Origin of the sequence: Zobellia alginiliquefaciens (assembly GCF_029323795.1) — a bacterium.
In the GTDB taxonomy this organism is placed as follows: domain Bacteria; phylum Bacteroidota; class Bacteroidia; order Flavobacteriales; family Flavobacteriaceae; genus Zobellia; species Zobellia alginiliquefaciens.
Genome location: NZ_CP119758.1, coordinates 2,422,200 through 2,479,870, shown reverse-complemented (window position 1 = coordinate 2,479,870; position 57,671 = coordinate 2,422,200). Strand labels below are relative to the sequence as shown.

The 57,671-nt window shown below is 38.8% G+C and carries 35 protein-coding genes (2 of these 35 cut by a window edge); 27 read left to right on the top strand and 8 right to left on the bottom strand.

Features of this window, described 5'->3' with window-relative positions:
- The 4 genes in view from P0077_RS10415 to P0077_RS10400 are tightly spaced (at most 34 nt apart) and all read left to right on the top strand, a layout consistent with a single transcriptional unit that may run on beyond the window.
- Window positions 1-2,802: the 3' portion of a VCBS repeat-containing protein gene (locus tag P0077_RS10415; protein ID WP_276169114.1), read on the top strand. It extends 474 nt beyond the left edge of the window; 2,802 of the gene's 3,276 nt are visible here — the last part of the coding sequence; its start codon lies off the left edge, out of view; its stop codon occupies window positions 2,800-2,802.
- Entirely contained in the window at window positions 2,795-4,147 is a 1,353-nt protein-coding gene (locus tag P0077_RS10410) for a vanadium-dependent haloperoxidase (protein WP_276169113.1), read from the top strand. Before P0077_RS10415 ends, P0077_RS10410 begins: the two co-directional genes overlap by 8 nt.
- 5 nt (window positions 4,148-4,152) lie before the next feature.
- Window positions 4,153-5,058 carry a GyrI-like domain-containing protein gene (locus P0077_RS10405; protein ID WP_276169112.1) on the top strand — a complete coding sequence of 302 codons (906 nt, stop codon included), beginning with the start codon at window positions 4,153-4,155 and terminating at the stop codon, window positions 5,056-5,058.
- Between the two features lie 34 nt (window positions 5,059-5,092).
- Entirely contained in the window at window positions 5,093-5,959 is an 867-nt protein-coding gene (locus P0077_RS10400) for a hypothetical protein (RefSeq protein ID WP_276169111.1), read from the top strand.
- Window positions 5,960-5,973: 14 nt separating this feature from the next.
- Here P0077_RS10400 and P0077_RS10395 read toward each other — a convergent pair whose 3' ends face one another.
- Window positions 5,974-9,699: a metallophosphoesterase gene (locus tag P0077_RS10395; protein ID WP_276169110.1), complete on the bottom strand. Its 3,726-nt coding sequence runs from the start codon at window positions 9,697-9,699 to the stop codon at window positions 5,974-5,976.
- Between the two features lie 39 nt (window positions 9,700-9,738).
- Between P0077_RS10395 and P0077_RS10390 the strand changes: the two genes are divergently transcribed.
- Complete coding sequence (locus P0077_RS10390) at window positions 9,739-10,941, top strand: Pycsar system effector family protein (protein WP_276169109.1); 1,203 nt, start codon at window positions 9,739-9,741, stop codon at window positions 10,939-10,941.
- 47 nt (window positions 10,942-10,988) lie between these two features.
- Here P0077_RS10390 and P0077_RS10385 read toward each other — a convergent pair whose 3' ends face one another.
- On the bottom strand, window positions 10,989-13,367 hold the full coding sequence (locus tag P0077_RS10385; RefSeq protein ID WP_276169108.1) for a GAF domain-containing protein: 2,379 nt from the start codon (window positions 13,365-13,367) through the stop codon (window positions 10,989-10,991).
- 115 nt (window positions 13,368-13,482) lie between these two features.
- Here P0077_RS10385 and P0077_RS10380 point away from each other — a divergent pair, with 115 nt between their 5' ends.
- From P0077_RS10380 to P0077_RS10360, 5 genes are all read left to right on the top strand, one after another.
- Complete coding sequence (locus P0077_RS10380; RefSeq protein ID WP_276169107.1) at window positions 13,483-14,385, top strand: metallophosphoesterase; 903 nt, start codon at window positions 13,483-13,485, stop codon at window positions 14,383-14,385.
- 45 nt (window positions 14,386-14,430) lie between these two features.
- Window positions 14,431-15,081, top strand: coding sequence for a hypothetical protein (locus P0077_RS10375; protein ID WP_276169106.1), 651 nt, complete (start codon window positions 14,431-14,433; stop codon window positions 15,079-15,081).
- 65 nt (window positions 15,082-15,146) lie between these two features.
- The gene (locus tag P0077_RS10370) at window positions 15,147-15,974 is read left to right on the top strand and encodes a hypothetical protein (RefSeq protein WP_276169105.1); all 828 of its coding nucleotides are present in this window, start codon (window positions 15,147-15,149) and stop codon (window positions 15,972-15,974) included.
- Between the two features lie 57 nt (window positions 15,975-16,031).
- Window positions 16,032-16,634, top strand: a complete 603-nt coding sequence (locus tag P0077_RS10365; RefSeq protein WP_276169104.1) for a DUF1684 domain-containing protein — start codon at window positions 16,032-16,034, stop codon at window positions 16,632-16,634.
- A gap of 312 nt (window positions 16,635-16,946) precedes the next feature.
- Window positions 16,947-18,494 carry an amidase gene (locus P0077_RS10360; RefSeq protein WP_276169103.1) on the top strand — a complete coding sequence of 516 codons (1,548 nt, stop codon included), beginning with the start codon at window positions 16,947-16,949 and terminating at the stop codon, window positions 18,492-18,494.
- A 17-nt stretch (window positions 18,495-18,511) separates the two neighbouring features.
- On the opposite strand, the gene P0077_RS10355 is transcribed toward P0077_RS10360, so the two are convergent.
- Window positions 18,512-21,538, bottom strand: a complete 3,027-nt coding sequence (locus P0077_RS10355) for a DNA polymerase III subunit alpha (protein WP_276169102.1) — start codon at window positions 21,536-21,538, stop codon at window positions 18,512-18,514.
- Window positions 21,539-21,615: 77 nt separating this feature from the next.
- Window positions 21,616-22,830 (bottom strand): DNA polymerase Y family protein, encoded by a 1,215-nt coding sequence (locus P0077_RS10350; protein WP_276169101.1) that lies wholly within the window; start codon window positions 22,828-22,830, stop codon window positions 21,616-21,618.
- A 222-nt stretch (window positions 22,831-23,052) separates the two neighbouring features.
- Here P0077_RS10350 and P0077_RS10345 point away from each other — a divergent pair, with 222 nt between their 5' ends.
- From P0077_RS10345 to P0077_RS10325, 5 genes are all read left to right on the top strand, one after another.
- Window positions 23,053-26,772: an AraC family transcriptional regulator gene (locus P0077_RS10345; protein ID WP_276169100.1), complete on the top strand. Its 3,720-nt coding sequence runs from the start codon at window positions 23,053-23,055 to the stop codon at window positions 26,770-26,772.
- Between the two features lie 180 nt (window positions 26,773-26,952).
- Entirely contained in the window at window positions 26,953-30,018 is a 3,066-nt protein-coding gene (locus tag P0077_RS10340; protein WP_276169099.1) for a SusC/RagA family TonB-linked outer membrane protein, read from the top strand.
- An 18-nt stretch (window positions 30,019-30,036) separates the two neighbouring features.
- On the top strand, window positions 30,037-31,626 hold the full coding sequence (locus P0077_RS10335) for a RagB/SusD family nutrient uptake outer membrane protein (protein ID WP_276169098.1): 1,590 nt from the start codon (window positions 30,037-30,039) through the stop codon (window positions 31,624-31,626).
- Between the two features lie 84 nt (window positions 31,627-31,710).
- Window positions 31,711-33,519 (top strand): alkaline phosphatase, encoded by a 1,809-nt coding sequence (locus P0077_RS10330; protein WP_276169097.1) that lies wholly within the window; start codon window positions 31,711-31,713, stop codon window positions 33,517-33,519.
- Between the two features lie 12 nt (window positions 33,520-33,531).
- Window positions 33,532-34,635: an acyltransferase family protein gene (locus P0077_RS10325; protein WP_276169096.1), complete on the top strand. Its 1,104-nt coding sequence runs from the start codon at window positions 33,532-33,534 to the stop codon at window positions 34,633-34,635.
- Window positions 34,636-34,718: 83 nt separating this feature from the next.
- On the opposite strand, the gene P0077_RS10320 is transcribed toward P0077_RS10325, so the two are convergent.
- Both P0077_RS10320 and P0077_RS10315 read right to left on the bottom strand, forming a co-directional pair.
- Window positions 34,719-37,535: a TonB-dependent receptor gene (locus P0077_RS10320; protein WP_276169095.1), complete on the bottom strand. Its 2,817-nt coding sequence runs from the start codon at window positions 37,533-37,535 to the stop codon at window positions 34,719-34,721.
- A 105-nt stretch (window positions 37,536-37,640) separates the two neighbouring features.
- Window positions 37,641-40,028, bottom strand: coding sequence for a hypothetical protein (locus tag P0077_RS10315; protein WP_276169094.1), 2,388 nt, complete (start codon window positions 40,026-40,028; stop codon window positions 37,641-37,643).
- A 214-nt stretch (window positions 40,029-40,242) separates the two neighbouring features.
- Between P0077_RS10315 and P0077_RS10310 the strand changes: the two genes are divergently transcribed.
- From P0077_RS10310 to P0077_RS10290, 5 genes are all read left to right on the top strand, one after another.
- A complete protein-coding gene (locus tag P0077_RS10310; protein WP_276169093.1) occupies window positions 40,243-40,929 on the top strand; it encodes a response regulator transcription factor in 687 nt (228 codons plus the stop codon).
- 112 nt (window positions 40,930-41,041) lie between these two features.
- A complete protein-coding gene (locus P0077_RS10305) occupies window positions 41,042-42,118 on the top strand; it encodes a sensor histidine kinase (protein ID WP_276169092.1) in 1,077 nt (358 codons plus the stop codon).
- Between the two features lie 10 nt (window positions 42,119-42,128).
- Window positions 42,129-42,797, top strand: coding sequence for a tRNA (guanosine(46)-N7)-methyltransferase TrmB (trmB, locus tag P0077_RS10300; RefSeq protein WP_276169091.1), 669 nt, complete (start codon window positions 42,129-42,131; stop codon window positions 42,795-42,797).
- A gap of 3 nt (window positions 42,798-42,800) precedes the next feature.
- Window positions 42,801-43,430: a LysE family transporter gene (locus tag P0077_RS10295; RefSeq protein WP_276169090.1), complete on the top strand. Its 630-nt coding sequence runs from the start codon at window positions 42,801-42,803 to the stop codon at window positions 43,428-43,430.
- Window positions 43,430-43,765, top strand: a complete 336-nt coding sequence (locus tag P0077_RS10290) for an MGMT family protein (RefSeq protein ID WP_194529448.1) — start codon at window positions 43,430-43,432, stop codon at window positions 43,763-43,765. Before P0077_RS10295 ends, P0077_RS10290 begins: the two co-directional genes overlap by 1 nt.
- A 15-nt stretch (window positions 43,766-43,780) precedes the next feature.
- On the opposite strand, the gene P0077_RS10285 is transcribed toward P0077_RS10290, so the two are convergent.
- Window positions 43,781-45,121: a sensor histidine kinase gene (locus P0077_RS10285; RefSeq protein WP_276169089.1), complete on the bottom strand. Its 1,341-nt coding sequence runs from the start codon at window positions 45,119-45,121 to the stop codon at window positions 43,781-43,783.
- A 2-nt stretch (window positions 45,122-45,123) separates the two neighbouring features.
- A complete protein-coding gene (locus P0077_RS10280) occupies window positions 45,124-46,491 on the bottom strand; it encodes a sigma-54-dependent transcriptional regulator (RefSeq protein ID WP_276169192.1) in 1,368 nt (455 codons plus the stop codon).
- Window positions 46,492-46,700: 209 nt separating this feature from the next.
- On the opposite strand from P0077_RS10280, the gene P0077_RS10275 reads away from it, so the two are divergent.
- From P0077_RS10275 to P0077_RS10245, 7 genes are all read left to right on the top strand, one after another.
- Window positions 46,701-48,047, top strand: a complete 1,347-nt coding sequence (locus tag P0077_RS10275) for a TolC family protein (RefSeq protein ID WP_276169088.1) — start codon at window positions 46,701-46,703, stop codon at window positions 48,045-48,047.
- A gap of 42 nt (window positions 48,048-48,089) precedes the next feature.
- Window positions 48,090-49,340, top strand: coding sequence for an efflux RND transporter periplasmic adaptor subunit (locus P0077_RS10270; RefSeq protein ID WP_194525743.1), 1,251 nt, complete (start codon window positions 48,090-48,092; stop codon window positions 49,338-49,340).
- 55 nt (window positions 49,341-49,395) lie between these two features.
- Entirely contained in the window at window positions 49,396-50,091 is a 696-nt protein-coding gene (locus tag P0077_RS10265; RefSeq protein WP_276169087.1) for an ABC transporter ATP-binding protein, read from the top strand.
- An 86-nt stretch (window positions 50,092-50,177) separates the two neighbouring features.
- Window positions 50,178-52,607: an ABC transporter permease gene (locus tag P0077_RS10260; protein ID WP_276169086.1), complete on the top strand. Its 2,430-nt coding sequence runs from the start codon at window positions 50,178-50,180 to the stop codon at window positions 52,605-52,607.
- Window positions 52,608-52,637: 30 nt separating this feature from the next.
- Window positions 52,638-55,073 carry an ABC transporter permease gene (locus tag P0077_RS10255; RefSeq protein ID WP_276169085.1) on the top strand — a complete coding sequence of 812 codons (2,436 nt, stop codon included), beginning with the start codon at window positions 52,638-52,640 and terminating at the stop codon, window positions 55,071-55,073.
- Between the two features lie 30 nt (window positions 55,074-55,103).
- Window positions 55,104-57,503, top strand: a complete 2,400-nt coding sequence (locus P0077_RS10250) for an ABC transporter permease (RefSeq protein WP_276169084.1) — start codon at window positions 55,104-55,106, stop codon at window positions 57,501-57,503.
- Window positions 57,504-57,576: 73 nt separating this feature from the next.
- On the top strand, window positions 57,577-57,671 hold the 5' portion of the coding sequence (locus P0077_RS10245) for an ABC transporter ATP-binding protein (RefSeq protein WP_276169083.1). The gene runs 568 nt beyond the window's last position; the window shows 95 of its 663 coding nt (coding positions 1-95); it begins with the start codon at window positions 57,577-57,579; its stop codon lies beyond the right edge, outside the window.

Sequence of the window (57,671 nt, the reverse complement as noted above, 5' to 3'; positions counted from 1 at the left end):
GCCGCTACATACGGACTTGATTTTGATTCGTACAGTTCCAATGCCGCTTTTTTAGATTTTGATTTAGATGGTGACTTAGACATCTACCTGTTGAACCATGCCGTACACACCCAAGAGTCTTTTGGAAAAGCAGATTTACGTCTCAAACGTAATTTTCAAACTGGAGACAAACTACTGCGTAATGACGGCAATACATTTACAGATGTAAGTGAAAATGCGGGAATCTATGGCGGTGTAAACGGATACGGTTTAGGACTAGCAATTTCAGATTTTAACCAAGATGGTTATCCTGATATTTATGTGGGCAATGATTTCCATGAAGATGATTACTACTATTTGAACAATGGCGATGGTACTTTTACCGAAAGCTCAAAACAATTTTTTGGACATACCTCTCGCTTTTCTATGGGTAATGACGTGGCGGATATTAATCATGATGGCTGGCCTGATTTGATTTCCTTGGATATGCTTCCGCAAGATGAAAAAGTTTTGAAATCATCTGAAGGTGATGACAATATACAAACCCAAAAATTGCGTACAGAGCGTTATGGATACGGGTACCAGTTCACTAGAAATATGTTGAACATCAATCAGCAAAACAGCACTTTTTCAGAAATTGCACTTATGAGTGGCGTAGCCGCTACGGACTGGAGCTGGAGTGCCCTTTTTGGTGATTATGACCAAGATGGCGAACAAGATCTGTTCATTGCCAATGGTATCCCTAAACGACCGAACGATTTAGATTTCATCAATTTTGTCAGTAGCGAGAAAATTCAAAGCAAGATGAACAATACCAAGTTAATGGACCAACAAGCTTTGGACAAAATGCCTGCCGGAAAAATCCATAACTACATTTTTAAGGGTTCTGATGATTTAACCTTCAAAGATGAATCCGGTCAATGGATAGCTACAGATACGCTGGTTTCTGGAGCTACGGCCATGGGCGACCTAGACAATGATGGCGACTTGGACCTGGTTACCAACAACCTGAACGGAACCGCTGCGCTCTACATTAATAAAACAGACAATAAAGCAAACTACCTAAAGCTAAAATTGAAAAATAAAAACAATAACACCTTTGGTATTGGCACCAAGGTTTTCTCTTACACCAAAGGAAAATTGCAGTATAAAGAACTATACACTGTTCGTGGGTTTCAGGCTTCTTCCGAACCTGTAATTCATTTTGGTTATGGAGATATCACACAGGTTGACTCTCTTAAAGTAATCTGGCCAAATGGCACATATCAAACTTTAAAAAATGTAGAAACCAATCAAACTTTGGTTGTAAAACCCAAAAACACAGCTAAATTTGAATATGCCAGTTTACAAGCACGCAACCAACCACTCTTTGAAAAGCTTGAACATAATTTAGGTATCGATTTTATTCATATCGAGGATAATTATACGGATTTCAATCGTCAAAAACTTATCCCTTATCAGATATCGGACCGCGGTCCCGCAACGGCAATAGGAGATTTAAACGGTGATGGCAATAAAGATATTTTCTTTGGTGGATCAAAGTATATCCCCTCACAAGTTTATATCCAGAACGATACGGCATTTGCTCCGTTTCATATAACCGAAATAACAAAAGATTCTATCAAGGAAGACATAACTGCAATTATTTCCGATTTTAATTCAGACGGTAAAAACGACCTCATTGTTGGAACGGGCGGTGGTGACTTCTATAATAAAATGGAACCGTTATTGGATTCGTACTACATTCAAAACAATACTACGTTTGAAACTTCAAGTCTACCCGAAAGCTTCAAGAACACTTCAGTTATAGCTTCTTTTGATGTAGACGAAGATGGAGATCTTGACCTTTTTGTTGGCGGCCAGACCATTTCAAATGACTTTGGAAAAATTCCTGAATCCGCTCTATTTATAAACGAGAATGGCACATTTTTGAATAAGAACGAAGAAAGTCTGTCTAATTTGGGTATGGTAACTGACGCCATTTGGACCGATTTTGATTCTGACGGCACAGATGACCTCATTGTAATTGGCGAATGGATGTCTCCGGTATTTTTTAAGAATGTAAAAGGAAAACTGAGTAAAGTTGATGTTATCCAGAAAAATTTAAATGGACTCTGGCAAACTATTGTTCCTTTTGACATAGACCATGATGGCGATACGGATTACTTGCTTGGCAATTGGGGCAGCAACACGAAGTTCAAAGCGTCTGCAGAACATCCTTTGAAAATGTTCTACGGTGATTTTGACAACAACAGACAGACCGAAACCATAACCACTATAGAAAAAGATGGTAAATACTATCCTTTGGAAGGTCTGGACGGGCTTTCCTCCCAACTCGTTTTCCTTAAAAAGAAATTCAATACCTATGCTTCATTTGCGGGTTCCTCCATTGAAGATATTTTTGATAAAGAGGTTTTAAAACAAGCAAAAATACTGGAGGTAAACGAACTTCGTTCTGGCTATTTAAAAAACGAAAATGGTAAATTCAACTTCGTCCCGTTTCAAAATGAGCTACAGGTCTCACCAATTATGGCATTGCTTCCGTATGATTTTGATGGCGATGGAAATGAAGAGGTCTTGGTCGCCGGAAATTATTTTGGTGTTAAACCCTATCACGGCAGATTCGATTCTTTTGGGGGCGCATTGATTAAAGATGAAAATAATGTAATTTTAGGCCCTCAAATTGGTTTTGACTTAAGTCAAAAATCAGTGCGCCATCTAAATATCATTGACCTTAAAAGTGAAAAATATCTATTGGTCACGATCAACAACAATGCTGCAGAGGTTTATCGATTGAAAAGAAAAAAAAATACCAATGAATAAAATTTTTATTGCAATACTATCGCTTGTTTTTGCCATTTCGTGCAAAGCTCCTCAAAAGGAAGAACCTATTATCATTAGTCCTGAAGACCTTAATGCTTCTATAGACGAGGTTACGGAAATTATGATTCACGATATATTCTCTCCTCCGGTAGCGAGTAGAATATTTGCTTATCCAAACGTAGCGGCTTATGAAATAATGGCCATGTCTAATGATAATTACAACCCTTTGGCAGGTCAGTTAAATGGACTTACCCCCATACCTAAACCTGACACTACAAAAACCATCAACTACGATGTGGCAGCAATGGTTGCCCACATGGAACTTAGTAAAAGGTTGATATTCTCCGAAGACCGTATGGAAAGCTTACGCGACAGCCTTTACACCGTGTGGCAAGGCAAAAACCCAGCTTTGTTCACCAGTTCTAAAACTTACGGTCTACTAGTTGCAGATCATATTGGAGAATGGATGAAAACCGATAATTACGCACAGACCCGTACTATGCCAAAATTCACGGTAGATGCGGATGACGAAACCCGATGGCAGCCTACACCTCCGGCTTATATGGACGGCATTGAGCCTCACTGGAACAAAATCAGAACGTTCGTAATTGATTCTGCGGCTCAGTTCAAGCCTATTCCACCACCGGCATTTTCGCTTGAAGAGGATTCCGATTTTTACAAAGAACTAAAGGAAGTCTATGATATCAGCAATAAAATTACAGAAGAAGGAGATAGCTCAGAAGAAATTCAGATTGCCCAGTTTTGGGACTGTAATCCTTATGTTTCGGTAACACGGGGTCATTTAATGTTTGCAACTAAAAAAATCACCCCAGGTGCGCATTGGATGGGCATTACAAAAATTGCAGCCCGTAAAACGGATAGTGACTTTGCCAAGACGTTATATGCTTACACCAAAGCTTCTGTTGCTATGGCAGATGCTTTTATTAGCTGTTGGGACGAAAAATATAGAAGTAACCTTATCAGACCTGAAACATTGATTAACCAGCATATTGATGACAGTTGGAAACCTGTTTTACAAACACCTCCGTTTCCGGAATACACAAGCGGACACAGTGTAGTTTCAGGTGCTGCATCCGTAGCTTTGACCGATGTTTTTGGAGATAATTTTGCTTTTGATGATGATACCGAAACACCTTATGGCCTACCGGTCCGTAGTTTTACTTCTTTTAAACAAGCGGCAGATGAAGCTGCCATTAGCCGTATGTACGGAGGTATCCATTACCGTGCTGCAGTAGAAGTAGGTGTTAAACAGGGCAGGGACCTGGGTGATTTTATCATGGCGAATCTAAACATGCTCAACAACAGCAAAGTCGCTCAAAACTAAGCACTATGCGCAAAAAAATAGGACTAATTCTAGTCGCTCTAGTATTAGTAGCGCTAGTTTGGTATCTCTTTATTAAACCGAATGATTATACAGTCCGGTTTCATACCAAAGCTTCCACCGGAACGGTCAACCAGATTGCAAAATTTTGGGTTAATCAAAATGAAAACGCCTATTTTGTGACTCAAAATAACTTGGGCGATTTCACCCATATTCAATCATTGAACGATACTAGCCTAACCTATAATTGGCAGGTAACCAGGTTAAACGATTCTACCTCTCAAGTAAAAGTCTACATTACGGACCAAGAGAATAGTCTAATTAACAGAATACTGATTCCCTTTTTGGATACTGATTTTGAAAAACGTTCTAAAAACACCGTCAAGGAAGTTTTTGATCTATTGAACAGTCACCTTTCCAACTTTAAAACGAACGTTCTGGGCGAGGCTATTATTCCAGAGAAATATTGCGCCTGTATTCCTTTAAAAAGTACCCAGCTAGAAAAAGTAAAGGGTATGATGGAGAACTACGCTAAACTAAGTGGCTTTATAGCAAAAAATAACATTGAACTTGATGGACGACCTATGGTCGCTATAGAAAAATGGGATGTACAAAAAGACAGTATTACATATAACTTTTGCTTTCCCATTATTAAATCCGATAGTCTTCCGCAAAAAGAAGGTATATTCTACAAACGCATAGAAGAGCAAAAAGCCTTAAAGGCCATCTATAACGGAAACTATCTAACCTCGGACCGTGCTTGGTATGCATTACTAGACTACGCTGCCAAAAAGAAACTTACGGTTTCCAAAACGCCTATTGAGGTATTTCATACCAACCCAAATATGGGCGGAAATGAACTGGAATGGAAAGCGGAAATTTTTATGCCTTTGCAAGCACAAGAATCCGAATAGGCCGTACCTTTACATTCCATTAAATTTTACCCCAATGAAATTAAAGGCAAAACATCTTTCGATTCAAATTGTAGTACTTTTTCTTTTTTACAGCTGTGCCAATCATGGTCAATTAATTTATGTGACCAAATTACCTAAAAGCTTAGAAGAAAACTCGGGAATAGCGGCCTACAATGATAATTCTGCCTGGTTTGTTGAGGACAGCGGCAATGACGACATCATTACCAAAGTGGATTACCGAGGCGAAGTTCTAAAGGAACTGAAAGTAAAAAACGGTAAAAATAAGGATTGGGAAGACCTTACCGAAGACAAAAAAGGCAACTTGTATATAGGTGATTTTGGCAACAACAATAGTTCACGAAAAAACCTTGTTATCTACAAATTGCCAAATCCGGAGTATGAAAGCGGTGACCATATTACAGCGGAACAGATAACGTTTAGGTATCCAGAACAAAAAAAATTCCCGCCTAAAAAAAACGAACGCCTTTATGATGCCGAAGCTTTTTTCCACTACAACAATTACCTTTATATTTTTACCAAAAACAGAGCTGACCCTTTTACCGGAGAGTCATTGGTATACCGTGTACCTGATACAAAAGGAGATTATGAAGCTGAGTTTTTAGGTAAAATATCCCCCTGTAATGATTGGGATACGTGTAGAATCACTTCTGCAGATATCTCACCAGATGGTAAAACTGTGGCTCTATTAAGTACCGGTAAAATCTGGACTATTTCCAATGTTGACTTAGAAGATTTACCCAATAGCACTCTAGAAGAAATTGATTTACTGGTACGCTCTCAACTGGAATCCATCACTTTTATAGACAACACAACCCTTTTACTTTCTGATGAGGAAACAAAAACGGATGGTGGAAACCTTTACAAATACGAGTTAAAATAGGTCTGACTTCAATTCTAGAAACCAAAACCTAACCCAAAGGAAAATCGCATACCGTCATAACTATTAAATAAAGCTAAGCGAGCTGTAACAATATCCGCACCGTTAAGGAAAAATCCGCCGCCATATGAGGTGTGCCACTCTTTTGAATCCTCATTGGGCAACCACACTCTTCCATAGTCAAACCCTCCGTAGAAACCCATAGACAAAGGCAGGAGCTGTGTTTTTATCTTTCTGAGGCTATAACGGACATCCGTGTTCTGATAATACGACTTTTTACCGGTGAAACGTTGGTTTCTAAAACCTCTTAACCCATCAATACCACCTATGCTCGCCGCCTGATAAAACTCATAATCATCGCCTATATTAAAATGAGCTTTCCATTTTGTGGCCAACACCAATCTACCGCTCGGCACCAACTTATAATCAAACGCAAGACTGGGCTTAATATACCCAAAAGCCTTTCCGTTCTCCGTACTTCTCTTATAACCGGTTTCTAGCGAAGTGGACATACCCATTGTTGGGAAAGCTGCATTATCCGCATTGGCATAAGAATAGGTGGCATCAACCCCAACAAACCTATTTAACGTTTCCTCTCCATTACCTTGGTAATAGGTATTTATAAACCTATTATCACTTTCCTCAACTTCTATGGATTCATAGGAAACCCCGGCTTTAAACTTGGCACCCAAGTCGCCTCGCCAAACCAAAGCCGGTGCAAATTTTAGTGTTTGCAAACGTACTCGGTTGAAATCCAATCCTAAATCATCATCAAGATTCTCTGTACTATTTCCAAAATCAAAAAAGTTAATCGCAAAATTTGGACTTGTAAAACGAGCTCCCAAATGTAAATTCCAATTTTCAAAAATATGGGCAAATTCCCCTCCGTATCCTAATTCAAAACCACTGGTCGCAAAGTAAAACGAAGCATCTACCTTATGTTGTTGCGTAAAAGGGTTCTGCCTGAAGCCGTTGTACGTATAGGTGTCACTGATTCCTATTTTAACCCCGTCATCCGGATTAAAACCTATAGTTGGAACTATTTGATTGACCGAATTACGGATTTGCAAAGGCAAATAGTTATTGGTATTGTAATCATCCGTAAGTTTTAATTTAGAACCGCTACGCTCTTCAATTGTATTCTTTTTTGATTTGTAATCATATATAGCGATGTTCCCACCTTCGCCCACACGATAGATGTCATTATTTTGACCTCCCACCAAGCGCATTTTGATAGCGCTTCTGTTATCTCCGTTTACCTCAAAAATATCATCATCATCTAAACCGTAGACCCATACTTCTTTAGTATTTTCCCTATTGAATACTTTACTGAAGTACAACTTATCTTTCTTACCTTTAATATTTCGGTAGACTTTGACCTCGGTTTCTTTGTTGTTTAAGATGTTCACCTCAAACCAATCATCTTTATCCGTTCCTACAACTACCGCATATTTATTTAAAACGCCATAATAAATGCGTGCGGTTTCCTCAATATGGGCTGTTCTGGCCAACAACATCTTTTTTATATCTGCAGCTGTCTTATCCCTTACTTCTATTGGAAAATGCCTGAAGGCTTGATCTATTACCTCAGGAGTTATGTTTTCTCTTATAAACTGAGCCTGTTTTTGCCAATCCTCCAACGTAGTCTCGGTTAAAAGGGCCATATCCAATACATATGTTTTAGGCGAAGAATTAAATCCTTTTACATTTCTTATTTTATCATCAAAACCCTCCATTAAGCGTAATGCCGGTACAATTCTAGTTGCTAGCTTCATAAGCGGACCGTCACCATGTTTTGAAAAGACCATATCACGATCCCGTGGTACCGGCTTGTAAACTACCATTTTTGTTTTTTTATCTTTAAATTCCGCCCATCTCCACTGGTCCACATGACGGTCCCAATCTCCCATAACCATATCAAAAAGGCGAGCCCTTAAGTATAGCTCAGAGTCTACGGAATATTTCTCATCATCACGTAAATCTTCGAGCATGCTGTCCGTACTTTTTAAGTCGTTTGCAAAACCAAAGCTTTCTAAATCGCCATGTCCGTCACCGGTATGTTCTTCAATCATATAAAGCTCATCGCCAAAAGATTGGTTATATCCTTTTAATGCCGGTTGTTTTGGCACATAATACAAAACCGGGTTGGTGTGAAACAGTCCAACTGCATCAGACAATACACCAACGGTAAAAGCCCCGTACGGATGTGATCCGGTATAAAAGTCAAGAAGAAATTTCTCTGTATACGTTCCCTCAAAATCACCCATCACGTATTGGTCTTGGAATGCCATAGCCTGCAGGTACAATTCCGCATTTTTACGAATGGCCCTCATAACATATTCCTTTCCGCTTTTATGACGTAATCGCAATGATTTTGATTGATGCCCACCTCCCATATGTACAGGTTTAAGACCTCCCATGAGCGTATCTAAATTCACCGTTGGAACCTTAACCTTGGCATTATAATAATCTCGATATCGGTTTCCCCATAAGAATTTAAAAAAACCGCTCCTTTCTACCTCATCGTTACTATACACTGAAGCCTCAACACTATCTGCAAATTGTTCCGGATAATTCTCTTCAAAAAATTCCCTGTCCGGAGGTAATACCTGAGATGTAAATAAAAACTCCTCTTCTTTATTTTCATCTACTCCAAAATAACGTACTTGGGAAGAACCATCATTGTAGACCTCTAACGTAGCATAGCCCCTTTGACCAGTTGAGAATTTACTTCCATTCAACAAACGCGTTGCACCGGATTTAGCGCCTGAACCACTCACAATCTGTGGTGTATTCTCCTCCACGATATATTGTAGCGTATGTTCATGACCCGATGCCAAAATTACTTTATTGGAGTACTGTGCCAATGTCAACAAGCGTTTTCTTAACTCCGTATACCGCTTGTTCTGCATATCTTCAACAGATGCCCCCGTTGTTTTTCTCAAAACATTAATAAAACTACCAAAAATAGGAAGCGGCCCAATATTACCTTTAGGATAGAAATGTGACCTGAGTGAAAATTGCCCGCCATGCGTACCATAACTGAACATTGGGTGGTGCGCGGCTATTATAGTAGTGCGCTGCCGGTTATCCTTAATTTCATCCTCTAGTTCTAACCAAAATCTATCTCGAGTCTTGATATCGCATTTATCATTGATATCCGGACGATGGTTCCAATTTGTTAGGTACCATTCTGTATCTATTGCTATTATAGCCACTTTATCATTGACTTCAATAGTCTTTATAGGACACCCATCTTCAGGAAAAAAAACCTCGTCACTATCTAAATGTTCTTGAATATAGTCCTGTTCTCGCTTTAAACCTACAAGACCTTCAGTATACCAATCATGGTTACCAGGAATGAAAATGGGTTTCCCTTTAAAATTTTCCAATGTTTTTAATTGGGCGTCAAGGTCATTTTTAGCCTTAATATAGGCTGCAGTAGAATCAATGGGATCAGGAAGACCTGCTGGGTAGATATTATCCCCTAAAAATAGTGCTGTACTATTTTGATCCGCCCCATCCAATTTAGCCTTAAAAATCTTAAGAGCATCGTTCATCCCGTTCATAGGAGATAGGCCCGCGTCTCCAATTAAAAAAAATGTATGTGCTATTTCTTTTGAGGTGGGAACATCCGTTTTTCCTACTTCACTTGCGTATTTAGACTTAGAAGTGGCACAACTTGCCAATAGAGAAACCAATGCTATTAAAGTAAAATGTTTACGTAATAGAATACCATTCATTCTCAATATTTTGTATTTTGGAACCATAAACAATTTTTCATGCCGGAATTACTATCGAAAACCGAAGAATTTGCAACTAACCTGCTAGTCAAAGATTTAGACCCCAACTACTTGTATCATAATCTAAGGCATACACAGCGAGTGGTCAAAAGTACTAAAGAATTGCTGGATTTCTATAATTTAAACGCTATTGATAGTGATGCAATAACGATAGCGGCCTGGCTACATGACACTGGCTACACAAAGGGCGTTGAGAACCACGAAGAAAGCAGCTGCGATATAGCTAGGGAATTTCTTACTCAACAAAATTGCGAAGCACAAACTATAGAAACTATATGCAATTTGATCATGGCCACCAAGAGAGGTCATGAGCCACAAAATTTAATGGAAGAAATTATGAGGGATGCAGATGCGTCTCACTTGGCACAATCTAGTTATGACCAAACCTGCGAAATGCTACGGGAAGAATTGCGACTTTTAGGTATTGCCGAAATTTCACAAAAAGAATGGCGCCGAAGCAATATTAAAATGTTCCAAACAGAGCATCGTTTTTATACGGATTATGCCATTAAGAATTGGCAAGAAGGAAAAGATGACAACCTTAAAAAACTAATTAAGCAGGATAAAAAGCAGAATAAAACGCGTAAAAAAGAGGAACTTAAGGTTAAACTAAAAAACCAGAGTCCAGAACGAGGCATACAAACCATGTTCCGGGTTACCATGCGTAACCACTTAAAATTAAGTGACATCGCAGATACAAAAGCGAATATTCTTTTATCCGTCAATGCCATTATCATTTCATTGATGCTTACCAATCTAATTCCAAAACTGGATAATCCATCTAACGACTACTTAATTATTCCTGCCGCTATTTTTGTAATGTTCAGTGTTACCTCAATGATAATGTCGGTCTTGGCGACCAGGCCAAATGTAACAAGCGGTGAGTTTACCAAAGAAGATGTAAACCAAAAGAAGGTAAACCTATTGTTCTTTGGAAATTTTCATAAAATGAAGCTTGAAGACTATGAGTGGGCCATTCAAGAATTGATTAAAGACCAAAAATACGTCTATGACTCTTTAACAAAAGACCTTTATTTTTTGGGTGTAGTTTTAGACAGAAAGTACAAATTACTACGTTGGACGTATACTATTTTTATGATCGGTATGACCCTCTCCGTAATTGCATTTTTTGTAGCACTTAAGTTTTACGGCCCAGAAAGAATAATTGAACTACCCACCTAAAAACTAATCAGCGCTATAGAACCTGAATCCTATAGCGCTGGTCAACATTAAGATTTTAACTCGTTCATAAGGTCCTCGTAAGTGTAGGTCTTTTCCAAGTTGTTCTCTTTGGTCTTATACAGAATATCTGCGCGTATGGCCTTGAGCCCACTTACACCCTGCAAACCTTCCAGCTCCACTATCTCTACCTTTCCCGTAAAATAGCCTTTTGATCTTAGGAAAGTGATATATCTAAGATATTCTAACTCATCATTTTTCTGAGAATAGACAATGACCATCTTTCCCGCTTGTGTTAAACGTTCATTGGTTCCTTTTATAAAGGACTTATCAATTCGTTTTTTTATAATCTCGTATCGGGCATTATAAGTACCATCTACATCAAAACGCTTCTCATCCATTCTAAAGCGGATAGAGAGAGACGTACTGTATACCAATATAAGCGAGGCAACATCTAAAGGAACAGGAAGCTCTGGTTTTAGCGCGTAATGGGCATTTTCCATTTCGCACATCACCTGTAATTGCCATAACCTAAGATTGTTTAGGTAAAGCATATCAAAATCACGATCTCCTACTATTTCTTCACCTATATACATGTTGTGCTCAACACCATCTGTCTTATACCGCTCAAAATAATGAGGGAACATGGCTTGGGCTCCTTTTTGCTTTTTATCCATTAAAGCCGCCAACGTCATATTAATCTGGGTGACGCTTTCATCATAATTACGACGGTGATCATAATAAGACTCCGTACCCATGTCTACCGATGATTCATAAGAGCGAATTAGGTTTTTCAATTCATCATCGGATTTCTTCAAATGTGAAAAAACAGGATTTATTTCATCCATCACAAAATTGAAGATAGCCTGTTCGCTATTGGTGTGAAGCGTTTCTTTTATACTATCAACATGGCCGTTAACCCTGAACATCAGCTCTTCATAGATAGGCAACTTGCTCTTCTGCCACGCAGCCTCAAGCACATTGTTTACCGTAGAAAGCTGAATCATCAAATCTCTTTGGATAGCCATATTGCGTGCTTGGGAAGAATTTTTTATATCTACCTGCCCGTATAAAGGATACACATCTTTAAAAACAATCTCCTTAAAAGTAGGGTGCCCGCCTTCTTGGTTATCTTTTATAAAACGTTTGGCCTCTTCTTCAAAACGCCAGTATACAGAATCGTGAACAGATGTACACTCGTTCTGTATGACGGCATCTACCAAATTGCTCTCTTCCGTTTTAGATCGTAAAACGGCAGACACAATAAACGGCATTATATCTTCTAACTTATTAGCATTTACACTATTAAGCACGTTAACTTTGTAAGCTACAAGCTCAATGACACCCAAAAGCTCTCCGTTTTGGGCAATTGGTGCCAAAATTGCACTCTTGATGCCTTGTTCCTGAAATCTATTGTACAGATTCATATCACCGGCTTTTGCGATATACCGATCAACATCTGAAATAGCAAAATACTTATTCTCGTTCAATAATTTTTGATACGATTTTTCGCATAGGGCGCTAACACAAGCCATTTCATCATTTTCCCCTAAAAGAAAACTCTCCATACCTGTACCGTATACCCTTTCAAAACTTTTCTCTTTAGCGTTGTACTCCATTAGGCCCACATTAATATTGGGCGCATTAAAGAACGAGCGAAATGTCTCCTGAAAATCGCCAATAAAGCTTTCATCGTTTCGCTTGTCATTAGCAATGAGACTGGATTTTATCTCAGAAATGGAATGCTCCGCAGTAACATCGAACATATTAGAGATAACAAACCCCTTGGAAATAAAACTATTTGGTGGAATTTTCTCCATCCAAAGTTCAATATTATCAAAATTGTCCAAGAGTTCATCTACATCTTCCTGGGTAAGGTCTTTTGCTTTATCGGTAGGTAGAATTTCCATAAAATCGGCATTATACAGAATTCTGTAATGCCGCATTACCCCATTTTTATCGGGAATATCGTAGAAAAATGGTCTTTTAAAATCAAAGTTGAAACCGTAGTAAAAATTCAAAATTACGGTACACGCTACAATATACATTTGGTGCTCCGGCAAGTTGCGCATTTCTGGCACAAAATCTACCCCACCGGCATCTTTTAATATTCTTCTAAACCTTTTTGAAGAATTGAAAATAATATTGTCATACGGCAAAGAAGCCGCCTTTATCTCATTGTTAGTCAAGACCTCCGAAAAGATATCTTGAAGAATTATATCAATTACGTCTTTATGTTTTTTTAATAAACTTGGATCGCTAAACCCTTCTCTAAGTTCGGGGTATGGCGCTGCAGCCTCTAAAATACGCTGCGCCATTTTAGCCGTAGTGATATTGTCACCTTTGGCCATAGCATCGTACTGCCGCAAAAGCTTATCAAAGCTAATGAGGCGGCTGATAGGTAATTCGTTTTCGTAGTTTTTCTCCATTCTCATCTAATCAGTCGTAAATACCTATATAAAGTTACAAAAGAAAATAATGTTTTGTTAAAACAAAGTTTATGCCTTTCGTCGCTTTTTTTAGATATTTATGCAAATTTACAATATGTCGTCCAATACCCGGTTATCCAGAGCATACCAAAATGCCAAAGTGGTGCCTTTTGACGATGAATCGAAATTTATTCTCTTCAGTGACTGCCATAGAGGCGACAATAGTTTTGCAGATGACTTCGCCAACAACCGAAACATCTACTTTCATGCCCTTAATTTTTATTTCAAAGAAGGGTTTGATTATTGTGAAATAGGTGATGGGGACGAACTTTGGGAGAACCGTTTTTTTGAGTCCATTTTTGAGGCACATAAAAATGTTTATGAGCTTTTAAGAAAATTTCATTGGAGCAAAAAATTACATATGATATGGGGCAACCATGATATGGTGTACAAAGACCCAGAATATGTAAAAAAGCACCTTAGCCGCTATTTTGAGCCTATAGATGGGGAATCTAAGGCGCTTTTTGAAGGCATTACCTATCACGAAGGCATTGTACTAAAACACAAGAACACGCAACAAGAAATTTTCTTGACGCACGGCCACCAAGCAGATTGGTGGAACTATACCTTTTGGCGCTGGAGCCGCTTTCTGGTTCGTGCTCTTTGGAAACCCCTACAAGTCTGGGGCATTGCAGATCCTACGAGCCCAGCCAAAAACTACAAAGAGCTTATTAAAATTGAACGACGAATTAAGCGATGGATTCTAAAGAACAACCTTTTGATCACCATTGTTGGCCACACCCACAGACCACGCTTTCCCGAACCTGGAGACATTCCGTTTTTTAATGATGGTAGCTGCGTTCACCCACGTAGTATTACGGGCATTGAAATAGAAAAGGGTTCTATTTCATTGATCAAATGGCAAATTTCCACAACGGAAGATGGCACGCTCCGCGTAGTACGTGTTTTACTAGAAGGCCCACAAAAACTGCAGGATTACCAAAAAGCGAATGGTTAGAAGAATATGTATCTTTGCCCTACCATTAAATAATAATCACAATTCATGTTTAAAAGAACACTATTAATTGCCCTCACTGCGCTTGCACTTACTTCTTGTTGGAAAAACAAAAGTCCCGAAGACCTTATTCGCCTAAAGGACAAATTTAAAAGTCAGGTGTCTACTTTTGAAAACAAAAAAGAAACAGCCAACAAAAACGTAAACAAAGGTCTTGAGTCTTTAAATGCGTTAAAAACAGCATTGGAAGACACCAAAAATGAGGACAAGGAATTTGCCAAGGTGTATGGCGATTGGGAGAAAGTAGACCGTCGCGTACAGAACTTGAACAAAGAGTACGAAGACCTTAAAGAAAAAGCGTCCAATCTGTTCACTGCCATGGAAAAACAGACCAATAGCCTTAGTGACGAAACTAGCAAAAAGACACTTTTGAGCGCCATTGAAAAAGCTCGCACCAAATATAACGGCACCTTAACAAACACCTCAAAAGCCATTGACAAACTAAAGCTATTACATGGTGATGCCGTAGAAGTTGTAAAAGCCTTAGAAGTAGCCGCTGCCTTGAACTCTTTTGACAATATAAACGACCAAATGAAAAGCATAGAAGGCCGTGTAGAAGGTATCATGCAAGAATTGAACGTTGCCGTAGTGGAAAGCAAGAAGCTTTATGAAAAGAAGATTACGGAATTGGGGGAGTAACTGATGTATCGGTGTGTTCTTTAAATTCTTTATGAGCAATTTAACCCAATAATTAAAAATACAACATGGGAAGTATTAAAGATTGGATTAATAACATAGAAGATGCAAAATTTAATAAAGAGTTGGCAGAATTATTAGATATTTCAATAGAAGACTGGCAGCTATTAGATTATAAATTATTGACAGAAGAGAGCACCCACGGGATTATATACCAATATGTTATTCAGTTCTACCCATCTTCCCCACAGAAAATTTTGGATAAAATAAAAAGACTAGACCATAACACTTCAGTTAAATTTTATCCCTGGGAATTAGATGAAAAATTCAATTATGAAGAACAATTTGAAACAATAACTGACAACAAGCATTTTGTAAAAAAATACGAAATTGATATTGAGAACCTCAAGGCCTTGACCCATTTAAAAACACCCGACGATACTCTCAAATCAGTACTTAATAGGCAAATATTCATTGGAGTTATAGGAACAATGGAGACGTTTCTAGCCGATGTCTTTATTAACCTATCTTTTGAAAACGAAAAATATTTTAGAAAATTTGTCAAGACACATCCCGATTTTGAAAAAAGAAAATTTGAGTTAAAGGAAATATTCGAACAATCGGACAATCTGAAAGAAACAGCTAAAAAGATTATGCTCAACACCATTTATCATAATCTACCAACTGTTAGAGAAATGTATCGAAATACTTTTGAAATTGACTTTCCTAAAATAAAAGAGACATACCAATATGTTTTAATGAGGCACGATTTAGTTCATCGAAATGGCAAAACAAAAGAAGGAAAGGAAGTAATAACTGACAAAAAAGCTATTATAGGATTAATTCAATCCGTGAATGAACTTGTATATGGAGTAGCCAAAGAGCTCAAACTCTAGAAAACTACTCTAAGTTATTTTTTACAAATTCGTTCTGTATAAAATAAATCAATTAAAATGAAAACCATAATCGCAATACTGTTCCTTCTAACAAACTCTATAGTATTTGCTCAAGACCATTCTCACATTAACGAAATCAAGGAATTCCAAAAAGAACTGAATACCGAATTCAAAAACCCTGATAAATCGCCTTTAAGTAAAAAAGAGCGAAAGAGGTTTACCGGTCATGACTTTTACCCCATTAAGGAAACATTCCGCGTAGAGGCTAAATTCACCAGAATTTTAGACCCACTACCGTTTCAAATGAAAACTACGACCAATAGGGCCCCTACCTATGAAAAATATGGGGAAATTTTTTTTGAAATAGAAGAAAAACCATATAAATTAACTATTTACCAAAGCCATCGTTTACGGAAAACCGAAGAATTTAAAGACTATTTATTTCTACCCTTTACCGACCAAACCAATGGAAAAGAAACCTACGGCGGTGGCAGGTACATTGATTTAAAAATCCCAGATTCGGACAAAATTGTAATCGATTTTAATAAGGCCTACAACCCTTATTGTGCCTACAATAATTATAGCTCCTGCCCTATTCCTCCAAAGGAGAATGACCTTCAGTTAAAAATAGAAGCCGGTGTTAAAGCCGTGAAAAAATAGAACCGTTAAGAATTAAATTCTTTAGCCGAAAGAGAATACCTACCAATTGACCAAATTTCAGAAGGAACTGGCCAAAAACGATGTAAAATAACTTTCAGATGCAGTCATTGGTGATAACGGATTTTCGCCAAATTAGAATGTTTAGGAAGCAAAAATTGCTCTTGAAATAAATCAACTTAACAATTCTATCATGCTATTCCGTAGTTCACAAAGAAACTTCTAGTTTATTATTTAACTTAGAGTCGCCTTACTGTATTTCATGTAAAAAAGCTATTTAGCAAATAGAAACCGAGAACCTTTACTAATTACAATATGATAAAATTCAGAGCTTTCTGTCTACTAGTAGTTTTCATAGGATTCTATAATTGCAAAGACCACACAGCAACACCTACAGATGACCACGCAATAGAACTATCCGAGCTAACTATTTCAGATATCCATAAAGCGTATAAAGACGGTTCTTTTAATAGCAAGCAATTAGTAGAAGCATATGTAGAGCGTATTGAGGGTTTTGACAGCACCATAAATTCAATTACGGTTATAAACCCAAAAGCCATAGCGGTTGCCGAAGCGCTGGATAAGGAATATAGAGAAACGGGCTTATTACGGCCTTTACACGGAATTCCAATTATTGTAAAGGACAATATTAATACCTCAGGGCTCCCTACTACGGCAGGCTCATTGGCTTTAGAAGATTATACACCAAAAGAAGATGCTTTTATAATTAAAAAACTAGTTGCTGCCGGAGCTATAGTACTAGCTAAGTCCAACATGGCCGAATGGGCCTTTAGCCCCATGCATACTGAAAGTTCTACTGCAGGAACCACTAGAAATCCCTACAACACGGATTATGTGCCAGCTGGATCCAGTGGTGGAACAGGAGCTTCCATTGCCTCCAATTTTGGCACTGTTGGCCTGGGAACAGACACAGGAAATTCCATTAGAGGGCCTTCCTCACATAACGCATTAGTAGGGTTTCGCACAACATTAGGTTTAGTCAGCAGAAGCGCCATTGTTCCACTTTATTTGAGAAACGACGTAGTTGGTCCTATGGCCAGAACTGTAGAAGACGCTACCAAAATATTAGAAGTTATTGCTGGTTATGACGCTGATGATCCATTGACCAAAAACTCCAACAACAAAATACCTCCCAGCTACACACAATTTCTTAAGAGCGATGCTCTGAAAGGCGCCAGAATTGGAGTGCTTAGAGAGTTGAGTGAAGACAGTCCCCACCCAGAAATTAAGCAGTTATTTGAGAAATCGCTTTCTGAACTGGATTCGCTGGGTGCTACCGTGGTGGACCCCATAGTCATTCCAAATTTTGCAAGTTTAAAAGAGAATCAATGGTGTGCTCCGTTTCGTGAAGATATACAAGCTTTCCTGGAGGATTATGTAAAAAGTGATTCTCTAAAAACAATTGAGGACATTATAAAAGTTGGAAGCAAATCAGATTTTGCCAGCGAGCGATTAATACGAAATGCAGCCCATTCCGGTAGGTGGGAAGATTCTGAAATACCGTGTTTAGATGCTTATTCGGATATTAGAAGGGTTGCTTTTAGGGAGGCGATCGAAAACGTGATGGACTCCCTAAAACTAGACGCCATAGTTTACCCTTCATGGAATAATCCACCAGCAAGAATTGATAATTTTCAAGAAGAATACAAAGGCGATAATAACCAAGTAATTAGTCCACATACCGGCCAACCCGCCTTTACGGTTCCTATGGGCTTTACAACAGAAAACCTACCTGCAGGACTACAATTTTTAAGTAGAATGTATGATGAGCCCGTATTGATCGGTTTGGCATATTCTTACGAGCAAGGCACAAAACATAGGAAAATGCCAGAGTTAAAATAAAATTGTGCTTTCTAAATCTAAGAACTCAACTTGGTATTTGCTTGCGCTTTCTTATTCTCAAATACCTTCGTACTCGTTTTCATATCTGCATATCTTGGATCTTGAACATAATCTTCCTTTTGCATTTTTATGACCTCAATGCTTAAAAAACCAAATTCGCTTACCACCTTGCCGTAAAACCGATAAATACCTTTGCCCCTAAAATTATATTTAGCAGCTACCGGCGGAAAGAGAACGGTATCGAAAACCTGCCCATATTGATCCACCAAAGTGGCAAAATGCATGGGTTTACCTGTATGTGTCCTTGTATTTTTAACCGTTACCAAATACCCATACATATCTATATGGCGGTTAAGATATTTTTCTAGATCTTTGCTTCCCGTATTATTTTTCGGAGGTTCAGCCAATAGTTCAAACGGACTGCACAAACAAAAACCTAGCAGTTCTAACTGGGTAAATGCCATTTCCAAATGAGTGGTATACAATTCCGGAATTTTAAATTCTTGATGTTTGGGCGGGAAGAGCTTTGGGTGCTCTATTTTTTTTCCCTTACTGAGAAAAAAATAAGCTTTCCATAATAATTCATGTTTGTTGATTGCCGTAAATCCAAATGCATTTATACGAATAAGCACATCTACCTGTTCTACCGAAATAAGTACCCGATCTAAAAAATCTTCCAATGATTTAAATTCACCATTGCTTGCCCGTTCCTTTAAAATACGTTCTACGACCCTATCTTCCAATTCCCGTAAAAAGCCAAAACCTATAAAAACATCGGTTCCGAAGATAGCATTTGAGTAATGGCTGTTATTTATACAGGGCGGATGCACGGTGCCGCCCAACATACGGACTTCATGAACATAAAATTCAGGGCGATAAAACCCGCCACCATTATTGAGTACGGCCACCATGTATTCCAACGGAAAATAAGCCCTTAAGAAAAGTGTCTGATAACTTTCTACGGCATACGAGGCAGAGTGCCCTTTGGCAAAGGCATATCCTGCAAAACTTGCAATCTGTTCCCACACTTCAAAAATAACTTCGTCGCTCTCTCCTTTCCGCCTACAGTTATCTATAAACTTATCCTTTACTTTCTGAAATTCTTCACGCGACCTGAATTTTCCGCTCATGCCACGACGCAATACATCGGCCTCGCCCAGATCTAAATCGGCAAAATGGTGAGCCACCTTTATAACATCTTCCTGATAGACCATAACCCCATACGTCTCCGGCATAATACTTAGCAAAACAGGGTGTGCTTTCTCTTCTGTCCTTCCCGGATTACGATGTCGTAAAATATATTCGCGCATCATTCCGCTTTTGGCGACACCCGGTCTAATAATAGAACTGGCCGCTACCAAGCCCAAGTAATTATCTACCTCTAATTTCTTTAAAAGCATACGCATGGCTGGAGATTCTACGTAAAAACACCCCATACATTGTGCAGTCTTCACTAGGTTATTCACAAACTCATCAGTCTTTATTTTTTTTATATCATGAATATCGAACGTATTCTTTTTTTGGGGTTGATTATATGCGATAATATCTAAGGCTTCTCGTATTTTCGCCAGTCCACGTTGTCCAAGAATATCAAATTTGAACAAACCTACATCTTCGGCTATAACCATATCAAACTGCACAGTCGGGAATCCTTTGGGAGGCAGGTGTGTTGCCGAGAAGCAATGCAAGGGTTTTTCACTGATTAAAATGCCGCCAGCATGTATACTCAAATAGTTGGGCATACCTTTGATCAGGCGGCCGTATTTTAAAACCAAACGAGAAACCTCATCAAGCTTTGACAAATCCAATCTGCCCTCACAAAGCAAATCGATTTCACTTTTTGGCAACCCGAATACTTTTCCCAATTCACGAATAACACCTCTTTCTTTAAAAGTCACATATGTACCCAATAAAGCAACGTTTTCAAAACGTTCAAAAATGTACTTGGTCATTTCGGGCCGATCGCGATGCGAAAAATCAATATCAAAATCCGGGGGATTGGCGCGATATAAATTGATAAACCGTTCAAAATACAAGTCTAGCTCCATGGGGTCCACATCTGTAATACGCAGCAAATAGGCCACAATACTATTAGCCCCACTTCCCCTGCCTACATAAAAAAAACCTTGTTTACGAGCATGGGAAACAATATCCCAATTCAGGAGAAAGTAGGATATAAAACCCATGCTCTTAATAAGCTCCAGTTCTTTGTCCAAACGATTCATTATCTCTTGATCAACCGTTTCATACCTATAGGACAGACCTTCTTTACAAAGTTTTTCTAACAAAACTTCATCTTCTTCACTACTGCCAGAATATGTTTTTTGATTTTGTGGAGGCCTATTTTCTGAAAAATCAAATGAAATGGAACAGGTGTTCAATACGTGTTCTGTATTTTCAAGAATAAAAGGATATTCGGAAAAGGCTGCCGCTAGATTCTGAATCGGGAACATTTTTTCTTCCTCGTTACCTTCTTCTGTTTTATCTAATTTACTAAGCACGCAATTATTATCAATAGCTCGCAACAACCTATGGGCATTAAAATCTCCTTTATTACGAAATGTAACCGGCTGCTGCACTACCAGTTTGTCTTTCAATTTCAGTATTTTTGAAAAAGGTAACCGCCTTAAATCAGAAATGGATATTCCTATAAATTCATTTTCGGCAAAAGCAAAACAATTGTTCTCCATTACTTTTTCAAACGGGTACACAACATAAGCATGCTGAAACCTGGGGGCTGTGGCGGGCATTTCCTTTTTTTGATGTAAATGCCGTGACAGATAATTATTGAGCTCCAAGTACCCCTCATTATTTTTAGCAATACCCACAAAACATTGATCCACCCCATTTCTAAAATCGATGCCCAAAATAGGTCTAACATTATATTCCGGAGACTTTCTTACAAAATTGAGCGCAGCCGATGTATTATTGATATCCGTCAAAACCAACTGAGTTACATGATTGGCCTGTGCCAAATGCAAGAGTTCGGTTTCTGAGAAAGTACCGTAGCGCAGACTGTAATAGGTATGGCAGTTTAAATACAAATTAATTTGGGGTTAATGATTTAGCAAAATGATATCTGATTCTTCAGGCTAAAAAACCATTAGAATTTCAATCTTAATTATTGTTTTCTATGTGCCAGAACAACCGGAGGACGACCATCAAACGGATTCTGCATTCGCCCAATAGTACGTGCGCCCATAGCCGAGGCTCTAATGACGCTCTTATCGCCATATCTATTTCTAATCCTATCCATGGCATCATATAAATTTAACGCCTCTTCCGTATCGTCAAAAAGGTTGATTTGGTAGTTCCCTCCCACCAAATGGCTAAAACGAATACCGATCAAACGCACCAACAACCTACGGTTATACAGCATTTTGAACATATCCAGTATTTTAGGGATTAGAATATGATCGGCACTGGTATAGGGTATGCGCAATTGTTTTGAATAGGTATTAAAATCTGAATATCTAATTTTCACCGCTATGCAAGCCGTAAGCTTTTCTCCACGTCTTAATTGGTAGGCCAAATTCTCGGTCATTGCAATGAGAATGCCCCTAAGCATGGTTATGTCTATAGTATCCTTGTCGAACGTGCGTTCCGTAGAAATAGATTTTCGCTCACAAAACGGTATTACCGGAGTATTATCCAATCCATTTGCGCGTTTCCAAATAACCGTCCCGTTTTTTCCCAAAACATGGCGCATAACATCCATTGGCATTTCTTGTACGGTCTGTATTTTCCGAAGCCCTAGGTTCCGAAGGGTTTGATAGGTCTTATCGCCCACCATAGGTATTTTCTTAACGGAAAGAGGCGCCAGAAAAGGTTTCTCGAATCCGTAATCTATTTTCAACTGGTTATTGGGTTTAGCTTCTCCTGTAGCCACCTTAGAAACCACTTTATTACTTGAAAGCCCAAAAGAGATAGGTAACCCCGTTTCCCTAATAATACGCTTACGCAATTCTGAAGCATATTTATAAGAACCAAAAAAACGGTCCATTCCGGTAAGATCTGCATAAAATTCATCTATACTGGATTTTTCAAAAAGCGGCACCTGCTCTTGTATAATTTCCGTTACAACATCTGAGTGCTTACTATACGTTCCCGCATTACCCCGTATTGCAATAGCCTCCGGGCAGAGTTCCTTGGCCATTTTCATGGGCATACCGGAATGCACACCATAGCCACGGGTCTCATAGCTACAAGCGGCCACCACGCCCCTATCGCTGAGACCGCCAACCAATAAGGGCTTCTTCTTCAACTCACTATTAATGAGCCGCTCTACGGATACATAAAATGTATCAAGGTCTAAATGTAAAATGGTTTTCTCCATAATTGTACTGAAACAACAATGCTAAATTATGGAATATTTCCTATTATTTGGATTATATCCAATCTTAGGAGTGTTAAAGTTTTAGAAGATGCGCTTGGAGGCTGATTGTACTTTACTCCGGCGAATATTTTATAACGTAAACACAAAATGTATAATCTGTTCTTATAGCATTATTTTGCTATTTTAGCCTATCCACTACTATTGTGCTACACCTGCCCCGTCATGAGATTGCTATATTATCTTTTTCTTAATTTCTCAATATTGCTATTCAGCAATACTGCTTATGCCCAGAATATAAAATTCAAAACGCTTAGCACCAATGATGGGTTGTCCAATAATTCCGTTACGGATATGGTGAGCGATGATGATGGTGCCTTATGGATTGCCACTTGGGATGGATTAAACCGCTATAACGGTAGCACATTTACCGTTTACAAACATGACATTAAAGTACCCAATTCCATAGCCGGAAACAATATAGAGCACTTAAAAAAAGACATAGCGGGCAATATATGGGTGCTGACCAAAGATAAAAAGCTAAGCAGATATATTGGGAATGATAAATTCCAAAATTTCTCTTTTGATACCACCCCAAAGAATTTAATGATTACCCAGAACGGCACTATTGGCATTACAACTCAAAAAAACAACTATGAATTTATAGATGGTGAATTCATAGAAAATCAATTTGTTGAAAAAAAAGAAGATAAGCGCATTTTAGAAGACATTCTACTTAAGAAACACCCTAACAATATCATAAATGATGTTCTAAAGGACAAATCCGGTCATATATGGTACGCCACCAGAAGAAACGGGGTCTACATTATCCCTAACCATCGTAACAATCTTAATAATGAACAAATAGACCACTATTTTCATGATCTGTACAACCCACATAGTTTTAATAGTGACGAAGTTGAAAAGTTGTACGAAGACGATTTTGGAAACATATGGCTGGGGCACAAAGATGGCGGGCTAAGTATGGCCTATACCAATTCAGATAAAATAACCACAATTACCCCGCACCCCGTAAAATTTCCGCACCTACCCAATGAAACCATACGGGCCATTACTACCGATTTTAAAAGTAGAATTTGGCTAGGCTATTATACACAGGGGCTTCTTTATTTTGATCTGGACCTAGGTTGTTTTGTAAAATATAATGTTCAAGAAGCCCAAGAGAACGGAGATTGGGAGCGTATTCGTTCTTTATACACCACTTCCGAAGGTGAGATTTGGGTTGGAACCTATGCCGGAATTATTAGAATAACAGACCATACGTACCAACTATATGAATCCAAGAATATTGATGCCTTTCCCAATGACAGAAATTATTCTTTTCATGAAGACCACCAAAACAACCTTTGGATTTCCTGCTGGGGAGGAGCTGCTAAATTCAATTTAAAAACCAACACCTTTGAACCTTTTAAAGGTCAAAACGCGCTTAACGAATATCATATTAGAAATATCACATTTGCAGATAATGAACTTTTGATCAGCACAGAAAATCAAGGTTTTTTTATACTGGAGGTAGACACTGGTGCATTGGAAAAAATCACCGTTAATGACGGTATTTTAGGTAATAGTGTCTTTTCCTCTTTTAAGGACAAACAATCTGGCTATTATTGGATTGCAAGCTTAGGGGGAATCAGTGTATATGATAAAAATGAAGGGATTGTTCATAATATTTCCGAAAACGAAGGGCTTCCCAGCCATATGGTATACGGTCTGCTTTTAGAAGGTGATAAAATTTGGATAAGCACCACTAAAGGAATAGCCACGGTAGAACGAAGTAATTTTGTGGTAACCCCATTAAATATGGATGAAGGTTGGCAGGCTCGGGAATTTTCAGAAGGTGCTTACTACCAAGACCGAAAAGGCACCTTGTTCTTTGCCGGAATTAATGGATTAAACTACTTCTCCCCTGCTTCCTTGAACATCACAAAAGAACTGCCCAAACTAAAAATAAATATAGACAACACTAGAGAATTCTCGCAAGGCATTACTAAAAGTTACGGAGAAAACTCATTAGAGATAAAAATTGAACCTATTGTTTTTTCCAACGACCCAAACAATAAGGTCCTATATAAACTATCGGGCTATGACAACGGTTTTCAAACGTTCAAGAACAATCCTATTCAATATACAAATATCCCCGATGGGGAATATAAATTTGAAGTCAAAAATTCTTTGGCCAATGACCTGGCCATTTCCAGTATACCTATAATAATCCAAAAACCATTTTACAAAACCACTTGGTTCTATATTCTACTGCTAATTACTTCACTTACCACTTTCACGATTTGGGTTTTAACCAGAAATAGGAACATAGCAAAAAACCAGAGAGAACTAGAACTAAAAATAGAAGAAAGAACCGATACCATTAACCGGCAAAAGGAACGCTTAATTAAAGTAAACCAGACACTGGATGAAAAGAACAAGGAGATAAATCGCCAGAGAGAAGAACTGCTAAACTCCTATCATCAATTAAAGAATGAAGATTTTGAAATTGAAAAGTTCAAGACCTTTGTTCTGTCCGAGTTTAAAGAACCTGTTTCTAAAATAATTGAAAACTCTAAAACTCTTATTGAAGATGAAAGTGCAAAACTGAACATCAATGCCGAATCCAGTAAACTGATCACATTGCTTTCTGAGTGGGACTACCTTACCAATTCTAAAGATATTGGCGAATTAAAAAAATCGGCCACCAAAATAAAGCAGACGGTAAAAGCTCTTATAGACGGACTTTCGGTACAGGCCAAAAAATCCAAGGTAAATCTGGACTATTCACTGGCTATAGAAAACCAATGGGTTGAATTAGATTCTCTACGATTTAAACTATTTTTCAAATATCTGTTTAACGATATCTTAAAATACATTTCCAAAGGCAGTTATCTAAAAGTAAGCGTAATAACAAAAGAGTCTCTTGAACTCCATGTGGAGTCCGACAGTAAAGTCTTAATCGATAATTTTTTTAGCATACAGCATTACAGTCCGTATTTTAGAGCGGCAAACACCCTTTTAACGGCTATGGAGGGCACTCTTACGGTGAGCCATGAGAACAACTTAACGATCACCGTACATCTACCCATAAATGTGGTGGATACTGATTCTAATAAGATTGAAGAAGTGCTCTGGAAGCATTTAGACCTGAACGAAAAACTACCCTCCGATAAAAATAACATCCTTATCTTCTGTAATGATAATGATTACCTACCTGCATTTCAATTGTTTGATCACCAGGAAAACAATTTGGTATTTGAGCGAACTACGGCAGCAATTGCTTCGGCCATAAAACATGTTGATATCCACTGTTTAATACTGTACAATGTACCTATTGACGAACAGCTGGTGAAACTCTTTCACCTTACCAAGCACAACGGTGTACAAATTACGCTGCCTATACTATACATCTCAGAAGATATTGACCATTCTTTACGTCTACAGACCACTGAGCTGGGCGTGGATGCCTTTATACAATTACCTGTAAGCAAGTCTTTTATCCAAAGTAAGCTTACCAAACTTTTATCCGTAAGAAAAAAATACGCCAACAATTCATCTAAACACCTGTTTTTTGAAACCCCGTTTACTGAAGACCAAACTTTATCCGTGAACGAAAAATTGGTAAAAAAGGCATTGAACCTTATCAATGAGAACCTGAACGACCCTTCTTTCAACGTTCAAAAACTAAAGGAAATGCTGTTTGTATCGAAAATAAAATGCTATCGAGCTTTTAAGGAAGTGTTGCAACAATCTCCTTCTGACGTGATTATAAAACTACGTCTGCAAAAAGCAGAATATCTTCTCAAAAACCACACTTTGAACATCTCAGAAATAAGTATGGAATGTGGTTTTAACGATCCCAAATACTTTAGCCGCCTCTTTAAGAAAAATTTTGAGTGTAGCCCAAAAGAATATCGGGCAAAAACCTCAAAGGTTTAATGTTATCAGCATATTATCACAAGGTTACGCTATAATTATTGTAACAAAAGTGCACTAAAAAGAAACCATTCACCCCCTTTTGTGAGTCATAAGTGCACCTTTGTGATTCTTTTTTCATCTGGTTAAGCAATGCCGCCATCTACTTTTGAACGGTAATCCAATTCTAAAAAAATCAACTAAATGAAAAAAGTGTACTTAGTTCTGCTAATAGCATTAGGATGTATTTCCTTTTCTTATTCGCAAGTAACAGTAAAGGGAACGGTAGTTTCCGAAATGGACGGGATGCCAATTCCCTCTGTATCCATTATATTAAAAGGAGGTAATCAAATAGGAACCTCCACAGACTTTGACGGTAACTTTACTATAAACATTTCAGAAGAAAGCGGAACATTGGTTTTCTCTTCATTAGGTTTTGCCAGTAAGGAAATACCTTTTTCAGGAGATCAAACCCTAAATGTAGCTTTAAGTGAAGAAGCTAGTTTTTTAGATGAAGTAGTTCTTATTGGCTACGGTTCTTCTAGAAAAGGTGATTTAACCACAGCAATTGCAACGGTCAACAACGTGGAGAGCATTGCCTCACGACCTGTTGCCAACATTACGGAGTTCTTGCAAGGTAACGTTGCGGGGGTAACGGTACTTAGTCAAGGTGGTGACCCCACCTCTAGCGGTAACGTAGTTATACGTGGTTTGGGAACTTTCGCCAATGAGCAACCACTTACGGTTGTAGATGGTGTTCCTTACTATGGTCCGGCCATTAACCCTAATGATATTGCTTCGGTTTCCGTTCTTAAAGATGCGGCATCAGCAGCTATTTACGGCGCGCAAGCGGCATCTGGTGTTATTGTTATCCAGACCAAAAAAGGTGAAATAGGAAAACCTCGCATTACTGTAGATTACTATGGTGGTATCCAAGAAGCCACTAATTTGCCTACACCACTTACGGCACAAGAGCAAGCCAATGTATACAATACAGCTGCAGATAACGCAGGTACACCTAGACAATCCGCACATGACGCCGAACAAAACCCTTACGGACAAGTAAACCGTACCAATTGGGTAGATGCTATTTTTCGCCCAGCGGGAATGAACAATGCCAATGTTAATATTAGCGGTGCGGGAGAAAGCATGAACTACCTAACCTCATTTGGCTATACCAAAAGAAACGGTCTTTTGGAAGGCACCAGCTCAGAACGGTATAATTTTAGGGTGAAGTCGGATTTTGACCTTTCGGATAAAATAAAGATTGGAGAGAATGTTTATTTCTCACGCTCCGAAGCTGTAGGAACCAATACGGACAATCCGTACTCAGGAACGATCATCAACGCAATTTACATGCCTTCTGCGTCCCCCACACGTTATGCAGATGGTAGTTTTGCCGGTGTAGCACCAGAAGAATTATCGCAATTTGCAGGAGCTTATGGAGATGTCTACAACCCATTGGCGTTATTGTTGCGGCCAACCACCACCTCACCTACCAACTTTTTAAATGCCAACGTATTTTTAAAATACGATATTATAAACGGACTATCCTTTAAGACCAATTACTCCTACAGTTACACCAATACAGAGTACAAAAGGTTTCAGCCTAGAGTACCAGAGTTAGGCCGTTCCAACCCTAACAATTATCTGGATCAGTCTAACGCCACAACAAACCGTTGGGTATGGGACAATCAGCTGAGCTACAAACAATCATTTGGAGACCATAATCTAGATGTAACGGCCATTTATTCTTCTCAGCATACTGATTTTGAAAAATTATCCAGCAGAGGCGAAGGCTTCAGTAATGAAGAGGCATTTAACCAGTATCTATCCAATGCTTCCGTGATTAGAAATCCAACAACAGAAGTGTATGAAGATGCATTAACCTCCGCCATAGGCAGGGTAATGTACAATTACAAGAACCGTTATTTTATTTCTGGAAGTATCAGAAGAGATATGACCTCACGACTTGCCGCCAATAACCAAGCGGACAATTTTCCATCCGCAACAGTTGGGTGGAGATTATCAGATGAGTCCTTCTTTAATGTTGGAGCTATTAATGATCTAAAATTCAGAGCTTCTTGGGGACAAATAGGAAATATTAATTCGGTAGGCTATTATTCATTTGATGTTCCTTTGAATACCACTGTTGTTACCATTGGAGAAGATGCTTCTTTTGACGACAAAGGTTCGTATGTTGGAAAACAATCCAATCCAAACCTTAATTGGGAAGTTTCGGAATCCATCAACTTTGGTCTTGATGCTGCACTATTCAATAATACTCTGAGCCTTACTTTTGATTATTTCGAAAAAAACACCAAAGGCATGATATTGCCAGGGCTTGAAGATTTACACCAAGGTACAAGCGCTGCAGACGTGAATGGCGGAGAGGTTAAAAACAATGGTTTTGAAATCTCGGCCAGCTACTCCAACAAGGTCGGCGACTTAGATTTCACCCTCAATGCCAATACCAGTGTGCTGGACAATGAATTGGTAAACTTAGATGGATACAACAGCAGTGGTATTGATTTTATTGCACATTCGGATAATGTAAGAGGTGTACTTAGACCGTACCGCTCCGAAGTAGGAAGGTCATTATATTCCGTTTATGTAGTTCCTCAATTGGGTATATTTCAAAATCAGTCAGAAATTGACGCCCATACAAAAGAGGGTAACTTAATACAGCCTAACGCACAGCCAGGAGATTTCAAATTTGCAGATAGCAATAATGATGGTAAGATAGATGACAATGACAAAGTGTTCTACGATAGCTACCAACCAGATTTCACATACAACTTCGGTTTAAACCTAAATTATAAAAACTTTGATTTAGGTATGCTGTTCCAAGGAGTTTCTGGTGTTGAAGTTTTCAATGGCTATAAATTCTCTACTTATAACGCTTCATTAACAGGTTACAATCTAGACAACAGAGTGCTTGATGCTTGGTCCACTACCAATACCAGTGCCACAACACCTAGATTGTCAACAAAAGATGACAACCAGAACTTTGGCTTGGCCTCTAGCTGGTATCTTGAAGACGCTTCGTATTTAAGAATGAAAAATGTTACGTTGGGCTACACTGTAGATGACCGTATTATGCGTTCCCTATTGCCCGGCTCATCTCTACGTTTCTACATTTCAGCAGAAAACCTATTTACGATAACGGATTATACAGGTATTGATCCTGAGGTTGGTGGCAAAGGATTAGATGTTGCACGATATCCATTATCAAGAACCATCACTGCAGGTTTATCATTATCGCTCTAACCAAAAAAAAACTAAAAAATGAAATTCAATAGAATAAAAACAATGAGTTTGGTAGTAGGTCTAGCAGGTCTAAACCTCATTACATGCTCAGACGATTTCACAGAGGTAAGTCCGCTTGGAAGCACATCTTACGCCAACTTTTGGACCTCCGAGCAAGATGCCTCGGAAGCGGTGAACAGTATGTACGCCTATATGACCGACCAAGAGATGTTCTCTAGAGGTTTCTTCTGGTACATTAACGCTTCGGACGATATGATTACGGGTCGTATTAAAGCTTCTGCAGATAATATCAAAGACTTTAATATCACCGGTGGCGAAGGCGGTTACACCTCAACTTGCTACCCCAATAGCTATAAAGTAATACGTCGTGCCAATGATGTTATTCTAAATGTACCCAATATGGATATTAGCGAAACCCTAAAAAACCAATATTTAGGAGAAGCTTATTTTATGCGTGCTTTCAGTTATTTCTGGGTAGCCCATACCTATGGAGATAATGGAGAAAACGGGGGTGTCCCCATCATTACGGAAGAGAATATGAACGATGAACCCGGTAGCTACTCAAGACCGGCAAGTGTTGTCGAAAATTACAAGCAGATAGAAGCAGATTTAATGAAAGCTGCCGAATTACTGCCCTTGTTTACCGACTATTCTTCCGAAAATTATGGCCGCCCTCATAGAGATGCTGCATTGGCATACATGGCAAAAACCAACCTCTACTGGGCACAATATGATGCTTCTAGATATGCCGAGGTGGTGAAACATGTGGATGCCGTTACCAACAGCGGGTCTGGCAGAGCATTGATCAACACGGGCAATCCATCACAAGATTACCGAGAACTGCACAGTCATTTAAACAATTGGACCAGCGAATATATTTGGTCCGTAAACTCCGGAGTGGACAAAGGCAGCATTCTAACCGGTGTTATGCTAGAGAACAAGGGTTGGGGTAAATATAATGGCTGGGGCTATTATACGCCTTCCGAAGGATTGTACAATGAGTTTGAAGCAGATGATGCTAGAAAGGCGGTTACCATTTTAAATTTTGGCGATGACTTTACCTTTTTCGGAGAAGACCGAAGATACCAATCGGAGAACTCTTTATCCGGGTTTCAATTCAACAAATACATGTATGAGTTCCAGTTCGAAAATCCTATCGGAACTTATCTGAACAGTAATGGAGATGACCCATCTACAGTATACAATGTTCCACTAATGCGCTACGCGGAAGTTTTACTTATGAAAGCCGAAGCATTAATTATGGATGGAAAAAATGGTGATGCCCCATTGAATATGGTTCGTGAAAGAGCGGGTCTTCCTGCAATTACCAATGCCACTATGGAGGATTTAAAACATGAAAGACGAGTAGAATTGGCCGGCGAATTTGCCAACAGACATTTTGATCTTGTACGTTGGGGAGATGCCGCTGCTACCTATGCTGAGCCAATATACGGCCGTATTTATACAGATCGTTCCAACCCGGACTCTCCGTACACCTCAGAGATTGTTTGGCCGGCTAGAAATTTTGACGCTTCCTACATGCACGTTTGGCCTATACCAAGTACAGTTATTGAATCATCTGGAATCCCCCAAAATAAAGGATGGTAACATTAAAAATAGTTCGTTAGTTAGTTTAGTTTTTTCACTAAAAGGGTGCTACCTTATGGAGCGCCCTTTTTTCAATTTCAACCCATGCAGAGATTTAAAATCCATTTTACCATTTTAATCGCACTTTTCAGCCTTGTGATTTTATCCGCACAAGAAGACCGGAAAACACTCATTCATTCGCATAACGATTATCTTCAAAGCGTCCCGTTTTGGAAGGCTTATGCCAACGGACTAGATATTCTTGAGGCCGATGTCTTTTTGAAGAACGGAAAACTAAATGTCACCCATACCGAAGCTGAAATCATTGAAGGCAACACCTTACAGGTCCTTTACTTAGAGCCTTTAAAATACGCCATAGAAAACAACATTGGCGACCCATCCGGCCTTATGCTCATGTTAGACATTAAATCAGATGCTGAACCTACGTTAAAAAAGATACTAGCAGTTCTTAAAAAATACCCTGAAATCACCACCAGACCCGATATAAAAATCGTCATTTCCGGGCACAGGCCCGATGCCAAAACATATGATTCCTATCCCCACTTTATTTATTTTGACCATCAAAAATTAGAAAGTAACCTAGCTTCTGATGATTGGCAAAAAGTAGCTTTTATAAGTGTTAGCTTCAAAAACTTTTCGGAATGGAACGGAAAAGGCAGACTTACTGAGGAAGACTATAAAAAAGTCTCCGGAGCCATTAAAAAAGCACATGCACTAAAAAAACCTTTCCGCTTCTGGGGCACACCAGATTCCAAAACTGCCTGGAAAGCATTTTCTGATCTAGGCGTAGACATTATAAATACGGATATGCCGCATAAGGCCACTACGTATGTAAACACATTGGAACAGCGCACCTATAAAAATGAAATTAAATCGGAAGTATATAAACCAACCTATGCTACGGACCAAAAAGACATGCCTATAAAGAATGTGATATTCCTTATTGGAGATGGGAATGGCCTTAACCAGATTTCATCGGCTGTTTTGGCCAATGGAGGTGAGTTGACCCTATCTCAACTAAAAAGTATCGGTTTTATAAAAACCCAATCTTCAGATGATTTTACCACAGATTCTGCTGCTGCAGGTACTGCTTTAGCTACTGGCACCAAGACCTACAATAGAGCTATTGGTTTAAACCCTAATAGAGAACCCATTGAAAACATGCCCGAATTTCTTTCCAAACACAATTTTGTTTCGGGCGTAATTACTACTGACCATGTTACCGGAGCTACACCAGCCTCGTTCTTCTCCCATCAAAAAGACCGTTCTGATACGGAGCTTATTGCCAATGACCTATTGAAAAGTAAACTTTCTCTTTTTGTAGGTGGTGGTTCTGAAGATTTTGAATTCGATTGGAAAAAGACAGATTTCACCCTTGTAAAAAACATCAATGAGATCGGGGCTAATACAGCTGATAAATTAGGACATTTTCTTTCCGTGGAAGGTGTTCCCGGCGTACTAAACGGAAGGGGCAATGCCTTAGCCGAAGCAACAACAAACGGCATTGAGTTTTTAAACTCCAAGAAAATACCATTTTTCTTAATGGTGGAAGCGGCACAAATAGATAGCAACGGGCACCGCAATAACGTTGGTGGTATAGTTACCGAAGGAATTGACTTTGACAGGGCCATTACCGAAGCTATAAAATTTGCAGACACTTCTGGAAATACTTTAGTAATAGTTACTGCAGATCACGAAACCGGAGGTTTTTCCATTCCACAGGGCAATTTAAAGGAAAGTATTATTGAAGGAACTTTTACAACCTATGATCATACGGCCACAATGGTGCCGATATTTGCGTATGGGCCCCGTTCCCAATATTTTCAAGGCACCTACGAAAACAGCGATGTATTTGAAAAAATAATTAAAGCGCTTAACTTAGGGGATAACTAAAAGTAACCGACCATGAAAAGATTTAAAGCGCTCGATGTATTCCGGGGATTGACCGTATGCCTAATGATTATTGTAAATACCCCTGGCGACTGGAACTCTACCTTTTCACCTCTGTTACACGCCAAATGGCATGGCTTTACACCTACCGATTTGGTTTTTCCCTCGTTTTTATTTGCAGTAGGTAACGCCTTTGCTTTTGTAAAGACCAAATGGGGAGACAAACCTTTCTCCGAAGTATTCAAAAAAATAGCGAAGCGCACCTTGATTATTTTTTTACTCGGGTATATCATGTACTGGATCCCGTTTGTTTCCTGGACAGAAACCGGTAACCTTGCTGCCGTACCGTTTAGTGAAACACGCATTCTTGGGGTACTCCAACGCATAGCTTTATGTTATTTTATTGGGGCCGTGATGATATACTTTTTAACCAATAGGCAACTGATCATAGCTTCGGTTATCTTGTTACTAAGCTATTGGGGACTGTTGGCCGCATTTGGCGACTATACCCTTGAAGGAAACTTTGCCAGAACCGTAGACCGTCTTATACTAGGTGATAGTCATCTATATATAGGCAATGGTATACCGTTTGATCCGGAAGGACTTTTGAGCACGCTGCCTTCCATTTGTAACGTCTTGGTAGGCTATCTTATTGGAAAATATATTATTGATGGCGGCATGAATTACGAGAAGCTGGCAAAAATGCTACTGATGGGTGCCGGTCTATTGGTGGTTGCCTATCTATGGGATTTAGGCTTCCCGGTAAACAAAAAATTATGGACAAGCTCTTTTGTAACACTTACCGTGGGTCTAGACATTGTAGTGTTATCCGTACTTGTCTATACCATAGACTTTGTAAAAAAACCCGTTAATTACAATTTCTTTGAGGTATTTGGGAAGAACCCGCTTTTCATTTATCTACTTTCGGAATATGTAGCTATTGGCGCTCTCTTTATCCGGGTTAATGGTGAGCAATCACTTTATAGCTATGTGTACGAAAAAGGTTTTAGTTGGATCGGTCCTTACTTTGGTTCTCTAGCCTTTGCTCTGGTTTTTATGCTCTTTTGTTGGAGTATAGGCCTTTGGTTGGATAAAAAGAAGATTTACATAAAAGTCTAGAAACAGTTTAAAACCCTACAGTTTAATTGGAAATAAAAAACCCCGCAATTGCGGGGTTTTTAAATGATACTGTGTCCAAAAATTTAAAATGATAAGCTATATCCTAAAGAGAATGATACACCCGGATCCCTGTAAGAGTAACGGTTTGTAATTCCTCCGAAAGATTCGTAAAGACTTTCACGATCATCACCAAGAATGTTGTTCGCTTTAAAACTTACTTTAGAGCGTTGCTCCTCTCCAAAGGCCTTAGATATATTGAAATTCAAACTATTGAAAGGTTGCGTATAAACGTCAGCATTTTGACCAAAACCAATAACTTGTAACGTTTTGCCCTGAACGTTAAAAAATGCTCCGGCTTCAAATCCAGTTTCCCTGTTATTATAGTTTATACCCACATTTACTAGGTAAGGAGATTGCCCTTGCAGCTCTCTCGTTTCTTCAATTGTTTCACCATCTCTAGCAAAAGCAAGTCTAGTTTCATATTCTTGGTCCTCACCTTTTGCCATTTCAATTTTAGAATCAATAACAGAGACATTTAAGTTTACGCTTAAGTTACTAAGTGACTCAGAAATAAATCCAAAATTCTTACGCGCTTCAAATTCTAATCCAAATATATCAGCAGAAGGGGCATTACGAGGCGTAATCTGATTAGGCGCTACGTTACTGTAAGCTACTATCTCAATAGGATCTTTTAGTTTTTTATAAAAGCTACTGAAAGCCAACATCTGAGCCCTGTCTCCAAAAACCTCATACCTGAAGTCAAAATTATCAACATAGGTAGGAACCAAATCTAAATTACCTATGAAAAGTGTACCCGTTAAAAGATCTGTAATTTGAACTACTGAAAGTTCTTTAAAGCTTGGACGAGCCGTAGTTCTTGAATATGAAACTCTAAAGTTCATATTTTCCTTAAATCCGTAAATTAAATTTGCAGAAGGAAAGAAATCAAGTTCATCTATGGTTTTTTCATTATCATAGATTTCACTACCTGTATTGTTTTGACCTGTAAAATACGTTGTAAACTGCTCAGCTCTTAAGCCAAGGATAGCACGGAACTTCTCCGAAAATTTAAACTCATTGGAAAGATATGCCGCAATGGTATTCTGTTCTGCATCGTAGTTGTTAGCTGGCTGAAAGTTACCGCTAAAATAAGATCCAGAATTATTATCCAAGCTCCATATATTTTCATCTGCCAAAATTAAATCCGGGTCACCGTTTAGGTCCGCTGTTGTAAAATCAAAGAAACGAATTCTATAGTTTTGAATATCATACTCTCTTTGCTTGTAACTGTAAAGACCACCAAATTTCAACATAGACTTGTTGCCGAACATTTCATAACTCTTAGAAAAATCAATTTTTCCTACAGCATTGGTTTCTTCAAGATTTCTCCAAAGACGTTGAGGAAAACCAGCATCAGGACTTATAGAGAAACCATTAGGTTCAACAATAAAAGTACTCAACCTTATATCCTTATCATGAACTTTGGCCAAAGTGGGTGACAAACTCCATTCTGTAACAAACGAAGCATCCTCAGACGTATGTTTACCAGAAAGCAATAAGTTAGTTACCGAACTCTGTGTATATTCAAGGTTATCCTTAACTACTTCAATAGAATTGGAAATTTGTGTTTCTTGATCATAAAGTGCCGCTCTTGACTCTCCATTTTGAATGTGAAGAAAGTTTAAACGGTACTTAGATTTGCCCGTTTTATAAGACAAGCCCGTTAAAATAGATGCCAATACGTTATTAGAACCTATATCCCCTTCTTGCCTTCTATCAAAACGTAGTTCGTTAACATCACTTTCAGGGTTTTTTTGGTAGATACCGTTTTCAAAGCCCTCGTAAAAAGTAGTGGTGTTTTTATAATCTAAAGATGCAATAAAACCAAGTTTGTTATCACCTACGTCAAATTGATTTCCGTAACTAAAACCTAGGCTAAAATCGGGTTTCGAATTTTGCCGTTCCGTGGCCATAGTTTTTTCAAAAGAACGTGTAATACCCTCTAAATTTTCATTCTCCGAAGAAGATGGGCTTGGAATAACCGCCTGTTTAGAAATAGGCAACTCTCTTGTACCATCATCAAAACCAAGGAAATCAGTTCCACCACCTTCGTAGGATAAATAATTATCTTTAAAGTGCATATTGTTATTATAACCCACAGACGCAGAAAAAGACATCTGTTTCTGAGCAGGAAAATCTTTGGTAACCACGTTTACCACACCCCCGGTAAAATCAGCAGGCAATTCCGCTGCGGCAGATTTTAGAACGATTACATTTTCTAGAATATTGGTAGGAAATATATCCATCTGAACCGTGTTTTTATCCGGATCCAAACCTGGTATATCCATTCCATTTAAAATAGATTTGGTATAACGATCCCCCAAACCTCTTACAATCACATATTTTCCTTCTTGCACCGATACCCCTGGTACACTCTTAATAGCCGAGGCAATATTACTAGCCCCAGTAGTTTTTATAGCCTCTAACGATAACCCATCCATAAGGTTAACCGAATTTTTTTGAAGGTTTAAAACCGATGCTTCCGTGTTCTTGCTTACTGTAGTTGTCACAACTACTTCATCTAACTGAGCGGAAGCAGGCTGAAGTGTTACGTTCACTTCAGTAGCCTTACCAGCTTCAACAACTACATCGGTAATTTCTTTGGATGTGTAACCAATATATGAAAACGAAACTGTGTACTTACCGGGCTCAACCTCCAAGGCATACACCCCATCAAAATCGGAGGAGCTTCCTATGGTGGTTCCCTTTATCAAGATATTGGCAAACGGAAGTACATCATTAAACTCACCGTCCATCATTTTCCCTGATATGGTCCCGGTTTGAGCAAAACACCATTGTGCGAGAACAAGGGTAGTTGCAAAGAGTATTTTTTTCAGCATTTTATGTTAATTTATATAGTGCTCAATTATTAACAAAATAGTCCAAAGGCTTAAAATCAAAGCCTTTGGACATTTTTCTTTTTATATTCTTCTAGTGCGTTGCAACTATTCTAATTCACCAGCAGACCATGCCCATGAAAAAGCAGATAGATCAGCACCAACACCTTCAGAAGCATCAGCTGCAGCTGCGATACCATTAGCGTTGTCAGTAAACTTAGTTTCATCACCTTGTGCAATATCATCACCTGCTAAAACATCAGCAACAGTAGTACCTTCAGGAAGAACCATTTCCCAGTTAGAGAAAGTGATACGACCATCAGTAAGTTCTTTAGCTGCATCAGCATCAGCAATGTTTACTGTAGAACCTGCAGAGAAACCATAAGCCAAAACATTGTTAAGGTTAACAAGGGTTCCGTCTCTTAGATCCGCATACTTGCTAGTACTTCCGTTTCCTATAAGTGTAATACCTGTCATAGTGAACGCCGTAGCTTCCGTAGCAGAACTACCTGCAGGACCATCAAGCTCAAGACCTGAACCAGATTCACCTTCCATTATAACTACACCGTTAGTAAGCGTTCCAGACCAAGCTTCATCAGTATCAAAACCGTCATCACTTTGTGCCCATACTACAGCATTTGTAACGTTTACAGACCCACCGAACCACTCGATACCGTCATCATCGTTAGCAACTACTTCAATATTTTCTACAACCGTACCAGAACCAACACCACCTAGGGTTAATCCGTTGATTTCGTTATCCGGTGCAATTGTAACACCACCGTGACGTATAGATACATATTTAAGAACACCAGAGTTATCTGCTGCATCAGTACCACCGTACTGTCCGTAAGATTCATCAACAGGCAAACCTTCTACCTGAGCAGTCTCAATATCACCGTTTACAGAGATTGGTGCTTTACCAAGAACGATAACACCACCCCAACGGCCTTTAGTGGCAGTGGTAAGCGTGCTTGCAGTTTCTCCTTGAACGATTCCATCTTCTACTGTAGTAAAAATAATTGGTTTATCAGAAGTACCTTCGGCCATGATCATTCCTCCTTGATCCACTACAAGTGCAGACGCAAGAGTTTCTTCACCAAGCTCACCTTTAATAATAGTTCCTGGTTCAATTGTAAGAGTAACACCTTCGTCTACTACAACTTTACCGTCTAAGATATAAATGTTATCAGCTGTCCAAGTTTCGTCCGAAGTAAGAATACCTGATTTTGTAATCGTAGTTCCTTGTGGCGTAACAGCAATAGCTTGTTCACTAGCAGCTACAGTCCATGCAAATGCATCTAAATCAGCACCTGTAGTTCCTGTTCCAACAGCCGTAGCGTTATCAGTAAATTTAGTTTCGTCTCCTTCTGCAATATCATCACCAGCTAAAACATCTGCAATAGTGCTTCCTTCTGGCAATACCATTTCCCAGTTAGCAAAAGTGATACGACCATCAGTAAGCTCTTTAGCAGTATCGGCATCAGCGATATTTACAGTAGAACCTTCAGAGAAACCATAGGCCAAAACATTGTTAAGGTTAACAAGTGTTCCGTCTCTTAGATCTGCATACTTGCTAGTACTTCCGTTTCCTATAAGTGTAATACCTGTCATGGTGAAAGCAGTACTTTCAGTAGCAGCACTACCTGCAGGACCATCAAGCTCAAGACCTGAACCAGATTCGCCCTCCATAATAACTACACCGTTAGTAAGCGTTCCAGACCAAGCTTCATCAGTATCAAAACCATCATCACTTTGTGCCCATACCAAAGCATTTGTAACGTTTACAGATCCACCGAACCATTCGATACCATCATCATCGTTAGCTATTACCTCAATATTTTCTATAACCGTACCAGAACCAACACCACCTAGGGTTAATCCGTTGATTTCGTTATCCGGTGCAATTGTAACACCACCGTGACGTATAGATACATATTTAAGAACACCTGAGTCATCAGCTGTATCAGTACCACCGTACTGTCCGTAAGATTCATCAACAGGCAAACCTTCTACCTGTGCAGTTTGAAGGTCTCCGTTTACAGAGATAGGAGCGTTACCCAAGATGATAACACCACCCCAACGGCCCTTAGTAGCTGTAGTAAGAGTTCCTGTAGTTTCACCTTGTTCAATACCATCTTCAATAGAAGTAAAGATAATAGGTTGGCTAGCAGTACCTTCTGCCATAATCTTACCACCTTGATCCACTACAAGTGCAGAAGCTAGAGTTTCTTCACCAAGCTCACCTTTAATAATAGTTCCTGGCTCAATTGTAAGGGTAACACCTTCGTCAACCACCACTTTGCCATCTAAGATGTAAATGTTCTCAGCTTCCCAAGTTTCATCTTCAGTAATAATACCGGATAATCTAATTTCTTCACCAACTGGATCCACTGGATTATCATCATCGGTCGGGGTTGTTCCTCCATCATCACTACTACAAGAGATAATAGCGAATGACGTGATTGTCAATAAAGAGAAAATTAATTTTTTCATTTTGTTAGTATTTAGCTTCATTTTTATGTTACGAGTTATACTCAATTTGAACACCGCAAATAAAGCCACGTGAGGTAAAAGTCGAGTTACGCGTATGTTAAACCTTTATTGCAATAAGGTTAGGTTAACGTTACTATATTAAATCAACGTTAAGAGACGTTGGTATGTCGGTATTATCTTTACTTTTGACGAATTAACCATCTTTATAGACCCAATGAAAAAGAAAGACATTAAGATATTACTTGTTGACGATGAGCCAGATATACTAGAAATAGTAGGCTACAACCTAACTTCCGAAGGTTATCAGGTCTTTACCGCCAAGAATGGAGTTGAAGGCGTTGCCATGGCCAAGAAGAAACAACCCCATTTAATTATCTTAGATGTAATGATGCCAGAAATGGATGGCATTGAAGCTTGTGAAACCATTCGTAGCACAGCGGGTCTAGAAAATTCAATCATTACCTTTCTAACCGCTCGTGGAGAGGACTACTCTCAAGTAGCGGGTTTTGATGCTGGTGCGGACGATTATATTACCAAACCTATTAGACCAAAAGTTTTGGTGAGTAAGGTAAAGGCCTTATTAAGAAGGTTAAAAGAAGATAACGCACCACAAGATGATATTGTAACCGTTGGTAACATTATCATTAACAGAGAGGAATACAAAATAATTAACGACGGCGAAGAGATTGTTCTGCCAAGAAAAGAGTTTGAACTTTTGGCCCTACTCACCTCCAAACCTAGTAAAGTTTTCAAAAGAGAAGTTATTCTTGACAGGGTCTGGGGTAACGAGGTTGTTGTTGGTGGGCGTACTATAGACGTTCATATCAGAAAACTTCGTGAGAAGATAGGCGAACAACATTTTAAGACTGTAAAAGGGGTTGGCTACAAGTTTGTTCTTTAATTAAGTCTGCCTATTAATTAAGTTATACGTCTTTTTTGTAGTAATTTTGGGCGGTGACTCGTTCCATGATTATACATACCCATTTTTTCGGCACAAACAAAACCGTTTTCTTATGTCCGCTAAACTAAGAAGGTCATATCGCTTTGCGCTAAGGTCTTCTTTTATGATCTCCGTGGCATTTGTATCGCTTTTGGCATTGTTCCTACATCTTTTCAATTCTTTTGACTGGACGGCAATCATTATTTCTGCCCTACTACTATTTCCTATTGCCTTCATTGTTTTACAGATACGAATAGAAAGGTTCATTTATCGTCGTATTAAAAAGATTTATGATGATGTTGCCATGTTGGAAACCTCATCTATTAGCACAGGCCCCATAACGACCGATATGAAAACCCTAACCGAAGAGATAGGGAAGTTTGCCCAAGACAAACGTGTAGAAATAGACACCTTAAAAATTAGGGAAGAATACAGAAAAGACTTCCTTGGTAACGTATCGCACGAGCTTAAAACTCCACTTTTTACCGTTCAAGGCTATATAGAAACGCTCTTGGATGGCGCTATAAACGACAAAAATGTGCGTCGCAAATATCTTCAACGGGCTAATAAGGGCGTAGACAGGTTAATTTACATTGTTAAAGATCTAGATCTCATTACAAAACTAGAGGTAGGCGATCTTAATCTTAATAGAGAGCCGTTTGACATTATTGAACTTATACAGAATGTTTTTGACCTCTTAGAAATGAAATCTGCAAAGAAGAAAATCACACTCACTTTTGATATGGAGTATGATGAACCCATAATGGTCTTTGCGGACAAGGAAAAAATACAACAGGTAGTAACTAACTTTTTGGTAAATTCAATTAAATACGGCCACACCAATGGCACTACCGAGGTAAGTGTAGAAAACCTCATCAAAAACAAAGTAATTGTACGCGTAACAGACAATGGCGAAGGTATTCCCAAACAACATATACCACGCCTGTTTGAACGTTTTTACCGCGTAGACAAAAGCGGTAGCCGTAGTGAAGGTGGGTCAGGTCTTGGTCTTGCCATAGTAAAACATATTGTAGAGGCACACGGAGAAAAGATATATGTAGAAAGTGAAATAGACGTAGGTTCGGAATTTTCTTTTACTTTGGAAAAAGCGAAAGACAAGAACACGACCACTACCTCAGCAAAAATCTAATTTTATTCTATTGGGAAGCAAGAACAAACTTAAACGTTTTAAAGAGAACGAAACTTTTTCTAATGTCATTCAACCTAATCGGGAAGCCGTAAAAGAAGGGTTTGAGAAGAAAGGTAAATGGAATGACTTTTTTGGCAACGACAACCCTATTGTCTTGGAATTGGGATGCGGAAAAGGAGAATACACCGTTGGCTTGGCAAAACAAGACCCCAACAAAAACTTTATTGGCATAGATATTAAGGGAGCCCGTTTATGGCGTGGCGCAAAAACCGCCTTAGAGGACAACCTTAAAAACGTGGCTTTTTTAAGAACACAGATTGAATTGGTTGATGAGCTTTTTGACAAAGACGAGGTTTCCGAAATATGGATTACCTTTCCGGACCCGCAAATAAAATACAAACGCACCAAACACCGCATGACCAACGAGAGCTTCTTGGCAAAATACAAGAAAATTCTACGTCCGGACGGTCTTATGCATCTCAAAACCGATAGTGAATTCATGCACGGTTATACGCTAGGGCTTTTGCACGGCCTAGGATTAGAAATTAATTATGCCAATCACGACGTATATAAGAATGAAGGTAGTCCAAAAGAGGTTCTAGAACTTCAGACTTTCTATGAAAAGCAGTATCTTGAAAAAGGCAAACCCATTACCTATATCCAATTCAAGGTACACTAGTCCATGCAACATCTTTTGATACTTTTTTTTGCTACGTTTTCCGCAGCTTTCATGGCCACAGTGCCTCCTGGTCTTTTGAATATGAACGCCGCAAAGGTCAGTGTAGAAAAAGGTAAACTAAACGGAATTATTTTTAGCTTGGGAGTAGCCATAATGGTCATTCTACAGGCAACCATAGCCGTTTACATCTCAAAATTCCTGCATAAAAACCCTGAAGTTGTAGATATACTTCTTAAAATTGCGGTAGTGGTTTTCGCTTTTTTTATGGTATACTTTTTTATTGCAGCCAAGAAGAACAAAACAAAAAAAATAAAAACCGTAAAGGTTAGTAAAAAGAACAGTTTTTTTAAGGGTGTACTTTTGGCCGCGTTAAATTTATTGACCATACCCTATTATAGCGGACTGAACATTATGTGGAACGCTTCCGGCTGGATAAAATTTCAGGTTTGGGATATTCTTGTATTTATTCTAGCAGCGGGCTCGGGCACTTTTACCGTGCTTTATATGTATACCGTTTATTTCAATAAGCTAGAACATAAATCAAACCGGTTTTCGCAGAATAGCAATTATATCCTCAGTGCCCTTATGTTGGTTCTATTGATTATTACCATTCTAAGAATTATATTTCGCTAATGAAACCTGAGAACAAAAACTTCTTTCAAAAAGTATACGAGGTGGCAGCGCTTATACCTGAAGGGCGTGTTACGTCTTATGGCGCCATAGCCAAATATCTGGGTGCCGCCAGAAGTGCAAGAATGGTGGGCTGGGCAATGAACGGAGCAGGGAGTATGCCAGAAGTACCTGCGCACCGTGTGGTAAATAAAATAGGACTGCTAACGGGAAAACATCATTTTGATGGCACCAACCTAATGCAACAGCTTTTAGAAAATGAAGGCATAAAGGTGGTTGACAATCAAATCATAGATTTTGAAAAGCACTTTTGGGACCCATTTAAAGAGTTGGGTTAATTATTCTCTGATTTTTTAATCAAAAGTCAAAGTGAATACAGTGTGCTCTTTTGATAATACCCGTATACTCCCCCCGTGCAATCTCATGATTTGTTTGGAAAGACTGAGTCCTATACCGGTTCCCGTGTTTTTAGTAGTGAAAAAAGGAACAAAAATCTCATCCATTAATTCGGGGGGAATTCCTGGACCATTGTCCCATACTTGAATGTATTTTTTATTCGCTTCATTAATTCCGGCAACAAATTTAATTGCCCCGTTCTCTTGAGCACCCAACGATTGTTTCGCGTTTTTACCCAGATTTAAGAGTACTTGAGATATCTGTCTTTGATCTAAATACAACTCTAAACTATTAGGAACCACATCTACCTCAAATTTTATATTTTCAGATTTATCGTCTAACAACAACTTTACTTTTTCCAAAAGGTTTTGTGCAGGCACAAGTTCTCTATCGGGTTCAGGTACGCTTAAAAATTTTCGGTATGACTGTACAAAATTCATTAAACCATTGCCTTGTTCTTGAATAACCTCAAGCCCCTTCACCGTACTTTTTAAATGCTCTCCCGGCAATTCCGAAGCTTCCAAAACCATTTCCCCTTTTTTATAATACTTTAAAATAGATTCTGAAATTGAAGTTATAGGCGTAATGGTATTCATGATTTCATGGGTTAAAACCCGAATCAGTTTCACCCAAGAATCCGTTTCTTTTTCATCCAACTCTTTACGAATATCCTGCACAATCACCAGCAAGAGTTCTTGACCGTCTACCGTCACCGCCGTAGCTTTCATTGCCAATTCTGTTTTTTCACGTTCATTGACGAATTGATGGGTGCTACTTTCAAAAGGTTTCAGTCCGGCAAACTTATCGTATAGCTTTTCGTCTATCTGTTGGAGTTGTTTCACATGATTTAAAGGATGGTAATCGAGTAATTTTTCAATTGTTGGGTTGGCGTACAGAATATGCCCTTTGGGATTAATGGTCATAATACCAATATCCGCCTGTTTTAAGATCTCTTGGTAAAAATGCTCTTGTGCCTGCTTTTTAAGGTGAATGTCCTGCACCATGGTATTAAGCATGTTCAGGCTGTGATTAAGCTCCGTTAATGATTTTCCGCTAAGCTTTTCAGGAAAACGCAGTGTAAAATCCTCATTTTTTATAGCATCAAAAAAATAGGCTATTTTTCTGTTGGTCTGATTAACATAGTAAAGCAAATAATAGGTTTGCAGCCCCAGCAGAAAAAGAAAAACCGCAAATAATATATAATTTTCATAAAAAAACAGAAAACCTACGGCCAACGCGGTAATCGCAAGTAATAGAACCCGAACGATTAATTGCAGATAAATATGTTTGCTCATCATACCTACTTCCCTATTTTCTTTAATTTATTGTAGAGCGTTTGCCGAGAAATACCCAACTGTTCCGCCGCTGCACTGTAATTTCCCTCATTTTGCTTCAACGCGTTATTGATCATCAGAAATTCCATTTCCTCTAAAGTTGCAGGACCGTTTAAATTGGATGATACGGTTTGTTTATTGGTCAACAAAAAATCTTCTGACTTAAGCACATTTCCTTCCGACAGGATAACGGCCCTTTCAATAGTATGTAACAGTTCTCTAATGTTGCCCGGCCAACCATAATCCATTAATTTTTCTTGAGCCGCTTGATTCATTCTCAGTCCTGGTTTTCCATATTTTGAAGTGAATTTTTTCAAGTAGAAATCCGCCAGGACCAAAATATCTTGATCACGCTCGCGTAACGCAGGCACTTCTACCCTTATGGTATTTATTCGATACAATAAATCCTCCCTAAAAAGTCCTTCGGCGACCATTTTATCTAAATCCTCGTTCGTTGCACAAATCAAACGTATATCTACTGAAATTGGTTTATTGGACCCCACGCGGACAATAGTTCTATTCTGAATGGCCGATAATAGTTTTGCCTGCGCCTGAAGCGATAAGTTTCCTATTTCATCTAAAAACAGCGTGCCACCGTTGGCTGCTTCAAATTTTCCGGCTCTGTCTTCTTTGGCATCGGTAAAAGAACCTTTGGTATGTCCAAAAAGTTCACTTTCGAAAAGGTTTTCTGATATTGAACCCATATCCACCGAAATAAATACTTCGTTATTCCTACTTGAAAGTTTGTGAAGCTCACGTGCTATGAGTTCTTTACCAGTACCATTTTCTCCAGTAATCAGTACGTTCACATCGGTTTTGGCTACTTTGGAGACCAACTTTAGCACTGAATTTAACGCCTTAGAATTACCTATAATGTAATTTTTGTTCTGATTGATAACCTGTTTAAGGTGACTTTCTTTCTGTTTCAGTTCAGTAACCTGCTTCTTTGATTTTCTAAGCTCGTATGCAGATTTAACCGTTGCCAAAAGCTTATCGTTATTCCAAGGTTTAAGAATAAAATCAGAAGCTCCTTCTTTTAATGCCATTACCGCCAAATCTACAGCACCATAGGCTGTCATCATTATGACCGAAGTCTGGGGCGTCTTTTTCTTAAGCTCACGCAACCAATACAGACCTTCATTCCCGGTGTTTACTCCCGCAGAGAAATTCATATCCAGCAGTACAATATCTACTTCCTTTAAATCAGGAAAAGATGTAATCTGATTCGGGTTTGAGATGGTCTGTATGGTTTTGTATTCAAACTGCAATAGAATTTCAAGTGCGCTAAGGACGCTCTTATTATCATCTATAATTAAAATATTTGCATCTACCATTTGATTACCAGAGGCTTTACTAAGTTCATTTAAAACTACAACTTGCATTTAAAACTTTTTAAACAGTGTCCAAAATTTTGACAATTGCTGTACATATTTTTTACACCATAAACTATGCAAATAGAAAATAATATTCATAAAAATTTAAAAATCAGTATATTACATTATTGGCACGAGAATCGTTATAAGTTTGGCATACCAACACGATTATGATTCAATTATTTAAATATTTAGTTTTTATTCTTCTCTTGCTTTCATCCAAATTAAGTGGTCAAGAAACTTATACGTTAGATGAATGCGTGGCTTATGCATTAGAGCATAATTTACAGTTAAAGGACTATACGCTTAATACGGCATCGGACAGGGAAACTTATCGTCAATCTATCCGGGATCTTTTACCTTCCGTAAACGCATCTACTAACTATGTCATCAATTTTGGACGTAGCACAGATCCTTTTACCAATGATGTTGTGACCACTGATTTCTTTTCGAACCGCTACACCCTAGAAAGTTCCGTAGACCTATTTAGGGGCTTCCAAAAAATAAATACCATTAAGGCCACCAAGTTTCTTTATAAAGCAACTCAAGAGGAAAACCTACAACAACGCTATCTTCTTGCTTTTAGAGTGATGCAAGCCTTTTACGATATTAAATTTTTTCAAGGTCTGGTCGCGATTTCAAAAGAACAGCTGACCGTCTCACAAGCCAATTACGACCTAGTAGCAAGGCAAATTGAATTGGGACTCAAAGCAGGTGCGGACCTTTATGAAGCTGAATCTTTGTTACTTACGGATAAATTAAACCTTACCCAAAGTAAAAACCAACTTGCCAATGCCCAACTACAACTAATTCAAGAAATGAATTTAGAAGGAACCAGCAAAATAACGATACAAGACAATTTAACTGATAACCAGGTGGCGCAGGCAAACAGCGTCATACAGTCGGACACCATATTTGCCGAAGCACAAGAATTCATGCCCCTTCTAAAAGCACAGGAGCTGCGTGTAAAAGCGGCTAAAAAACAACTGGCAGCGGAGAGAGGTTCTTTATTTCCGTCTCTTTCTTTATTTGCCGGTACGGCAAGTGGATATTTTGAAACCACACGTGATAGTTTAGGTTCTACTATTCCCTTTCGTGACCAATTCAAGGATAACACCTCTCAATTTATTGGTGTCAGTCTTGATGTTCCCATTAGTAATATTTGGTCTGCTCGTGGCAGAATAAAACAACAAAAAATTGAAAGGTACCGTGCAGAAAATAACCTTAAAATACAACAACAGCTGGTTTTCCAAACAATCCAACAGTTGGTGCAATCCTATGAATCACTGGAAGTGCAGCGTACACAAAGCTCTCAAAAAGTAAAAGCACAAGAACTGGCGTTCACCATTGCTCAAAAAAGATATGAAAAGGGACTCATAAACGCTTTAGAGCTCTTCACGGCAAAGAATCTATTTGCTAGTGCGCAGAATGAGAATTTGCAGGTGAAGCTTCAATCGGAAATCAATAAAAGCACACTGGACTTTTACCGTGGATTGCCCATTTTTGACATACAATAAGCCTTAAACAAGAACAAATCAACCAAGATAATTAATACAATAATGGATATACAATTAGAAAAGAAAAAAGGGTTACGGGCAAAACACTACGGTTATATTGCCTTAGGTCTATTGCTACTTTTTGTGGGTTATCAATTTCTGTTTGCCAATTCGGTTTCCACATTCCGAACGGATAAAGAAAAACTTTCTGTTGCTACCGTTACTGATGGCAAATTTGACGATTACATTACTATAAGCGGAAACGTAGCGCCCATCACAACTATTTACATGGATGCTTATGAAGGTGGGCGTGTGAGCGAAAAACTAATTGAAGAAGGAGCTACGGTAAAAAAAGGAGACATTATCCTAAAGCTTGAAAATATTAACCTTTATGAGCAAATCCTACAGAGTGAAAGCAACTTGGCCTTAAAGCAAAACGATCTTCGTTCCACTAAACTCAATTTTGATTCTAGACAAGTGGAAGGCCGTAAGTCATTGGCCACTGCTAGTACCGAGCTTCAGCGGTTAAAAAGAAATTTTGAACAGAACCAAGCTTTATTTGATGACGAATTGATTTCTAGAGAAGAATATTTGACCTCAAAAGAGAACTATGACCTTTCTAAAAAACAGTTCGAGATTATAAAAATGCAGACCGAAAACGATGATGAACTACGTGAAACATCCCTAACGGGGCTTGATGCCGATTTAAACCGAATGCAGAAAACTTTGGGTATGGTCTACCAACGTCTTGACCACTTAAACGTAAGGGCTCCTGCCGATGGTCAACTAGGTTTCCTTGATGCCGAAATAGGTCAAAATATATCGCAAGGGCAACGTATTGGACAAATTAATGTTCTAACGGATTACAAAATTGAAGCCAATATAGATGAGCATTACATAGACCGGGTTAAAAGAGAACTTGTAGCCGTATTGGAGCGGAATGGAAAACAATTCCCGTTGAGGGTCAGAAAAGTGTATCCTGAGGTTCGCAACGGCAGGTTTAAAGTAGATTTGGTATTTACCGCAGAGAAACCGGAAACAATACGCACGGGGCAGAGTTACAATATTAGATTGCAATTGGGTGAATCCAATGACGCCTTATTGTTACCTAAAGGCAGCTTTTTTCAGAGCACTGGCGGACAATGGATTTTTGTTGTAACGGCAGATGGTGATGAGGCCATAAAAAGAAATATCAGAATTGGGAAACAGAATTCAAAACACTATGAAGTCCTAGAAGGTCTTGAAGCCGGTGAGAAAGTAATAACCAGCAATTACGATTCTTTTGGTGAAGCGGAAAAAATTATATTAAAATAAACTGTCACTATTTCACTAAAACATAGTCTTTTATAACAACGAAATCAATCAAATCATGATACACATACAGAATATAAAAAAGAGTTTCAGAACCGAAGAGGTAGAAACCTTAGCACTCAACAATGTAAACCTAAAGGTAGAAGAAGGCGAATTCGTAGCCATTATGGGCCCATCAGGTTGTGGAAAATCAACCCTTTTGAACATCATAGGAATGTTAGACAACCCCAACGAGGGCACCTACCAATTTGCCGGTCATGAGGTCAGCAACCTCAAAGAACGCCAGCGTACCGAACTGCGAAAAGGCAATTTAGGTTTCGTATTTCAGAGTTTCAACCTTATTGATGAACTTACCGTTTATGAAAATGTAGAACTACCTTTAATCTATCTAAAAATGGGTAAAGCGGAACGTAAGCAGAAAGTACGCGAAGTTTTAGAACGAATGAAAATCGCCCATAGGGAAAAGCACTTTCCTCAGCAATTGTCCGGAGGTCAACAACAACGTGTGGCAATTTCCAGAGCGGTAGTCACCAATCCGAAATTAATATTGGCCGATGAACCAACAGGGAACCTAGATTCCAAAAACGGAATTGAAGTAATGAACCTGTTAACAGAACTCAACCAAGAGGGAACTACAATTGTAATGGTAACACACTCGGACAGGGATTCGCACTACGCCCACGGGGTAGTTAACCTATTTGATGGTCAAATCGTAACCGAAAGCCAAAACCGGGCCATAGGAGCCATAATGTAAAGGAGTTTATTCATCAATCAACAACTAATCAACCAAACTTATCCCTTAATCACGGATAAATAAGTAATCAGCCAAAAACGAGAATCATGTTCAAAAACTATATAAAAATTGCCTGGAGAAATCTGTTAAAGAACAAGCAGCAGACTATCATAAACCTTCTGGGGCTTACTCTTGGCACCGTTAGCTGTTTAACTATTTTGCTTTATGTCTTTGCTCAACTTGGGTACGATCAACACCATAAGGAAATGGACTCTATTTACCGTGTAGAAACAAAAATAGAGCGCAGTAATAGTGAAACCTATCATTCTGCAACCTCATCTCCACCTATAGCCTTTGCTCTTAAGGAAGATTTTGCCGAGATAGAAGAAGCGACAAGGGTTGTTTTGACCGATGTTTTTTACAGTATGTTAGTTCGTGCTGCGGAGAGTACAGATGCCTATTATGAACCTCGCGTTTACATGGCCGATTCTACCTTTTTTAAAGTTTTTGATTATAATTTTTTGGAAGGAGACCAACTAACCTCTTTAAACGAGCCCAATGCAGTGGTGCTTTCTTCTTATATAAAACAAAAATTATTCGGAGACCAAAATGCAGTGAACAAATCCATAATCTGGGGTACAGGTGAAGACGCACTTACATTGACCGTTACAGGTGTATTTGATGAAAAAGCCAATAAAACACACCTAAACCCCAACTATGTGGTTAGTATGAGCACACCGGGCATGGGTACGTTCGTCCAAAATTTTGACAATTTCGCAACCAACAACTTCGTATACAGTTATATAAAATTGTTCCCCAATAGCAATGCAATTTCACTTCAGGGCAAAATGCCGGGCTTCATTCAGGAAAGGGCCGCTAAAGACATTGCAGATGCAGGTATGCGAAAAAAAGATTTAGAATTAAAAAAAGCAGCAGACATTCATTTATTTTCTGAAGGCACAAAACATCAAATTGATAAGATTTCAAATATCACCTATCTCTACTTTTTACTGAGTCTAGCATTTTTTATTCAGTTGGTCGCCTGTATTAACTTCATAAATCTAAGTACGGCAAGAGCAAGTAAAAGAGCCCGTGAAATTGGTGTTCGTAAGGTGGTAGGTGCCGGAAAAAATGCATTAATGCGTCAATTTTTAGGAGAATCTTTGCTCTTGTCATTCTTTGCCATACTAATCAGCATTCCCATAGTTCTACTGTTATTGCCATTTGTAAACAACATTACGCAAGAATCCTTGACCTATTTAAACTTCTATGAAGTGGAAATTATTTCTATCCTTTTGGCACTGGGCATCTTCACCGGTCTTGCCGCAGGCATTTACCCTGCTATAGTTTTATCCTCAATAAAACCGGTAAAGGCACTGAAAAGTTCTGCCATATTACAATCGGGAAGCGGTAATTTTAGAAAAGCCCTTGTGGTATTTCAATTTGTAGTATCCATTGGCCTAGTGGCTACTGTAATTGTAATTACCCAACAATTCAGGTTTACTCAAGAAAAGGACCTTGGTTATTCAAAAGATAATCTGATTGCCTTACGAATTGGCACCGATGCGGCTTCCAGCAAATTTGAATCTATAAAATCTGCATTTTTAAATATTCCTGGCGTGCTTGATGTTTCGAGCGGAAACTATGCGCCATCAGAAATCGTACTAGCCGATAACGGCTTTTACTTACCTAATGGAAATAGTGAAGACCGAACGGTTGTAAAACGGAATGGTGTAAGCGATGGTTATTTTAAAACTATGGGAATCAAACTTTTAAAAGGACGCGATTTCACCCCTGCAGATACCGTTGACCAAATCATCGTTAACCAAGCAACTCTCCGTGCATTTGATATTAAGGAAGAAGAAGCCCTTAGCTCAACATTGATGCAAGGATCCGGTGACGAAACTTTTGAAATGCGAATAATTGGCGTGACGGAAGATTACCATTTTGCTTCGTTAAAAGATGAAATTGCCCCTTTATTTCTCCATAAGGAAAATGAACCAAATTGGTTGTTCCTTAAGACGAACACTACAAATTACAATACCCTTTTAAGCAGTTTGGAAACACAATGGAAGTCTGTTGTAAGTAATGTGCCTTTTGATTACAGGTTTGTTGATGAAGAGGTAGAAAAATTATATGATGAGGAAAAGCGGCTGGGTCTTATTTCCATAGCCTTTACCATACTGGCCATTTTCATTAGCTGCCTAGGTTTGTTCGGATTAATCTCCTATGTAACGGAACAGAAGAAAAAAGAAATAGGTATCCGCAAAGTGCTAGGGGCCAGCGTACAATCGGTCGTTCAATTGTTAACAAAAGATTTTGTAAAGCTGGTATTGATCGCATTTCTCATTGCCTCGCCTATTGCATATTATTTTATTTCCCGATGGCTTGAGAATTTCACTTATAGGATTGAAATACAATGGTGGGTGTTCTTGGTAAGCGGTGGCTTCGCTTTAATCATTACCATCGTAACAGTGGGCATACAATCGCTTCGGTCTGCAATAGCCAACCCTGTAAAAAGCTTGCGTACGGAATAAGGTCATCAATTAAATCAAAAAACGAGAATCATGTTCAAAAACTATATAAAAATTGCCTGGCGGAGTCTAAAAAAGCAACCGTTTTTCACCTTCCTGAACATCTTTGGATTAGCCATTGGAATGGCTGGAGCTTTGCTTATTTCATTATATATCTATGACGAAATGAGTTATGATACCATGTTTACGGATGCGGACCGTATTCATAGAGTAAATGTAGATATTAAGTTTGGAGGCGAAGCTAGAGAATTTGCCGTTACCCCTGCCCCTTTAGCTTCGGCACTTAAAAGCGACTTCTCAGAGATAGAAACCGTTACTCGTTTTAGGACTTGGGGCAGTGCATTATTAAGAAAAGAAAATGCAGAAGCCAATGCAAAAGAAGAACAAACCACTTTTGTAGACCCCAGCTTTTTTGACATGTTCGGGATTGACCTTTTAGTTGGCGATAAGGAGACTGCCTTAAAACGGCCCAACACCTTAGTTCTGACCAAATCCGCTGCTGAAAAGCACTTTGGTACTCTTACTGCCATCGGTCAAAATGTAGTGCTCAACAACAATGAAACCTATACTGTAAGCGGAGTAATTGATGACTTTCCCCAAAACTCATTTTTAAGAGACCACACCGTTTATATGTCAATGTCCAGTTATGAAGATTCTAAAATTGTCAACTGGGGCAGCAATAACTATCAAACCTTTATAAAACTTATTCCCACTGCGAACATTAACGACCTCCAAGCTCCTTTACGCGGACTCTTAGGAAAATATGTAATACCGGGAGTTCAAAAATTTATTCCAGGTGTTACCGAAGAACAACTAAAAGCTTCTGGAGATTATTTAATCTATAGTACTATTCCGCTAACAGCTATTCATTTAAACTCGCATAGGGTAGCAGAAGTGAGCGCCAATAATGACATCCAAAGTATATACATTCTTTCTTTTATTGCTATTTTTCTTATCGTTTTGGCTGCCGTCAATTTTATGAACCTATCCACGGCGCACTCCCTAAAGAGAGCCAAAGAAGTAGGGGTAAGAAAAACTTTAGGGTCCAATAAGTCAGAATTAATTAGACAGTTCTTAGTAGAATCAGGGTTGGTTTCTTTTTTATCTCTCGTATTGGCGATGACATTGGCATTAATTGCACTGCCTTTTTTCAACTCATTAGCCGATAAAGATATTTCCATTCCGTTTTTGAATCCGTCCTTCTGGTTAATTTTGATAGGGTTCGTTATTTTTCTTGGCCTGTTTTCTGGGAGTTACCCGGCTTTTTTCATGTCTCGATTCAAACCGGTAAAAGTCCTTAAGGGTGGAGGTCAGAGCAGTGTGGGTGGTGGAAAAATTAGAAACTCATTAGTAATTTTTCAGTTTGCCATTTCCGTTTTTTTAATTGTAAGCACGTTGATCGTTTACCAGCAACTCAAATTTATCCAGGGTAAGGATTTAGGCTTCTCAAAGGACCAAGTGCTTATTGTAAATGATGTGTATGTTGCAGGCAGCAAGGCAACCTCTTTTAAAGAAGAAGTAAAACAACTAAGTTTTGTAAAGAATGCCACTTTAAGCAGCTTTTTTCCAACACCTTCCAATCGTAGTGACACTACCTTTAAACCCGAAGAAGGTAATTCTACACAAGAGAATGCCATTAGCATGCAAACTTGGAATGCAGACTACGATTACATTTCCACAATGGATTTTAAACTCGTTGCCGGTAGAAGTTTTAGTAAAGAAGTAGGCAACGACTCTACCAATATCATTGTAAACGAAACTGCCGTTGCCCACATGGGGCTTTCACCAGAAGATGCCTTGGGGAAAAGGTATACTGCTAGCTTAGGAGATGAAAATCCACAATATTTTACCATAATTGGTGTAGTAAAAGATTTTCATTTTGACACTTTAAAAGAGGGTATTGAGGCCCTTAGTATACAATTACAAGGACACAAAAATGCTATGGCAATTAAGTTGGAAGCTGGTGATTTCCAAAGCGCTATAGTAAGTATAGAAAGGGTATGGAATACCGTCGCCCCGGGCCAACCTTTTGATTATTATTTCATGGAAGACTCTTTTAACGATACCTACAAAGCAGAACAGCGCTTAGGTAAAATCTTCATCATATTTACCATTTTATCAATTCTTATTGCCTGTTTAGGGTTGTTTGGGTTAGCGGCTTTCAATGCAGAAAAAAGAACCAAAGAAATAGGAATCCGAAAAGTATTGGGTGCAAGCGTTACTCAAATAAGCTATAAATTGTCCTTAGACTTTTTAAAGTTAGTGGCTATTTCAATTCTTATTTCTCTTCCCATAGGTTGGTTTATCATGAATAAGTGGCTTGAAGATTTTTCTTATCGTATAGACATTCCTTGGTGGGTGTTCGTTCTTGCTGCAGTCTTAGCTATTGCAATTTCAATACTAACCGTGGGGTATCAGAGCATTAAAGCAGCCATTACCAACCCAGTAAAAAGCTTGCGTACAGAATAACATCATCAATCCAATCAAAAAACTAAAATCATGCTTAAAAACTATTTTAAAATCGCTTGGCGAAACCTCTTGAAAAACAAGGGTTATTCCGCTATTAATATTGGTGGTCTGGCCCTAGGTATGGCGGTAACGTTAATTATTGGTCTTTGGGTAAACGACGAACTCTCGTACAACGATTATTTCAAGAAAAACGAGCGTATTGCACAAGTAGTTCAATCACAAACATTCAATGGCGAAACTGGCACCAATAATGCCGTTCCAAGACCCTTGGAAATGGCCTTTCGAGATAAGCATAATGATAAATTCAAACATATTGTCATGTCTTCTTGGAACAATTCTGTCTATTTGAATTATGGCGAAAAAAGTCTTTCGAAAGATGGAAACTTCATGCAAGCCGAAGCCCCAGAGCTGCTAGATCTAAATATTTTAAAAGGTGAAAAAGATGGTCTACGAAAGATTAATTCCATCATGCTTTCGGAGTCCGTAGCAAATGCCCTCTTCGGAAATGAAGACCCCATAGGAAAAGTAGTAAAAGGCAATAGCCAATATGATATGGAAGTAACGGCCGTGTTTGAAGATATACCCAAGAACAATTCATTCAGTGATTTGGAATACATCATGCCATGGGAGAAATATCTATCTCTTTTCGAGTGGATAAAAAATGCTGAAGACCAATGGGGCAACAACTCATTTCAAATGTTCGTTCAGATTGCCGATAATACAGATATGACCGATATTTCGACCTCCATTAAGGATGTCAAGAAAAACCTTAATGAGGAAGCGGCCGAATTTAACCCGCAGCTGTTCTTACTCCCAATGAAAGATTGGTACCTACGCAGTAATTTTGAAAACGGTAAGCAGGACGGTGGCCGCATCAAATATGTTTGGTTATTTAGTATAATAGGCGCTTTCGTATTGCTATTGGCCTGTATAAACTTTATGAATCTGAGCACGGCCAGATCAGAGAAACGTGCCAAAGAAGTAGGCATTAGAAAATCTATCGGGTCACAAAGAAATCAATTGATTTATCAATTTTTAAGCGAATCTTTTCTGGTAGTGCTGTTTGCTTTTGGCATTGCTGTTCTTATAGTTCTTTTATCCCTAGACGGATTCAACAATTTGGCTAAAAAGGAAATGGTTTTCCCGTGGGGCAATGGCATGTTTTGGATTACTTCATTCATATTTGTCCTGTTGACCTCCCTACTTGCTGGAAGCTACCCTGCCCTATATCTGTCTTCTTTTAAACCTGTAGACGTGCTGAAAGGCACGATGACTACCGGAAAACATGCAGGTTTACCTAGAAAAATATTGGTGGTGCTACAGTTTACGGTCTCCGTAGCATTTATCATTGGTACGGTAATCGTAATGCAACAAATAAACTTTGCCAAAAACCGTCCCATAGGCTATGAGAAAGAAGGTTTGGTTCAAATACCGACTATGAGTCAAGATTTTAGTGGTAAATACGATTTAATGCGGAGTGAGTTTACTGCATCCGGGGCGGTATTAGAAATGTCCGCTTCCAGTGCACCTACTACACAGATTTGGTCCAATAGAAGTGGTTTTAGTTGGGAAGGGAAACCGGAAGGCTTTCAAGAGGATCTTGCGTGGACCGATGTAACACCGGAATATGCAAAATCGTTAAACCTAAAGATATTAGAGGGAAGGGATTTCTCCAGAGAGTTCGCAACCGACTCAAATGCCGTACTCATTAATGAGACCGCAGTGAAATATATGGGACTTACAGACCCCATAGGAAAGTACATAAAAGATGATGATATTGAAGACCCGTTTCCTCCCTTAAAAATAATTGGCGTGGTACAAGATATGATTACGCAGTCGCCATACGAACCTGTAAAACAAGGTATCTATGCGTATGACAAGCATGAAAACGCCAGTTTTTACAACTTACGCCTAAACCCTGAAAAAAGTGCCAGTGAAAATATTTCTACTATTGAAAGTGTCTTTAAATCGCATTTTCCCGATATCCCTTTTCAATATGATTTTGTGGATTCTGAATATGGTGAAAAGTTTTCTGCGGAAGAACGCATTGGTTCTCTTTCATCTATTTTCACCGCACTTGCCATTTTAATCAGCTGTTTGGGACTATTTGGCCTTACCTCTTTCGTTGCCGAGCAACGCCAAAAAGAAATTGGAGTTCGAAAAGTATTGGGAGCCTCCGTTTTTAATGTTTGGAATATGCTCTCAAGAGACTTTTTGAAACTGGTCATCATTTCCTGTTTTATTGCCATCCCTATATCCTACTTTGTTATGAACGGTTGGTTGCAAGACTATCCGTATCACGTAATACTAGAATGGTGGATTTTCCTTTTAGCAGTAGTAGGCGCCCTAGCCATAACCATTCTCACAGTCAGTTTTCAGGCAATTAAAGCCGCAAACAGAAACCCTATAAAGAGTTTGAGAATGGAATAAATTTCCATGAGATATTTGGAGATATAATGTCACAAAAAATAGTCGATACTATTAAACGTAATGAATAAGAAATATGCTACTTCAACTAAACAATATTTTTAAGTGGGTTCAGCAGGGTGGCCAGCGCGTCTTTTTGCTGAAAGATATCAATCTTCAGGTAGAAGAAGG

What these genes read in the sequence shown, in the direction of transcription:
- P0077_RS10410 (WP_276169113.1), top strand. Translation starts at nt 2,795, where the DNA reads ATGAATAAAATTTTTATTGCAATACTATCGCTTGTTTTTGCCATTTCG.
- P0077_RS10405 (WP_276169112.1), top strand. Translation starts at nt 4,153, where the DNA reads ATGCGCAAAAAAATAGGACTAATTCTAGTCGCTCTAGTATTAGTAGCG.
- P0077_RS10400 (WP_276169111.1), top strand. Translation starts at nt 5,093, where the DNA reads ATGAAATTAAAGGCAAAACATCTTTCGATTCAAATTGTAGTACTTTTT.
- P0077_RS10395 (WP_276169110.1), bottom strand. Translation starts at nt 9,699, where the DNA reads ATGAATGGTATTCTATTACGTAAACATTTTACTTTAATAGCATTGGTT.
- P0077_RS10390 (WP_276169109.1), top strand. Translation starts at nt 9,739, where the DNA reads ATGCCGGAATTACTATCGAAAACCGAAGAATTTGCAACTAACCTGCTA.
- P0077_RS10385 (WP_276169108.1), bottom strand. Translation starts at nt 13,367, where the DNA reads ATGGAGAAAAACTACGAAAACGAATTACCTATCAGCCGCCTCATTAGC.
- P0077_RS10380 (WP_276169107.1), top strand. Translation starts at nt 13,483, where the DNA reads ATGTCGTCCAATACCCGGTTATCCAGAGCATACCAAAATGCCAAAGTG.
- P0077_RS10375 (WP_276169106.1), top strand. Translation starts at nt 14,431, where the DNA reads ATGTTTAAAAGAACACTATTAATTGCCCTCACTGCGCTTGCACTTACT.
- P0077_RS10370 (WP_276169105.1), top strand. Translation starts at nt 15,147, where the DNA reads ATGGGAAGTATTAAAGATTGGATTAATAACATAGAAGATGCAAAATTT.
- P0077_RS10365 (WP_276169104.1), top strand. Translation starts at nt 16,032, where the DNA reads ATGAAAACCATAATCGCAATACTGTTCCTTCTAACAAACTCTATAGTA.
- P0077_RS10360 (WP_276169103.1), top strand. Translation starts at nt 16,947, where the DNA reads ATGATAAAATTCAGAGCTTTCTGTCTACTAGTAGTTTTCATAGGATTC.
- P0077_RS10350 (WP_276169101.1), bottom strand. Translation starts at nt 22,830, where the DNA reads ATGGAGAAAACCATTTTACATTTAGACCTTGATACATTTTATGTATCC.
- P0077_RS10345 (WP_276169100.1), top strand. Translation starts at nt 23,053, where the DNA reads ATGAGATTGCTATATTATCTTTTTCTTAATTTCTCAATATTGCTATTC.
- P0077_RS10340 (WP_276169099.1), top strand. Translation starts at nt 26,953, where the DNA reads ATGAAAAAAGTGTACTTAGTTCTGCTAATAGCATTAGGATGTATTTCC.
- P0077_RS10335 (WP_276169098.1), top strand. Translation starts at nt 30,037, where the DNA reads ATGAAATTCAATAGAATAAAAACAATGAGTTTGGTAGTAGGTCTAGCA.
- P0077_RS10330 (WP_276169097.1), top strand. Translation starts at nt 31,711, where the DNA reads ATGCAGAGATTTAAAATCCATTTTACCATTTTAATCGCACTTTTCAGC.
- P0077_RS10325 (WP_276169096.1), top strand. Translation starts at nt 33,532, where the DNA reads ATGAAAAGATTTAAAGCGCTCGATGTATTCCGGGGATTGACCGTATGC.
- P0077_RS10320 (WP_276169095.1), bottom strand. Translation starts at nt 37,535, where the DNA reads ATGCTGAAAAAAATACTCTTTGCAACTACCCTTGTTCTCGCACAATGG.
- P0077_RS10315 (WP_276169094.1), bottom strand. Translation starts at nt 40,028, where the DNA reads ATGAAAAAATTAATTTTCTCTTTATTGACAATCACGTCATTCGCTATT.
- P0077_RS10310 (WP_276169093.1), top strand. Translation starts at nt 40,243, where the DNA reads ATGAAAAAGAAAGACATTAAGATATTACTTGTTGACGATGAGCCAGAT.
- P0077_RS10305 (WP_276169092.1), top strand. Translation starts at nt 41,042, where the DNA reads ATGTCCGCTAAACTAAGAAGGTCATATCGCTTTGCGCTAAGGTCTTCT.
- P0077_RS10295 (WP_276169090.1), top strand. Translation starts at nt 42,801, where the DNA reads ATGCAACATCTTTTGATACTTTTTTTTGCTACGTTTTCCGCAGCTTTC.
- P0077_RS10290 (WP_194529448.1), top strand. Translation starts at nt 43,430, where the DNA reads ATGAAACCTGAGAACAAAAACTTCTTTCAAAAAGTATACGAGGTGGCA.
- P0077_RS10285 (WP_276169089.1), bottom strand. Translation starts at nt 45,121, where the DNA reads ATGATGAGCAAACATATTTATCTGCAATTAATCGTTCGGGTTCTATTA.
- P0077_RS10280 (WP_276169192.1), bottom strand. Translation starts at nt 46,491, where the DNA reads ATGGTAGATGCAAATATTTTAATTATAGATGATAATAAGAGCGTCCTT.
- P0077_RS10275 (WP_276169088.1), top strand. Translation starts at nt 46,701, where the DNA reads ATGATTCAATTATTTAAATATTTAGTTTTTATTCTTCTCTTGCTTTCA.
- P0077_RS10270 (WP_194525743.1), top strand. Translation starts at nt 48,090, where the DNA reads ATGGATATACAATTAGAAAAGAAAAAAGGGTTACGGGCAAAACACTAC.
- P0077_RS10265 (WP_276169087.1), top strand. Translation starts at nt 49,396, where the DNA reads ATGATACACATACAGAATATAAAAAAGAGTTTCAGAACCGAAGAGGTA.
- P0077_RS10260 (WP_276169086.1), top strand. Translation starts at nt 50,178, where the DNA reads ATGTTCAAAAACTATATAAAAATTGCCTGGAGAAATCTGTTAAAGAAC.
- P0077_RS10255 (WP_276169085.1), top strand. Translation starts at nt 52,638, where the DNA reads ATGTTCAAAAACTATATAAAAATTGCCTGGCGGAGTCTAAAAAAGCAA.
- P0077_RS10250 (WP_276169084.1), top strand. Translation starts at nt 55,104, where the DNA reads ATGCTTAAAAACTATTTTAAAATCGCTTGGCGAAACCTCTTGAAAAAC.